General features: G+C 57.1%; 50 protein-coding genes (1 of these 50 only partly in view). 49 read left to right on the plus strand and 1 reads right to left on the minus strand.

The features are described 5' to 3' along the window. Positions 1-159 precede the first annotated feature (159 nt). The 13 genes from ACAF76_RS02655 (at position 160) to ACAF76_RS02715 (ending at position 17,760) form a co-directional block, all read left to right on the plus strand. Positions 160-2,532, plus strand: coding sequence for a DUF7408 domain-containing protein (locus tag ACAF76_RS02655; RefSeq protein ID WP_400162504.1), 2,373 nt, complete (start codon positions 160-162; stop codon positions 2,530-2,532). Continuing rightward, positions 2,529-3,455 (plus strand): ATP-binding cassette domain-containing protein, encoded by a 927-nt coding sequence (locus ACAF76_RS02660; protein ID WP_400162505.1) that lies wholly within the window; start codon positions 2,529-2,531, stop codon positions 3,453-3,455. The genes ACAF76_RS02655 and ACAF76_RS02660 overlap by 4 nt, the downstream gene beginning before the upstream one ends. Further along, positions 3,452-4,333, plus strand: a complete 882-nt coding sequence (locus ACAF76_RS02665) for an ABC transporter permease (protein WP_400162506.1) — start codon at positions 3,452-3,454, stop codon at positions 4,331-4,333. The genes ACAF76_RS02660 and ACAF76_RS02665 overlap by 4 nt, the downstream gene beginning before the upstream one ends. Positions 4,334-4,339: 6 nt before the next feature. Continuing rightward, the gene (locus tag ACAF76_RS02670; protein WP_400162507.1) at positions 4,340-6,058 is read left to right on the plus strand and encodes a hypothetical protein; all 1,719 of its coding nucleotides are present in this window, start codon (positions 4,340-4,342) and stop codon (positions 6,056-6,058) included. 29 nt (positions 6,059-6,087) lie between these two features. Further along, on the plus strand, positions 6,088-7,071 hold the full coding sequence (locus ACAF76_RS02675) for an AAA family ATPase (RefSeq protein WP_400162508.1): 984 nt from the start codon (positions 6,088-6,090) through the stop codon (positions 7,069-7,071). Continuing rightward, positions 7,068-7,952 (plus strand): DUF58 domain-containing protein, encoded by an 885-nt coding sequence (locus tag ACAF76_RS02680; RefSeq protein ID WP_400162509.1) that lies wholly within the window; start codon positions 7,068-7,070, stop codon positions 7,950-7,952. Before ACAF76_RS02675 ends, ACAF76_RS02680 begins: the two co-directional genes overlap by 4 nt. Positions 7,953-7,969: 17 nt before the next feature. After that, positions 7,970-9,829, plus strand: a complete 1,860-nt coding sequence (locus tag ACAF76_RS02685) for a VWA domain-containing protein (protein WP_400162510.1) — start codon at positions 7,970-7,972, stop codon at positions 9,827-9,829. Next, entirely contained in the window at positions 9,819-12,659 is a 2,841-nt protein-coding gene (locus ACAF76_RS02690) for a VWA domain-containing protein (protein ID WP_400162511.1), read from the plus strand. Before ACAF76_RS02685 ends, ACAF76_RS02690 begins: the two co-directional genes overlap by 11 nt. Before the next feature lie 136 nt (positions 12,660-12,795). Further along, positions 12,796-14,124: a hypothetical protein gene (locus ACAF76_RS02695; protein WP_400162656.1), complete on the plus strand. Its 1,329-nt coding sequence runs from the start codon at positions 12,796-12,798 to the stop codon at positions 14,122-14,124. A gap of 223 nt (positions 14,125-14,347) precedes the next feature. Further along, entirely contained in the window at positions 14,348-15,538 is a 1,191-nt protein-coding gene (locus ACAF76_RS02700; RefSeq protein WP_400162512.1) for a M20 family metallopeptidase, read from the plus strand. 90 nt (positions 15,539-15,628) lie between these two features. Then, a complete protein-coding gene (locus ACAF76_RS02705; RefSeq protein WP_400162513.1) occupies positions 15,629-16,267 on the plus strand; it encodes a SurA N-terminal domain-containing protein in 639 nt (212 codons plus the stop codon). A gap of 125 nt (positions 16,268-16,392) precedes the next feature. Then, a complete protein-coding gene (locus ACAF76_RS02710; protein ID WP_400162514.1) occupies positions 16,393-16,743 on the plus strand; it encodes a DUF2512 family protein in 351 nt (116 codons plus the stop codon). A 75-nt stretch (positions 16,744-16,818) separates the two neighbouring features. Further along, on the plus strand, positions 16,819-17,760 hold the full coding sequence (locus ACAF76_RS02715; protein ID WP_400162515.1) for a multidrug resistance efflux transporter family protein: 942 nt from the start codon (positions 16,819-16,821) through the stop codon (positions 17,758-17,760). 4 nt (positions 17,761-17,764) lie between these two features. On the opposite strand, the gene ACAF76_RS02720 is transcribed toward ACAF76_RS02715, so the two are convergent. After that, complete coding sequence (locus tag ACAF76_RS02720) at positions 17,765-18,607, minus strand: SDR family oxidoreductase (protein ID WP_400162516.1); 843 nt, start codon at positions 18,605-18,607, stop codon at positions 17,765-17,767. Between the two features lie 337 nt (positions 18,608-18,944). On the opposite strand from ACAF76_RS02720, the gene coxB reads away from it, so the two are divergent. The 36 genes from coxB to addA form a co-directional block, all read left to right on the plus strand. Continuing rightward, entirely contained in the window at positions 18,945-19,967 is a 1,023-nt protein-coding gene (coxB, locus tag ACAF76_RS02725; protein WP_400162517.1) for a cytochrome c oxidase subunit II, read from the plus strand. A gap of 57 nt (positions 19,968-20,024) precedes the next feature. Next, entirely contained in the window at positions 20,025-21,869 is a 1,845-nt protein-coding gene (gene ctaD, locus ACAF76_RS02730) for a cytochrome c oxidase subunit I (RefSeq protein ID WP_400162518.1), read from the plus strand. Next, on the plus strand, positions 21,869-22,495 hold the full coding sequence (locus ACAF76_RS02735) for a cytochrome (ubi)quinol oxidase subunit III (RefSeq protein WP_400162519.1): 627 nt from the start codon (positions 21,869-21,871) through the stop codon (positions 22,493-22,495). The genes ctaD and ACAF76_RS02735 overlap by 1 nt, the downstream gene beginning before the upstream one ends. Before the next feature lie 3 nt (positions 22,496-22,498). Further along, positions 22,499-22,816: a cytochrome C oxidase subunit IV family protein gene (locus tag ACAF76_RS02740; protein WP_400162520.1), complete on the plus strand. Its 318-nt coding sequence runs from the start codon at positions 22,499-22,501 to the stop codon at positions 22,814-22,816. A 274-nt stretch (positions 22,817-23,090) separates the two neighbouring features. Further along, a complete protein-coding gene (locus tag ACAF76_RS02745; protein ID WP_400162521.1) occupies positions 23,091-23,390 on the plus strand; it encodes an EthD family reductase in 300 nt (99 codons plus the stop codon). A 3-nt stretch (positions 23,391-23,393) separates the two neighbouring features. Then, complete coding sequence (locus ACAF76_RS02750) at positions 23,394-23,846, plus strand: hotdog fold thioesterase (RefSeq protein WP_400162522.1); 453 nt, start codon at positions 23,394-23,396, stop codon at positions 23,844-23,846. A gap of 41 nt (positions 23,847-23,887) precedes the next feature. Next, positions 23,888-24,274, plus strand: a complete 387-nt coding sequence (locus tag ACAF76_RS02755; protein WP_400162657.1) for a PaaI family thioesterase — start codon at positions 23,888-23,890, stop codon at positions 24,272-24,274. Between the two features lie 39 nt (positions 24,275-24,313). Beyond that, positions 24,314-25,099 carry an enoyl-CoA hydratase-related protein gene (locus ACAF76_RS02760; RefSeq protein ID WP_400162523.1) on the plus strand — a complete coding sequence of 262 codons (786 nt, stop codon included), beginning with the start codon at positions 24,314-24,316 and terminating at the stop codon, positions 25,097-25,099. Positions 25,100-25,150: 51 nt separating this feature from the next. Then, positions 25,151-26,479 (plus strand): phenylacetate--CoA ligase family protein, encoded by a 1,329-nt coding sequence (locus tag ACAF76_RS02765; RefSeq protein WP_400162524.1) that lies wholly within the window; start codon positions 25,151-25,153, stop codon positions 26,477-26,479. Between the two features lie 27 nt (positions 26,480-26,506). Continuing rightward, complete coding sequence (locus tag ACAF76_RS02770; protein ID WP_400162525.1) at positions 26,507-27,280, plus strand: enoyl-CoA hydratase-related protein; 774 nt, start codon at positions 26,507-26,509, stop codon at positions 27,278-27,280. Positions 27,281-27,289: 9 nt separating this feature from the next. Then, positions 27,290-28,069: an enoyl-CoA hydratase-related protein gene (locus ACAF76_RS02775; protein WP_400162526.1), complete on the plus strand. Its 780-nt coding sequence runs from the start codon at positions 27,290-27,292 to the stop codon at positions 28,067-28,069. A 20-nt stretch (positions 28,070-28,089) separates the two neighbouring features. Then, positions 28,090-28,947 (plus strand): 3-hydroxyacyl-CoA dehydrogenase family protein, encoded by an 858-nt coding sequence (locus ACAF76_RS02780; protein WP_400162527.1) that lies wholly within the window; start codon positions 28,090-28,092, stop codon positions 28,945-28,947. Then, entirely contained in the window at positions 28,931-29,686 is a 756-nt protein-coding gene (locus ACAF76_RS02785) for a 3-hydroxyacyl-CoA dehydrogenase family protein (protein ID WP_400162528.1), read from the plus strand. Before ACAF76_RS02780 ends, ACAF76_RS02785 begins: the two co-directional genes overlap by 17 nt. Then, positions 29,683-30,882 carry a thiolase family protein gene (locus ACAF76_RS02790; RefSeq protein ID WP_400162529.1) on the plus strand — a complete coding sequence of 400 codons (1,200 nt, stop codon included), beginning with the start codon at positions 29,683-29,685 and terminating at the stop codon, positions 30,880-30,882. Before ACAF76_RS02785 ends, ACAF76_RS02790 begins: the two co-directional genes overlap by 4 nt. A gap of 35 nt (positions 30,883-30,917) precedes the next feature. Continuing rightward, entirely contained in the window at positions 30,918-32,117 is a 1,200-nt protein-coding gene (locus ACAF76_RS02795; RefSeq protein WP_400162530.1) for a thiolase family protein, read from the plus strand. A gap of 18 nt (positions 32,118-32,135) precedes the next feature. Continuing rightward, the gene (locus ACAF76_RS02800; RefSeq protein WP_400162531.1) at positions 32,136-32,531 is read left to right on the plus strand and encodes a thioesterase family protein; all 396 of its coding nucleotides are present in this window, start codon (positions 32,136-32,138) and stop codon (positions 32,529-32,531) included. A 173-nt stretch (positions 32,532-32,704) separates the two neighbouring features. Then, positions 32,705-33,529 carry a phenylacetic acid degradation operon negative regulatory protein PaaX gene (gene paaX, locus ACAF76_RS02805; RefSeq protein WP_400162532.1) on the plus strand — a complete coding sequence of 275 codons (825 nt, stop codon included), beginning with the start codon at positions 32,705-32,707 and terminating at the stop codon, positions 33,527-33,529. A gap of 133 nt (positions 33,530-33,662) precedes the next feature. Beyond that, positions 33,663-34,541, plus strand: a complete 879-nt coding sequence (locus tag ACAF76_RS02810) for a branched-chain amino acid ABC transporter permease (RefSeq protein ID WP_400162533.1) — start codon at positions 33,663-33,665, stop codon at positions 34,539-34,541. Continuing rightward, positions 34,541-35,569, plus strand: coding sequence for a branched-chain amino acid ABC transporter permease (locus ACAF76_RS02815; RefSeq protein ID WP_400162534.1), 1,029 nt, complete (start codon positions 34,541-34,543; stop codon positions 35,567-35,569). Before ACAF76_RS02810 ends, ACAF76_RS02815 begins: the two co-directional genes overlap by 1 nt. Then, the gene (locus ACAF76_RS02820) at positions 35,566-36,333 is read left to right on the plus strand and encodes an ABC transporter ATP-binding protein (protein ID WP_400162535.1); all 768 of its coding nucleotides are present in this window, start codon (positions 35,566-35,568) and stop codon (positions 36,331-36,333) included. The genes ACAF76_RS02815 and ACAF76_RS02820 overlap by 4 nt, the downstream gene beginning before the upstream one ends. A gap of 16 nt (positions 36,334-36,349) precedes the next feature. Further along, positions 36,350-37,093, plus strand: coding sequence for an ABC transporter ATP-binding protein (locus ACAF76_RS02825; RefSeq protein WP_400162536.1), 744 nt, complete (start codon positions 36,350-36,352; stop codon positions 37,091-37,093). A 34-nt stretch (positions 37,094-37,127) separates the two neighbouring features. Beyond that, positions 37,128-38,339 carry an ABC transporter substrate-binding protein gene (locus tag ACAF76_RS02830; protein ID WP_400162537.1) on the plus strand — a complete coding sequence of 404 codons (1,212 nt, stop codon included), beginning with the start codon at positions 37,128-37,130 and terminating at the stop codon, positions 38,337-38,339. A gap of 97 nt (positions 38,340-38,436) precedes the next feature. Further along, positions 38,437-39,264 (plus strand): methyl-accepting chemotaxis protein, encoded by an 828-nt coding sequence (locus tag ACAF76_RS02835; RefSeq protein WP_400162538.1) that lies wholly within the window; start codon positions 38,437-38,439, stop codon positions 39,262-39,264. Between the two features lie 104 nt (positions 39,265-39,368). Next, on the plus strand, positions 39,369-40,337 hold the full coding sequence (gene paaA / locus ACAF76_RS02840; RefSeq protein WP_400162539.1) for a 1,2-phenylacetyl-CoA epoxidase subunit PaaA: 969 nt from the start codon (positions 39,369-39,371) through the stop codon (positions 40,335-40,337). A 10-nt stretch (positions 40,338-40,347) separates the two neighbouring features. Further along, entirely contained in the window at positions 40,348-40,707 is a 360-nt protein-coding gene (gene paaB / locus ACAF76_RS02845; RefSeq protein ID WP_400162540.1) for a 1,2-phenylacetyl-CoA epoxidase subunit PaaB, read from the plus strand. A 2-nt stretch (positions 40,708-40,709) separates the two neighbouring features. Then, positions 40,710-41,543 carry a 1,2-phenylacetyl-CoA epoxidase subunit PaaC gene (gene paaC / locus ACAF76_RS02850; RefSeq protein WP_400162541.1) on the plus strand — a complete coding sequence of 278 codons (834 nt, stop codon included), beginning with the start codon at positions 40,710-40,712 and terminating at the stop codon, positions 41,541-41,543. Between the two features lie 14 nt (positions 41,544-41,557). Then, complete coding sequence (gene paaD / locus ACAF76_RS02855; RefSeq protein WP_400162542.1) at positions 41,558-42,061, plus strand: 1,2-phenylacetyl-CoA epoxidase subunit PaaD; 504 nt, start codon at positions 41,558-41,560, stop codon at positions 42,059-42,061. 20 nt (positions 42,062-42,081) lie between these two features. Next, complete coding sequence (locus ACAF76_RS02860) at positions 42,082-43,524, plus strand: NAD-dependent succinate-semialdehyde dehydrogenase (RefSeq protein ID WP_400162543.1); 1,443 nt, start codon at positions 42,082-42,084, stop codon at positions 43,522-43,524. Positions 43,525-43,682: 158 nt separating this feature from the next. Continuing rightward, positions 43,683-44,543 (plus strand): cytochrome c oxidase assembly protein, encoded by an 861-nt coding sequence (locus ACAF76_RS02865; protein ID WP_400162544.1) that lies wholly within the window; start codon positions 43,683-43,685, stop codon positions 44,541-44,543. A 28-nt stretch (positions 44,544-44,571) separates the two neighbouring features. Beyond that, positions 44,572-45,030: a DUF420 domain-containing protein gene (locus tag ACAF76_RS02870; protein ID WP_400162545.1), complete on the plus strand. Its 459-nt coding sequence runs from the start codon at positions 44,572-44,574 to the stop codon at positions 45,028-45,030. A 124-nt stretch (positions 45,031-45,154) separates the two neighbouring features. Then, a complete protein-coding gene (gene cyoE, locus ACAF76_RS02875; RefSeq protein WP_400162546.1) occupies positions 45,155-46,075 on the plus strand; it encodes a heme o synthase in 921 nt (306 codons plus the stop codon). A 132-nt stretch (positions 46,076-46,207) separates the two neighbouring features. Next, positions 46,208-47,125, plus strand: coding sequence for a heme A synthase (locus tag ACAF76_RS02880; protein ID WP_400162547.1), 918 nt, complete (start codon positions 46,208-46,210; stop codon positions 47,123-47,125). A 182-nt stretch (positions 47,126-47,307) separates the two neighbouring features. Beyond that, entirely contained in the window at positions 47,308-48,546 is a 1,239-nt protein-coding gene (locus ACAF76_RS02885; protein ID WP_400162548.1) for an exonuclease SbcCD subunit D, read from the plus strand. Then, positions 48,547-52,197 carry an AAA family ATPase gene (locus tag ACAF76_RS02890; protein ID WP_400162549.1) on the plus strand — a complete coding sequence of 1,217 codons (3,651 nt, stop codon included), beginning with the start codon at positions 48,547-48,549 and terminating at the stop codon, positions 52,195-52,197. A gap of 16 nt (positions 52,198-52,213) precedes the next feature. Then, positions 52,214-55,690 carry a helicase-exonuclease AddAB subunit AddB gene (gene addB, locus ACAF76_RS02895; protein WP_400162550.1) on the plus strand — a complete coding sequence of 1,159 codons (3,477 nt, stop codon included), beginning with the start codon at positions 52,214-52,216 and terminating at the stop codon, positions 55,688-55,690. A gap of 1 nt (position 55,691) precedes the next feature. After that, a protein-coding gene (addA, locus tag ACAF76_RS02900; RefSeq protein WP_400162552.1) for a helicase-exonuclease AddAB subunit AddA crosses the window boundary here: on the plus strand, positions 55,692-57,671 show its 5' portion. 1,866 nt of this gene lie beyond the right edge of the window; 1,980 of the gene's 3,846 nt are visible here — the first part of the coding sequence; it begins with the start codon at positions 55,692-55,694; its stop codon lies beyond the right edge, outside the window.

Genomic DNA, 57,671 nt, shown 5'->3' on the forward strand with positions numbered 1-57,671 from the left:
AGGCATGAGGCTTGCGACGAGGCGGCACCTTGTTTCGGTTTACCGGACTTTTCCAATCTGACAATAAATACTTGTAGCGTTTTTCTGACTTTGATCGTCTATATATTTATGTACAAGAAGAGACGAAAGGCAAGCAGGTCGTCTATGGAGGAATGTGGAATGAGAGAAAAACAATTCGCACGAAGGTTGATCGGCTTCAATGCATGCCTGGTGCTCCTGTTCGGGTTAGTGGCGTGGCTCCCTCAGATGGCCAGTGCAGAGACGGCGATGCGGCTTGATGTGAAAGTGGGGATCAACGGGGATTACAAACAGTCAAAACTGGTGCCAATCCGCGTCTCTGTCACCAACACAGGCCCGGATGCGGAAGGAGAGCTGATCGTCGCAACCGACAATGCCGGTTGGGACAAGTACGGAGCCGCTTATTACCAGCCTGTCTCGGTGGCACAGGGAGCGACCAAGCAGGTGACGATTGCGGTGCCGGGTGAAAGCATCCGTTCGAATACAACCGTTTCCTTTGTTCAGGATGGAAACACCGTCGCGCGCGTACCTGTAAAAGGCAGAAGCTATGATGAAAACGTATTGTTGGTCGGCGTATTGGCTGCCGATGCAAATACGGCCAATTTTCTCGGCGTCATAAACCAGAATGCGCTGGGCCGAGAAGTGAGGGTTCTGCCGATGAAGGAAGACCAGGTGCCGACTGCGGGAAACCAGTTGCACATGATCGACATGCTCGTTTTAAACAACTTTGCCCTCGATACACTCACCACCCAGCAAATCGAAGCGATTCGCGAATGGACGAAAACGGGCGGTATGCTGGTCGTCGCAGGGGGCGCGCAGTATGCGAAAACAGTCGGCCCGCTCAAAGACCTCTCGCCGGTCGAAGTGACTTCCGTTACCAGTGTACAGCAATTATCTGATTTGAAAGCGGAAGACAAACAGGTGGAGCTTCAGGAGCCATTCACCGTCAGCCAGGCAGAGGTACGCGCGGGACGTGTACTGTATTCCGAGGGCGATATTCCTCTCCTGGTCAGCGGTACGTACGGGCAGGGAAAAGTGCTGTACGTAGCGTATGATTTGGCTGCGAAACCATTGGCCAGTTGGTCGGGCAATGCTGTATTCTGGCAGGAGGCACTGGCCCGCGCGTTTGGCTCCAGCCTGAATTCGGGCGACGGCGTCCACTTGCAGGACGATGTATGGCCGCTGTCCAACGCGTCGGAACGAATGCCTGCGATGAAATTGCCGGAGGTAGGCTGGTTTGCGCTGCTGTTTGGGATATACGCTCTGGTCGCCGGACCGCTCCTGTTTTATATCCTGCGCGTCCTGCGCAAAACAAGCTATCTATGGGCGGTTGTACCGCTTCTGGCTGTTATAACGGGAGTGGGCATGTTCTCGTTTGGAACCATGCAGCGTGGAACGAGTGTCCTCGTTCATCAGACGGGCCTGGTCGAGCTGCTTCCGGAGAGCCAGGCGAGGGTCAAGGCGGTCACGGCCATGTTCGTTCCGACCAGCGGGGACTATCGTCTCACTGTACACGGCTCGGGAATGACCCAGCCGAATCAGGAGGATCGGTACAATTCCGGTCTGCCTACAAGCTTGGTCAGACTCGATGAGGAGCAGGCGGAGATACAGTTCCGCAATGTGGAATTCTGGTCGATGCGCAAGGCTGCGACCAGCCAAATCGTCTCGGATGCAGGGGAATTTGCGTCCGATCTGACGTATGCTAACGGCACCTTGCTGGGCACGGTGACGAATAATACGAAATACGCCTTGCGCGATGTACGCGTCGTATCGGGCATGCAGGTTCAGGAGATTGCGGAAATGGCTCCCGGCAGCACAGTCGAGGTACAGCTCAGTTTCCAGCCAAACAGTCAATCTTCAAGCAACATGCCGTATCGCGTTGTCAGCAGGCTTGTTCCGCAGAACAGCCAAAACGTGAACTATGACGTCGAAAGGGAGCCGATCATTGTGCAGATGCTGGAGCGTACGCTGTATGGCTCTGGCTGGGTGGGGAAAGTGATGATTACCGGGTGGACCGACCAGCCTGTCGTCGATGTATCCGTCGGTGACAAGTCTGTACAACCGGATGGAATCGCACTGGTCGTCTCTCCACTGGAGGTGAAGCCGTCAGCGTCTGACATGACGTTGTATCCGGCAAGTTACTTTGAAGCAGTACAGTCAGGCAGCACCGCTGACCTGCATCGGACTGACAACGGCTACTACATGGCTGCGGGAGAGATCACCTTCGACATCGATGTGACCGTTGACGACCAGCGGCTCGAGGTCGGCAATCTCTACCTGTATACCTGGTCAGAGGACAGCACGAGCTTTGGCAAGCAGGTGTACAATTGGCAAAAGCAGGACTTTGAAGCGTACGATGACGTCTTTGTAAACGGTGTACTCCCTGGCGAGCGGGCAGCCAGCTATCTGTCTCCTGAAGGTGTGCTGCGCATCAAATTTGCCCATACGCAGCCGGGTGAACGCCATATTGGCATACCGTCCGTCATGGTGGAAGGAAAGGTGATGACCCCGTGATTTCGATACAAAATCTGCGAAAGCGATACGGCAAGATGGAAGCGCTCAAGGGGCTGTCCCTGGAGATCGAAAAAGGAACCGTCTTTGGCTTCGTCGGGCCAAACGGTGCGGGTAAATCAACCACGATGTCCATTCTCGCCACCTTGCTGGAACCGACCAGCGGGAAGGCGTATGTAGGTGGCTATGAAGTCACCAAAAATCCCCGCGAGGTTCGCAAGCTGATCGGGTATATGCCGGACTTTTTCGGCGTCTACGACAATTTGACAGCAGCGGAATACCTCGATTTTTACGCAGCCAACTACGACATCCCGCAGGCTCAGCGAAAACAGATCATTCCGCAACTGCTCGAGCTGGTCAACCTGAGTCACAAGCGCGATGCGTACGTTGATTCGCTCTCTCGCGGCATGAAACAGCGCCTTGGCCTGGCGCGTTGTCTGGTTCACAATCCCGAGGTGCTGATCCTGGACGAACCGGCATCGGGACTCGACCCGCGGGCGCGGATCGAACTGCGGGAGATTTTGAAAGAGCTGCGCGACATGGGCAAAACGATTATCATCAGTTCGCATATTTTGCCGGAGTTGGCCGAGATGTGCGATGTGATCGGGATTGTCGAGGAAGGCAATCTGGTCGCGTTCGGGCGGGTGGATGAGATTTACGCCAAGATGCAGGAAAGACGCGTGCTCCGCATCCGCCTGCTGGACCGCCTGGAGGAAACGATCCACTTCTTGCGCGAGCAGCCTGCTGTCTCGCATGTGACGAGAGAGGGCAACAGTGTTGTCGTCAGCTTTTCCGGGGACGACGAGCAGCAGGTGGAGCTGCTTCGCAATCTTGCTGTCGCCGGCTACTCCGTGGCCGCGTTCAACGAAGCGCAGGGAGACCTGGAAGAAATCTTTCTGGAAATTACGAAAGGGGTGGGCTCATGAATCTGTTGAAACGCTTGAACAACCCCGTTCTGTTTAACGAATGGAAAATGCGGATGCGAAACCGCCGCTCGGCGTGGATGCTCTTCTTTTACCTGCTCGTACTGGGCGGGATCACGCTGACCTACATCTTTCTGGAGACGGAAGGCGGAGCCTACTTCAACCCCAACCGGACGCGGGAGCTGTTCATGCTGCTCTCCATCCTGCAGTTGGGCATGATCTTCTTCGTCGTGCCGGGGCTGACGGCCGGAGTCATTTCCGGTGAGCGCGAGCGGCAAACGCTGAACATCCTGTTGACCACCAACGTCAGTGCGACACGCCTGATTTTGGGCAAGTGGCTGGCATCGCTCAGCTTTATGACGTTTCTCGTCATCGCGACCATTCCGCTGTATGCAATCGTCTTTCTGTACGGGGGGATTTCTCCTGGACAGCTATTCCAGGTATTTGTGTTCTACGTCGTTACGATGCTTGGCATCGGCAGCGTCGGCGTGCTCTTGTCCACGTTGATCAAACGCTCCGGGATTGCCACCGTACTCAGCTACGGCATCTTTTTCTGCTACTCGATCGGGACGCTGATCCTGGCGGAAATCATCCGCGAGTTGATCCAGTACTACCAGCGGGCTAACAACCTGCCGCGAACCCCGGTGGAGTGGGTAGATCACATGTACAGCATCAATCCGTTGTTTGCGCTGCTGAGCATTTTCGGCGAAGGACCGGCGAACAACATGCAGTTGTATCCGAATTCATGGCTCGCCCAGATCGATCCGTTCTGGTTGTTTTCCGCCTTTTTTGGAATCGTGACGCTGTTTTCGCTGCTCTTGTCGATCTACTTGATCCAGCCTGTGCGGCCGCGCCTGTTCAAAGCGGCTGCGAAGGAGTAGAGGACCATGTTTGCGCAAAGAGAAACAGACGAACTCAAGTCACTGCTTGCTCCGATCCGCAAACGCCTGGGCACGTTCCTCCTGGTGCGCCAACTGGTCGCATACGGCTTGTATGGAGCCGGGGGAAGTCTGTTGATTCTCGTTTTGGCGCGTATGCTGCCGATCCCGTACTACCACTGGATCGCCCTCGCATGTCCCGTGCTGGCCGTGGGCATCGGGGCGTTGCTTTGGATCGGCAGGCAGCCGACCTGGCTGGATTCAGCGCAGGTAGCCGACGAACAGGGGCTGATGCAGCGGACCGTGACGGCGTGGCAGCACCGGGACAGCAGCTCGGCTGTCGCCCTTCGCCAGCGCGAAGATGCGCTGCGCCACTTGCGCAGACAATTGCCGCATATCGTCTCCAGCGTGCGCATCTGGTCCGAGGTGAAAAAGCAGACACTGATCACGGCTGGCCTGGTGCTTGCTGGCGTGCTGTTGCTGCTCGTGCCCAACCCCCAGGACGACAGGCTGGCGCAGTTGGCCGAGCAGCGGGAAGCGCTCGCAGCAGCAGAGCAAAAGGTCGAAGAGGCCATACAAGAGGTAGCGGCTGATCCGAACTTGAGCGAGGAACAGAAAAAGCAGTTGGAACAGATGATGGAGCAGGCAAAGGCGGCTCTGGCGAAATCAGATGATCCGGCAGAGCGGCTGCAGGCATTGCACGCCGTGGAAAAGCAACTGGAAAAGGCACGCGAGGCAGAGGAGCGAAAACAGGCGGCTCTGAACCGTTTGCAGCAGGAGCTATCGCAGTCGCAGGGCACGCAAGGTTTGGCTCAGGCGCTGGAGCAAGGCGACCGTGAAGCGCTGACAGCCGCTCTGCAAGAGGCTGCCCGGGCCATCGAGTCGCTCAGCCAGCAGGAGCGCGAGGAGCTGGCCGCCGCTTTACAACTGGCGGAAGAGCAGCTACGCCAGGCGGCAGAAGCAGCACATTCGCAGGAGGCGATGAAAATCGCAGATGAACTGGCAGCTGCCGCCGGACAAATCGCCCAGGGACAGATCCCGCAAGCGCTGACCGCATTGGAGCAAGGTCTGTTGCAAGCTATGACCATGTCGGCACAGTCCCAGCAGGCGCTGCAAACCGCAGCGCAGGCGCAGGCAGCCTTGCAGCAGTCGCAGATGGCGCTCGCCGCGGCTGCAGGCACTCCCGGGAACAACGCCGCGACAGGTACGCCAGGTACTGGCGGAACGCCCGGAACTGCTGCGCCAGGACAGTCTCCCGGACAGCAGCCCGCCGGGAATCAGGCAGCCGCCCCCGGCAATCAGCAAGGGACAGGAAATAGTGGGCAAGGAAATGGTGCCGGCAATGGGAATGGACCCGGACAGGGCAACGGCTCAGGCAATGGAAACGGAAACGGGAATGGCAACGGTGCTGGAGGAGGCACCGGTTCCGGAGGTGGCGTCGGCCCCGGGGCAGGTCTGGGATCAGGCAGACACCAGCTCGTGACCGTGCCAACCCAGCGCATAGACGATGACGGCGGTCCGGTCGACACAGTGGGCGGTCCGTTGGGATCAGGACCTTCCCAGTCGCGGCAGAGCGCCAACAGCCAGGTCTCCTCGGGAACCACGCTGCCCTACGAGGAAGTGTACGGGGAATACGAGCAGTTTGCCCGCGAGAGTCTGACCAAAGGCAATATTCCAAGCGACTACCAAGAAGTCGTCAAACAGTACTTCGAAAGCATCGAACCATAACCAGTACACAGAGAACGGGGGAGTGAGGGATGACACAACAAGCATCGACAGACAGCCAGCAGCAGGTGGAGCGCGTCAGGCAGGAAATCGCCAAGGTTCTGGTAGGGCAAAAGGAAGTGGTGGAACAACTGCTGTGGGCGGTGTTTGCCGGAGGACACGCCTTGCTTGAGGGGGTGCCGGGTCTGGGGAAAACACTGCTCGTGCGCACCTTGTCTCAGGCTTTTGAGCTCTCCTTTCAGCGCATCCAGTTTACGCCGGATCTGATGCCCACCGACATCACGGGAACGAATATTTTGCGCGTCGACGAAACCGGTCAGCAGTCGTTCCAGTTTCAGCCCGGTCCGATTTTTGCCCATGTCGTGCTGGCTGACGAGATCAACCGGGCTACGCCCAAGACGCAAAGCGCACTGCTGGAAGCGATGCAGGAGCGGACCGTATCTGCCGGTGGTGCGACCCGGCCGCTGCCGGAGCCGTTTTTCGTTCTCGCCACGCAAAACCCGCTGGAGCAGGAAGGGACGTATCCGTTGCCGGAAGCGCAGATGGACCGGTTTTTGCTGAAAATCGAGGTGCCGTTTCCCAGCGAGGAAGAGCTGAAGGCGATCGTCATGCGGACAGCAGGGGGGCATACGAGCGAGGTCGAGAAAGTCGCCTCGGGCAGCGAGATTGCAAAAATCCAGCAGGCAGCCCGGGAGATTCTCGTCGCTGATGCTGTCCTCGACTACGCAGTAAAACTGCTGTTGGCGACACATCCCGGCGAGCAGGCGGTGCCTTCGGTCAGACAGTATGTGCGAAGCGGGGCCGGACCTCGCGGAGTTCAGGCGATCGTGGCGCTGGCCAAGGTGCGCGCCTTGCTGGCCGGACGCTACAATCTGGCGTATGAGGACGTGGATGCAGTCGCGCTGCCGGCTCTTCGCCACCGGATTTTCCTCAATTTTGAAGCGGAGGCGAACGGGATTCGCCCGGATCAGATCGTGCGCGACATCCTGGAAAGCGTGAGGGATCAGAAGCGATGAGCAGCGATCATTTGCTGGACCCGTCCTGGCTTGCCAGACTGGAGCGCATGCAGGTCGCCAGCAGGCGGGCGGCGAGCGGCAGCCAGGCGGGAAAAAGACGGGCCAGGCAGTTGGGCAGCTCGATGGAGTTCGCTGATTACCGCGCCTACGTGCCGGGTGACGACTTGCGCCAACTGGACTGGAATGCGTACGCGCGCTCCGGCAAACTTTTTTTGAAAAAGTATTTGGATGAAACCGAACTGCACGTATCGCTGTACCTCGATTGCAGCCGTTCCATGAGCTATGGACAGCCGAGCAAAATGTCGCTCGCGGCAAAGATCGCGGCTGCTCTTGGGTACCTCTCTTTATGCCATCTCGACCACGTCTCGGTGTACGCGTTTGACCGCCAGATCGTCGGTTCGCTGCGAGGTTTGCAAGGAAAAGGGCAGTCGCTGCGCCTGCTTCCCTTTTTGGCGGGGTTGCAGCCGGGCGGTGCGGGAGATTTCGAACAGGCGGTCCGTTCCCCGGGAGCGGTGCAGGGAAGACCCGGCATCTCCATCGTGCTGTCGGATTTTTTGTTCGACGGTGGATACGAGCGGGCTGTCTCCTACTTGCAAGCGGCAAGACAGGATGTCACGCTGGTGCAGATTTTATCACGGGAAGAACTGGCGCCTGATTACCAGGGGGAGCTGCGGCTGATCGACTCGGAGACGGCACAGGCAAAAGAAGTGTCAGTAACAGGGGCTTTGCTCGCGGATTACCAGAACAGCGTGCAGGAGTATCAGCGGCAGTTGGCGAGCTTTGCCTATGGTCGTGGAATTTCCTATGTAGCCGTGCAGCCGGAGCAGCCTTTAGAAACGATCCTGTTTTCCGTCTTGAGACAAGCAGGCGTGATTCGCTAGAGAAGGGAGAGAGGCATATGCAGTGGATGGCGTTGTCCAACTTGTGGTTCGCACTGATTATCCCGGCTATCGTCATTCTCTATCTTCTCAAGCGAAAAGTAGAGGATCGGCTCGTGCCCAGCACTCTGCTGTGGCAGCGAGCATTGCATCACAGAGAGGCGGTGCGCCCGTGGGAAAAGCTGCGCCGCAATTTGTTGCTGCTGTTGCAACTGCTGGCGGCACTGTTTTTGGTCCTGGCGCTGTTGCGGCTTGCTGTCCCCGTTGACGGGGTAAGCGACGAGCATACCATCCTCGTCATCGAACAATCGGCCAGCATGATGGCCCATGAAGGGGAGACGACGCGTTTTCAGCAAGCAATCCAGACTGCGACGCAGCTCGTGGAACAACTGGGCAGTACGCAGCGGGTGACGCTGATTGAAGCAGGACGCGAACCGCATGTGCGGGTATCGAAAAGCGGCGATCGCCAGGAGCTGCTGCAGGTGCTGCAAACGATGTCGCCGCAAGCGGGCGTGTCCGACACGGCAGCCGCGATGTCACTGGCAGCGGCCATTTCCGCAGAAGAGCCAGGGAGCGGGGTGGTCTGGCTGGGCGATGGGCGGCCGGAAGGTTTGGATATGGCGACGCTGCCTGCGATCAACGGTCCGTTCCGCTTCCAGCAGATGGGCTCGTTTCGCGAAAACACGTCGCTTGCCGTCTTCGTCACGCAACCGACAGACGATGGAATGCAAGGACTGATCCGGCTCGACAACAAGGGGACACAGGCGAGCAGAGGCAGCGCCGTCATTTACGACAGCGAAAACAACGTGCTGGATGCGTCTGCCTTTTTGGTCGATGCGGGCGAATCGCAGACGATCACGTTTTCCTCGCTTCCCGCTTCCCCTGTCTACCGGGCAGTGATCGACCCCGAGCAGGACGGCTTGCAGGAAGACAATGAGCGCTGGAGTGTTCCGTTTACGGCGGGATTGGGGAAAGCCGTACTCGTCTCGCCGGAGGGCAATCGCTTCCTGCACCAGGCTTTGCAGACGGCCGGCAGACTGGAAGTGGAGATTCGGCCAAACGTGCCCGGACCCGACGAGGAAGCGCGTGATTTGTGGGTGTTTGACGGGGTCGTGCCAGATCGCCTGCCGGAAGGAAACGTCCTGCTGATCGCGCCTGACCGGGCGACGGACTGGCTTCCGTACGAGGGCATGCGCGAGCTGAACGATCCGCCGCAGGCCGTCTCGCCGGGGCATCCGCTCCTGTCCTACGTCGACTGGGCGGATGTGCACGTGGCACAGACATCTGTATTGGGCGAGATGACCGGGATGGAAGCGCTGGTCAGGGCGGGCGAGCAAGATTTGGTCCGCGCAGGTACGATTGGCGGCAGGCGTGTCGTCATCGTGGCGTTTGACCTGCACGATTCCGATCTGCCGCTGCGCCCGGCATTTCCGATTTTGATGCAAAACGCATGGAGCTGGCTTGCGCCTGTACAGACGGCGCCGATCGCCTCAGCAACACCGGGAGAGCTTGTGGACATCGCCCTTACTCCGGGTGCAAAAAGCAGGGGGCTGATCGGTCCGGGCGGCGAGCAGCAGGTACTGGAAGCGGAAGGGACCCGCTATCTGTTTCAGGTTCCCGCCAGCCTGGGCCTGTACCGTCTGGAAGAAGAGCTGGATACGGGCGTACAGACGCGCTATTTCGCCGTGCACGTGCATGAGCAGGAGACGACGATTACGCCGCTTTCTTTGTCCGTCGGTACCAGGCAGGGGACGGACGAAGCCGAATCGGGCGAGCAGGGCAGGCTTCCGTCCGGCAGCAGGGACTTGACCGTCTGGCTGGCCGCGCTGGCGCTGCTGATCGTGTTTGCGGAATGGAGGGTGTATCAACGTGGGTATTGATGTACAACAGCCACTCTTCTTCTTGCTTGCCATTCCCGCACTGCTCGTCGTCGTCCATTGGTGGCGGACACAACGGCAGATGCCAACGAGCAGAAAAGCGCTGATCGCTTCCCTGCGGTCTGCTGTTTTTCTGCTGTTGATCCTCGTGTTGGCCGGGGTGCAGTTGTTGTTCCCGGTGCAGGAAAAAACCGTCGTCTTCGTCGTCGACCAGTCGGCCTCGATGAAGGACGATCCGCGTCTCGAAGCGTTTATGCGCGAGGCGGTCAGCCAAAAGCGGCCGAATGACCGCTACGCTGTGGTCGTCGTCGGCTCCACGGCTGCGGTCGATCAGCCGTTTACGATCCGCAATGAAGTGCAGCAGATCGGGGTAGAGGTAAACCGGCATGCCAGCAATCTGGCTGACGGAATTCGCCTGGCTGCCGCAATGGTTCCGAGCAACGCCAGGGGCAAGGTGGTACTGCTGAGCGACGGCATTGAAACCCATGGAGACGCAGGCAAGGAGACCAGGCTCGTCACGGAGCGGGGGATTCCCGTCGAAGCCGTCTCCTTCCAGCAGCCGCAGGGAGACGAGGTGTTGCTCTCGAGTGTCCAGGTACCGCAGCAACTGTACGCGGGCGAGGAGTTTTCCATCCGCGTCGATGTGGAAAGCAGTACCGCGACGCCTGCGACGCTGCGCCTGTACGAAGGCAATCGGGAGGCGGGCAGACTGCAGGTGCAGTTGGACAAGGGCAGAAACCAGTTTCTTTTCTCCGAGACCGCGATGGAGGAAGGCTTTCACCGCTATCGCGTGGAGGTCGAGGCAGTGCGTGATACGGTGCAGGCGAACAACACGGGCTCTGCTTTTACCCAGGTCGCTGGCGTTCCGGCAGTGATGGTCGTCGAAGGAACGCCTGGAGCCGCCGACAACCTGGTGTCCGCTCTGGCGGCCGGGAACATGCGGGTGGAGCCGACCGATCTGGCCCTTTTGCCCAAAGAGCTCGACGGCTACAAGCAGTATGCGGCTATCGTCCTCGCCAACGTCTCGGCTACGCAGATGGCGGAGGCGGATATGGAGCGGATTCGCACGGCTGTCAGGGATTTGGGCATCGGCCTGATTATGACGGGCGGTTCGGAAAGTTTCGGGATGGGCGGCTGGTTTCAGACGCCGATTGAAGAGGCGCTGCCTGTCCATATGGATTTGCGCGGCAAGGAAGAGCTTCCTTCGCTCGGACTGCAACTGGTGATCGACAAGTCCGGCAGCATGAGCGGTGGCGGGATGGGAGTCGACAAAATGGAGCTGGCCAAGGAAGCGGCGATCCGCGCCACAATGATGCTGCAGCCGCAGGATCAGATCGGCGTGATCGCATTCGACGGAACGCCGTGGGAAGTGGTGGCTCCGCAGAATGTCACGGATTTGCCGTCGATACACCAGAGCATCGGCCGGATTGTAGCTGACGGAGGCACCGATATTTACCCGGCCCTGGAGATGGGATACGGCAGGGTCGCCAAGATGAACGCCCAGCGCAAGCATGTGATCTTGCTGACGGACGGCCATTCCGGTCTGGAAGACAATTACGAGGCGCTGCTGCAAAGAATGGTCAACGAATCGGTCACCGTCTCTACCGTTGCCGTAGGAGATGACGCCGACACGCAGTTGATGGAGGCGATCGCGGAATGGGGCAATGGAAGGTACTACCACGCCGAGGATGTCGGATCGCTGCCCACCATTTTCAGCAAGGAGACAGCACTGGCGAGCAGGACCTTCATCGTGGAAAAGCCGCAAATTCCCGAGCGCACTGGTGCGGGGTTGTGGCCGGCACTGCGCGAGAGCATTCCGCCGCTGCGCGCCTACGTGGCGACGACGCCCAAACAGACGGCCGAAGTATCGCTGGTCAGTGCGGATGACGACCCGATTTTGGCGAGATGGCAGTACGGCTTGGGCCGGGCAGTAGCCTGGACGAGCGACCTGGAAGGAAAATGGGCGCCTGACTGGGTGAGCTGGGGCGGGATGAGCCGCCTGTGGAATGAGATTATCGCCTGGTCGCTGCCGCAGATCGAGTCGGGTACGTGGAAGACGCAGACGAGCGTGGACAATGGCAAAGGAAAAGTGACCGTGACCGTGCCGACGGGAGTGAACATGCCTCAGGAGCTGGACGCGACGGTCGTAAACCAGCAGATGGAACGGGAGTTGATCCGCTTGAAGCCGATTGCGCCCGGCGTCTGGGAAGGAGAATTCCCCGCCGCAGAACCGGGCAGCTACCTGATCCAGATCACGGAAAAAGCGAATGGCCAGGTCATTGCCGGTCAAACGACAGGGCTGACGGTCGCCTACTCGCCGGAGTACGCGATGCCAAAAGACGGCGAGCAAGTGCTGAAAAGCTGGCTGGAAGCGGGCGAAGGCGCATTGCTGACAGCGCCTGCCGAAGTATTTTCCCGCGAGTTGCCGCCGAAATGGGAGACGCAGCCGATCGGAGAATGGTTGTTGATGCTGGCTGCCTTGCTCTGGCCGCTTGACGTAGCTGCCCGCCGTCTGCAGCTTCCGGAGCGCTGGTGGACCCGCTTTATGCCGGGCAAACAAAGAGCGCGACAAAGCGAAGCCAGATCCGATCAGCAGTCTGTGCTTGCGAAATTGCAGCAAAAACGAGGAAGCCAGCAGCCGTCTTTTGTCGAGCGCGAGCGGCTCGATCCGCTCCGGCAGGCGGAAACGGCGACGACGCGGACACAGACTGCCGCATCCGGGAAGAAAAGCAGCCAGGCAGAGCAGGTCGAAAAACAGCCGGAACCGCAAGAACAAGCGGATGAGACGCTCAACCGTCTCCTGGCGGCAAAGAAGCGCAAAAACCGACCGTAGCAGTTGAAAGCGAGGGGGAGAGATCCCCCTCGTTTGCTGTTTGCAGGGCAATGTTTCTGCGATGGTTGCCGGCGTATTTTTTTGATAGGATGGTAGGAAAAGGCGTGGCACGGACAGAGAGGGGCAAACTTCTATGCTGTATAAGGTTGGGGTAGTAGGACCGCAGCCTTCGGTCGAACGAATCATCGGGGTAGCGCAGGAATACCGCCATAGCCTGGTATGTCTCCCTTATCCGTACGAGGATACGGAAGAGGCAGAGAGCATCATCCGTGAGCACGACGATGAAGTGGATGTATGGCTGTTTTCCGGGCAGATCCCGTATATGATCGCCAGGCGAACATGCGCTTCCGACGAGCGGCTCATCTATATCCCGCACACCGGTTCCAGCCTGTACAAATGCTTCCTGCACATGGCGTACTACCAAAACAAGCTGTTGAACCGCATTTCCATCGACATGGTGTACTCCGAAGATGTGGAGGAAGCGCTGGCCGAACTGGGAATCCCCACCCAGGACATCTATCTGAAGTCGTATCACGATTACATGAATACGGACGAGCTGATCCAGTTCCATCTCCAGCTTTGGCAGGAGGGCAAGACCGAGGCGGCGTTTACCAGCTATCAGGCTACGTATCACGCCCTGCGGGAACAGGGGATTCCCGTCTACTGGATTTCACCGACGAAGATGGTCATCCGGCAAACGCTCGGGCTGATTTTGGAAAAGGTAAAGACCTCGTATTTCAAAGTGATGCAGACCGGAATCGTCATCGTGGAAATCGAGAATTTCGACAAGGTCATCGAAAAGGCGAAAACCCCCTACCACCTGCAATACCTGGAGCTGAAATTGAAAGAGACGCTGCTCAGGCTTTGCCAGAAGCTGGACGGGTCGCTGCAGGAAAAAGGCAACGGGCGCTATCTGATTTTCAGCTCGCGCGGGGCGATCGAGCGGGAAGTCCCGATGCTGCGCAAAACAGTGCAGCATATGTCGCTGGAAGCGGATGTGCCGGTGGCGGTCGGCATCGGTTTCGGAGAGACGGTCTTCTCGGCGGAAATCAACGGACGGCGAGCAGTACAGCACGCCAAGGAAAAGCGGGAGCGGGGCATCGTCATCGTGCAGGAGGACGGCTTGATGGTGGAGTCGGCAGGCGAAGAAGAGGAGCTGGCATACTCCTATCGCTCCGATGACCCAGAATTGCTCGAGCAGTTGAAGCAGGCAAATGTCAGCGCCAAAACGTATCACAAAATCGAAGCGCTGATTCACCGCATGGGCTGGAAAACCTTCTCCAGTTCGGATCTTTCCACCCATCTGGCAATGACAGATCGCAATGCCCGACGCATTATTGCCAGCCTGTGCGAGTGGGGGCTGATGGAGTGCGTCGGCGAAGAACTGCATGCTGTACGGGGAAGGCCGAGCAAAATCTACACGTTGACAAAGAGTGCAAAGAGACGCGGGACAGCACAGAAGTAGTGGGCGAGTGCAGCCGCTCAGCAGGCGAGAGGGGGATTCATCAGCCCGATCGCCTGTTTTTTTGTTCGGGACTATCCATTAAAGGAAATATTCCTTATTTATTCCGAATATAAAAAAGGATACAATGGAGTCAGGAGAAACCGCAGCAACCGGACGCATCATCGGGAGGAATACAACGGTTTCGCAGATGCGCGGATTGTTTGCATACGAGGAGGACATAGACATGACGACAGCGACAGTTAGCCTCAAGGCGGATCAGGCATATATCACCGGGCTGCGCAGGGAGTTTCACCAGTATCCCGAATTGAGCGGACACGAAGAACGTACAGCAAGACGTGTCTGTGAAGAACTGCAAAAACTGGGCATTGCCGAGATCAGAAGAAATATCGCCGGGCATGGCGTGGTGGCGGTCATCGGCAGCGGAGCTGGACCGACAGTCGCGCTGCGTGCGGATATGGACGCGCTGCCGATTGCGGAAAGGACAGGTGTTCCTTTTTCCTCTAAACACGACGGTGTCATGCACGCCTGTGGACATGATTCCCACACGGCAATGCTGCTGGGAGCAGCGAAAATGCTGAAAGAGGCAGAAGCGCAGCTCCCGGGCAAGGTCGTTCTGATTTTTCAGCCGGCTGAGGAAAATGCGCCAATCGGCGGAGCCAAACCGATGATGGAAGCAGGAGCGCTGGACGATCCCCAGCCTGACGCAGTCTTCGGTCTGCACGTCTGGCCCGATCTGCCTGTCGGACAAGTTGGGGTAAAAGCGGGTTATCTCATGGGCGCATCAGATCGCTTCAGCATCCGTATTCAGGGCAAGGGCGGACATGCCAGCATGCCGCACGAGACGATCGACGCCGCTTTGGTCGCGGTGCAAATTGCTCAAGTGCTGCAGACGATTGTCAGCCGCAATGTGAATCCGATGGAAGCCGGAGTCGTGACCATCGGCAAAATCGAAGCGGGCAGCCGCTACAACGTCATTGCCGACGAAGCGTTGATGGAGGGAACGGTTCGCTCCTTTCATCCGGATGTGCGCGCCTTGATCGAAAAGCGTTTTGCCCAGGTCGTCGAGCATGTGGCGCAAAGCATGGGCGCACAGGCAACGATTATGTATCAGCGCGGCTACCCGGTCGTAAACAACGACGAGGGCGCTACAGAAATCGTCCGTTCTGCCGTTACCCGCGTGGCAGGAGAGCAGGCGCTGGCGCCGATTGATCCGGCCCTGACCGCCGAAGATTTCGCCTTTTATCTGGAGCGCTTTCCAGGGGCGTTTTTCTGGCTGGGCTGCGGGTTCGACGACAAGAGCAAAAACTACCCTCTCCACCATCCGCTGTTTCTCGTAGATGAGCGGGTACTGCCGATCGGCGCCGAATTGCTGGCCGAGACCGCGGTGCAATTTCTCGCCCAAAAGCGACGCTAATGTGGAAAAACTGTGGAACCGCTTTTCATTTTCTTGCCGCAACTCCGTGCTATACTAGGATCAGAACAAAAATGAGAGAGGACGTCTGCAGTGAAGAAATTCGATATTTCGCTTCTTTCCGCTTCGATTCTGGTATTGGCGCTTGTTGTACTCGGGGTGTATCAGTCTGCGGTGGAAGAAAAGAAGGACCCCGTTCTGGCAAAGGCGGGAGATACGACGATTACGCAGCAACAGCTTTATCGGGAAATGAAGGATTTGTACGGAAAACAGGTAGCGAGTGAACTGGTAGCCGAAGCGCTGATCCTTCAGGAGGCCAAACAGCAAAATATTTCGGTGCCGTCTGAGGAAATCGCGGCAGAAGTTAGTCGCATGAAGGAGCAGCTTGGCTCGGATCAGGCGTTTCACGATTACTTGGCGACGATCGGTATGGATGAGCAGGAGCTAAGCGACAGACTGAAAACGCTGATGACGCGCGACAAACTGCTGGACAAGTCCTATCCGGTCACGGAGGAGCAGATCCAGGCCTACTACGACCAAAACAAGGACCTGATGGGTTCGCCCGCACCGGAGCTTGCCCAAGTGCGCGAGCAGATTGTGATGATTTTGACGGACACGAACCGCCAGGCGAATGTTGAGCAGTTGTGGACAGACTTGAAAGAAAAGCACCAGGTAGAGTGGTTTGATCCGTCGCTGGCAGACGAGCAGGCAGAGACTGCCGTCCAGCATTGATCCGACCTCGAAACGAGAAAGCGATGACGCGGCTGAATGTACGGCCTGCGCCATCGCTTTTTTCGATTCATTGCGCGCACACTCTCGGGGCATACTGAGAGCACGAGAAAAAGGAGGCGTGGAGGATGAACGGTTTTTGGATCAAGTTAATCGCAACTCTCCTGGTCGTGTTGCTCGCTTACGCATGGTTTCCGGAGGTGCATTTCGCTACTTTCTATCAGGCGATCGGGGTCGGAATCATCCTGGCGCTTGTCGGGCACTGGGTAGACCGGGCGATGCTTGCTCCCGGCAGGCTGTGGATGACGACAGCCGTCGATCTGGTAGTCGGATTTCTCGTGGTGTTCGCCAGCCTGTTTGTGCTGCGCAATGCCCAGGTGACGCCGCTCGGGGCCGGATTTGTCGCCATTTTGTTCGGCGTATCCGAGTATGTACAGCATCGCTGGCACGTTCGCAACCGAAGCGGAGAAGCAGCCTGACCGGCTTTGACAGATCGCCCTGCTCGCGCTATAGTACCTGTAATAATGTGGTAAACGAATAATGGGGGATACGGGATGCAGGCAATCATTTTAGGTATTGTAGCTGCGTTTTTTTTCGCATTTTCTTTTGTATTCAACCGCTCGATGGAACTGGAAGGAGGCAGTTGGCTCTACACAGCTTCGCTGCGCTACCTGTTCATGCTGCCGTTTTTGCTGGCGATTGTGATGCTGCGCGGCCGTCTGCGTTCCCTGTGGCAGGAAATGCGGGCCAATCCGGGGCAATGGTTTGTCTGGAGCATCGTCGGATTCGGTCTGTTCTACGCGCCGCTCAGCTTCGCCGCCGCTTACGGACCTGGCTGGCTGATCGCCGGTACGTGGCAGATCACGATTATCGCTGGCTCCTTGCTCGTCCCTTTTTTCGGTCAGAAAATTCCGTACAAGGGTCTGTCGATGTCTCTTTTGATTCTCGCGGGAGTGGCGCTGATGCAGCTTCAGGAGGCTGGTCAGCTAGGCGCAAAGGAAGCGCTGCTCGGTATTCTTCCGGTGCTGGTGGCAGCCTTTGCCTATCCGCTCGGCAACCGCAAGATGATGGAGCTGACCAAAGGGCGCATCCACGCGTACGAACGCGTCCTCGGCATGACCGTGGCCAGCCTGCCGTTCTGGCTCGTCCTCGGCGGAATCGGCTACGTGATGGAGGGTCCGCCAAGCATGAGCCAGACGCTGCAATCCCTGGTCGTCGCGCTGACTGCCGGGATCGTCGCGACCGTGCTGTTTTTTACGGCGACCGATCTGGCCAAAGGCAACGCCCAGAAGCTGGCGGCCGTGGAAGCGACACAAGCAGGCTCAGTCGTGTTTGCCGTGGCTTTGGAGGCCGTCCTGCTGCAAGCGCCGCTACCGGGCATCTGGTCGAGCCTGGGAGTGCTCCTGGTCATCGTCGGAATGGTGTTGCACAGCTACGTCTCGCGGCAAGCGGCAGCAAGACCTGCTGTGAACAGGCAGGAGAAACACATTTCCTAGTCGATCACGATTTCATCTGCCTGGTGACGAGCGCCTCGATCCACTTCCAGGGAAGCAGGTTCTTCGCTGCGATCGTCCACTTGACGCCGCGGCCGACCGGATAGCGGAGGCGCGGCCTGGCGACGGTGGCTGCATGCACGATCGCTTCGATCACTTCGTCAGGAGCGGGAGCTTTTTCCCGAATGCTCTCCACCCGTGCCCGCAGCCAGTTGTTTTGGGCGGCGTACGGCGAAGCAGAGCGCTCCTGGAACTGCGTCAGCCCCTTGTCCCAGATAGCCGTACGGTACGAGCCTGGCTCGATCAGGACGACATGCACCCCGTACGGTAGCATCTCCAGCCGCAGTGACTCGCTAAAGCCCTCTACTGCATGCTTTGAGGCCGCGTAGGGAGCAAGCCCGGGAAATCCGATCCGTCCGCTGATGCTGCTCATGTTGAGGATGTGGCCGGAGCGCTGGCTGCGCATCGTCGGCAGGACGGCGCGCGTCACTTCGATCAGCCCGAACACGTTTGCTTCAAACAGGCTGCGCCAGTCCTCTGCCGCTACCTCCTCGACGAAGCCGCCACTGGCATAGCCGGCATTGTTCACGAGCAGGTCGATGCGCTTGTGCCGTGCGACGACAGAGGAGACGGTTCGGGCAATGTCTGCCGGGTTCGTCACATCCATCTGCATGATCTCTATATATTGATCAACCATGTGCGCATTTGCGAGTTTGTCAAGTTCCTCTCTTTTTTGCAGATTGCGCATGGATGCTATGACGTAGTAGCCGCTCTTGACAAGTGCGAGAGAAGCGTGCAAGCCAAAGCCGCTGCTGGCTCCCGTAACAAGAGCAATCGGTCTGTCAATCATGGTGAATCTCCTTTCGGCGTAACAGAATCGTGAACTCGGGTGAATGTTCACAAATTTGTTCATAAATTTGTTAACAAAATCATAACAAATAGACTTTGTTAAAAGGTAAATTTATGTATACTTAAATGGGTGCCACGCTGGGTAGAAGGGGTAACATATCCTTTTACTCATTTTGTTTGTTTCTGGAATGGTTGCTAATCTTTTTCCCGATTGGGTATCATAGGGTGTGATAGTAGAGATGCACTGTTACGGGCAAACAAAAGAGTCTGTTTCTCATTCTAGCTCAAAAGACGTGGCTGGAACGTTACCAACACGAAGGAAAGAGGGGTTCATAGGTATGAAGGGTTGGCAACAGTATTGGCGTCAGTTTTTCCTGTTTGGTCTGCTGTCGCTGGCATTAACCGGGTGTGGCATCGAAGAACTGTCTACACTCAAGCCTTCAGGTCCCGTTGCAGCAATGCAGTTTGACTTGATGAAGCTGTCCTTTTCTATCATGATCGGCGTATTTATTGTCGTTATGCTGATCTTTACGTACGTACTTATTCGATATCGTAAACGTCCAGGACAGCAAGGTATTCCAAAACAAGTAGAGGGTAGCCATACGCTGGAAATTCTCTGGACGGTCATTCCGTTCTTGCTGCTGATTGTCATGGCGGTTCCGACGGTGACGACCAACTTTGAACTGAGCAAGGCATATTCTAGTGAGGAAGCGCTTCAAGTACGGGTGACATCGCACCAATACTGGTGGGAGTTCGAGTATCCTGACCTTGGCGTTGCTACTGCGCAGGACCTCGTATTGCCAGTTGGGAAGAAGATTCAGTTCACCACTACCAGTGCTGACGTAAAACACGCATTCTGGATCCCGGCTTTGGGCGGAAAAATCGACACCAACCCGGGCTTGGAGACACCGCTGTGGCTGCAGGCTGACCGGACTGGTATTTTCTACGGCAAGTGCGCGGAGCTCTGTGGAGCCTCCCATGCCTTGATGGACTTCAAGGTAGAGGTGATGGAGCAGGCAGACTTCGACAACTGGATCGCAAAAATGAAAGGCGCTGTGGAAACGGAAACAGTGGGAGCTACTTCCGAGATCGCGAAGCAAGGGGAAGAGCTGTTCAACCAAAGCTGTCTCGGTTGCCACGCAGTGGGAGGCAAAGGCGGAAAACTGGGACCAAACCTGACCAACTTTGCAGACCGCGAGCGTGTAGCAGGGATTCTCGCCCATACGCCGGAGAACGTGGCTGAGTGGCTGAAAGATCCGCAAAAGATCAAACCAGGCAACAACATGCCTAACCTGAACCTGGACGATACACAAGTACAGGCGCTGGTTGAGTACATGGAGACTCTCAGTGTTGAAGACTAATTCGAACAAGCACTATTACTAGCCGTAGGCTGTGAGGCTTAAGAAGGAGGTAAAACCGTGTCTGCACATGCTTCTCACGCACCACAACGAAGCGGGCTGTGGGATTGGCTTACGACCGTTGACCACAAGAAGATCGCGATCCTGTACTTGATTGCGGGTGGCGTATTCTTCCTGGCTGGCGGTATCGAAGCCCTGCTGATTCGTTTGCAATTGATTTACCCGGAGCTTCATGTAGTCGGTGCCAAAACATTTAACGAATTGATTACGATGCACGGTACCACGATGATCTTCCTGGCAGTCATGCCGATTATCTTTGCGCTGATGAACGCGATTGTACCACTGCAAATCGGTGCTCGCGACGTAGCGTTCCCGTTTGTAAACGCACTTGGCTTCTGGCTGTTCTTCTTCGGTGGACTGCTGCTCAACACGAGCTGGTTCCTGGGTGGCGCGCCGGATGCCGGATGGACGTCCTACGCGACACTGTCGCTTAACCAGTACAGCGGAATCGGTGTTGACTTCTACGTGCTCGGCTTGCAAATTGCCGGTCTGGGTACGCTGATCGGTGGTATCAACTTTCTGGTAACGATCATCAACATGCGCGCGCCAGGCATGACCTTCATGCGCATGCCGATGTTTACCTGGTCTGCATTTATTACCTCCGGTTTGATTCTGTTTGCATTCCCGGCGATTACAGTCGGTTTGGTGCTGTTGATGTTCGACCGTCTGTTTGGCGGGAACTTCTTCAACCCGGATGCAGGCGGTAACATTGTCATCTGGGAGCACATCTTCTGGATCTTTGGTCACCCGGAAGTATACATTTTGATCCTTCCAGCTTTCGGTATCATTTCTGACATCGTGAGTACATTTGCCAAAAAGCGTCTGTTCGGATACAGCTCAATGGTATTCGCTACCGCGCTGATCGGCTTCCTGGGCTTCATGGTGTGGGCGCACCACATGTTCACAACAGGTCTCGGGGCTGTAGCCAATACGCTGTTCGGTCTGGCGACAATGCTGATTGCTGTCCCGACCGGGATCAAAATCTTCAACTGGCTGTTTACGCTGTGGGGCGGTCAAATCCGTTTCACGACGGCAAACCTGTTTGCTGTAGGTTTCATTCCGACCTTTACGATCGGTGGTATGACCGGGGTCATGCTGGCCATTCCGGCTGCTGACTACCAATACCACGACACCTACTTCGTCGTAGCGCACTTCCACTACGTCATCGTCGGTGGTCTGGTGTTCGGTCTGTTCGCAGGTCTGTACTACTGGTGGCCGAAAATGTTCGGTAAAATGATGAACGAGACGCTCGGAAAATGGAACTTCTGGACTTTCTTCGTCGGGTTCCACCTGACGTTCTTCCCGCAGCACTTCCTCGGTCTGATGGGGATGCCGCGCCGCGTCTTCACCTATTTGCCAGGCCAAGGTCTGGAGCTGGGGAACTTTATCAGTACAATCGGGGTTTTCGGTATGACGATCGGTACCATTCTGTTCCTCGTGAACTGTGTGGTTACCGCTAACAGCAAGCAAAAAGCTCCTGCTGACCCGTGGGATGCGCGTACCCTGGAGTGGGCAATTCCTTCTCCTCCGCCGGAGTACAACTTCGCACAAACACCGCTGGTTCGCGGTCTGGACGCTTTCTGGGTAGAAAAAATGGCTGGCAACAAGAGCTACATCCCGGCTGAGCCGCTTGGTTCGATCCACATGCCAGGTCCATCGTTCCTGCCGTTCCTGATGTCTGTCGGTCTGTTTATCGCAGGCTACGGCTTCATGTTCCACCACTATGTGACGGTGGTCATCGGTTTGGGAATTACCTTGGGCTGCATGCTGGCACGCTCCCTGAAGGACGATCCGGGGTACCACATTGAACCAGAAGAAATTGAGGAGAAAGGGGTTAAGGCTTAATGGCTACACAACATGCACATGCAGTGCTGCCAGACGAACCGGAAAAAGCCACCCTTGAAGGCAAGAATAAGATTCTCGGCTTCTGGCTCTTCCTCGGCGGCGAAACCGTCCTCTTTGGTACTTTGTTTGCAACCTTTATCGCGCTCCGCGATCAGGCCAATGGCGGCCCGACCGGACAAGAACTGTTTGACATGCCGCTGGTGGCAGCCGCGACCATTTTGCTGCTGACCAGTTCGATGACGAGCGTTATGGCCGTACTCGCGCTGCACAAGAAAAACCTGAAACAACTGCAAGTATGGATGACGATCACCGTAATTCTCGGTCTTGCCTTCCTGGCGCTGGAGATTTACGAGTTTATGCACTACGTCCATATGGGCCATACGATCGCGGCCAGCGCCTTCGGTTCGGCGTTCTACACGCTGGTCGGCTTCCACGGTGGTCACGTGGCGTTCGGGATTTTGTGGATCATTACCGTGCAACTGCAGGCTGTGAAAAAAGGTTTGACCGTTGTAACCGCTCCGAAGTTTTATCTGGCTTGCTTGTACTGGCACTTTATTGACGTAGTATGGGTATTCATCTTTACCGTGGTATACCTCATGGGTATGATCGGTGGAAAGGTGGGGTAATCGATGGGAGCAAGTACTCATAACGAAGAGGTACGCAAGCCCAAGGTGAGCCACGGAGGCCCGAAACGCCACCTGGTAGCCTTCATTGGATCACTTGTGTTGACCGCACTGGCCTTTATCGCTGTGGCTTTCCAGGTTGTTCCGGCAGCATTTACCGTACCGTTTATCGTCGGATTGGCTTTTGTACAGGCGTTTTTCCAACTTTATGTATGGATGCATATGGACCAAAAAGGGCATGAATTCGCGCGGATCAGCATCTTCGCGGGTCTGTTCGTAGTCGTCGTATCCGTGATCGTGTTTGTATTTTGGGTTTGGATCTAAGAATATACTCCAACAACGCAATGGGAGAGGGCAGCTTCAAGGCTGCTCTCTTTTTTATGGTCTTTTCCTGAGCAATGTGCAGATCGACCGCAGGCAACAAGCGGCATGATCGGCACTGTATTTTCTGAAAGTTCACAATTCATCTCGTTTTGCAAAAATGCTTGCGCTGTTTCCACAGTGTTTATATAATTAAATCAATAACGTGCGTTTAAATAGCGTTATATAAAATTTTCGTCATACCATGAAAACAAATACAGAGAGGCAGGGAAATACCATGGTGAAACTTATCGCAGTGTATCGGAAACCGGAGGATGTAGAGGCATTTGACAAGCATTACTTCGAGGTCCATGCTCCGCTGGCAGCGAAAATGCCAGGATTGGTCAAAATGGAAGTGAGCAAGGTTTTCGGGGCGCCAGGCGGCGAAAGTGACTTGCATTTGATCGCCGAGATGTACTTTGAATCAAAAGAAGCGATGATGGAAGCGCTGTCATCCCCAGAGGGTCGTGCCTCCGGAAAAGACCTGCGCAGCTTCGCCGGTCAAATCGTCTCGATGCATTTTGCAGAAGTGGTGTAAGTGATGAGCAGCAGACAGATCGTGGATGAACGAGAGCTTCATCACAGACATTATGCAGAAATTTGCGAAAAGATCGTGCAGGACAAATACGCACAGTTTCTCGGCATCAAGCTGGTGGAGCTGGGCGAGGGAATGGCAGTGGCCGAATTGGTCGTCGACGAACACATGCTGAACGCACATGGTACGGCACATGGAGCGATTATTTTCTCGCTCGCTGATTTTACGTTTGCCGCAGCGTGCAACTCCTACGGCAAGACGTCCGTTGCCCTTTCCATGAATATCGGTTTTTTGGCGGCAGCGATGAAGGGCAATCGCCTGGTCGCGACCGCGGTCGAAGAAAAGAAAAACAACCGGACGGCGTGGTACCGCATCCGCGTAGAGACCGAACACGGATTGGTGGCGACGCTCGATGCGCTCGCCTATCGGAAAAACGAGTATTTTGTGGCAATCGAGTAAATACGCACATGCGCAGATCAGGAGTGGAAGGGGCGATGGAAGTGACTGCAGAGATCAAGAACCGTTTTAACCAGCACCTGGGCATTGAGATCCTCCATCGCGATGATGACGGATGCAAGGTTGCACTGCAAATTCGTCCCGAAATGTTTAACAGCATAGAAGGCGTTGTACATGGCGGCGTGACAGCTACGCTGGCCGATGTGGCAATGGGACACGGAGCTGCGCCGCACGTGGATGGGATACAGCAATGCGTCACGGTAGAAAGCAAAATCCAGTACCTGAGCCCGGCTCGCGGCGAACGGCTGGAGGCAGAATCGCGGGTGCTCAAGCGCGGAAGCAGCCTGATCATGGTAGAGGCCCGTGTCACCTGTGATGGCAAGCTCGTCGCCTTTGCCACAGGCACCTACGCCAGAATACAGCCCAGGTAAACGAGCACAGTACAAGCCGGTTCCGAGAGGAGGACATACATGAGCCAGGATACGGTACGTTGGGAGCAGGATGGGCATATCGGCATCATCACGCTCAACCGCCCCGACGAATTGAACGCCTTGAACTACGAGACGTTGAAACGGTTGGGCGAACTGATCGATCAGGTGAGGCTGGACCCCAAAGAGATTCGCGTCGTACTGGTCAAGGCTGAGGGACGTGCGTTTTGCGCAGGGGCAGACCTGAAAGAACGGCGCACCTTGAATGAGCAGCAGGTAAGGCGCAATGTCAGCAAAATCCGCGACGTATTCACAGCATTGGAGCGTCTGACACAGCCGACGATCGCCCTTGTCAACGGCTTTGCCTTCGGTGGAGGGTTTGAGCTGGCACTCGCCTGTGATTTTCGCTTCGCGCTGACGGACGCCAAAATGGGGCTCACGGAAGTAAGTCTGGGAATCATTCCAGGGGCAGGCGGTACGCAGCGGCTTTCCCGCCTGATCGGGCCGTCCCGGGCGAAGGAACTGATTTTGACCGCACGCCGCATTACCGCAGCCGATGCCTATGCGTTGGGGATTGTCAACGGCTTGGCACAAACGGTCAGCGAACTGGAAGAGCAAGCCTTGTCGCTGGCCAATGAGATTTTGGCGAATGCGCCGCTCGCGGTTTACCAGGCCAAGGCGGCAATCGACCGGGGAGCGAGCGTCGATCTGCAAACCGGACTTGATGTGGAGACGATGGCCTACGAGGCAATTATTCCAACGAAGGATCGACTCGAGGCACTGGAAGCATTCCGGGAAAAGCGCAAGCCCGTTTTTCGCGGAGAGTAAGAAGCAGCAGTACGAGCGAAAACGAGAATGTTACGGAATGAGGGGAATGACATGATCTTCAATATGGAAATGGAAACGCTGTCAAGGGGAAAGATGACAGAAATCCAACTGGAGCGTCTGAAGGAAACAGTGCGGCGCGTGTACGAGCGGGTGCCATTCCATAAACAAGCAATGGACGCGGCTGGCGTGACGCCTGATGATATCCAAACGATCGAGGATATTCAAAAGCTCCCCTTTATGAAAAAGACGGATTTGCGGGAAAACTACCCGTTCAACCTGTTTGCGGTAGACATGAGTGAGGTGGTGCGCATCCACGGTTCGTCCGGAACCAAAGGGAAGCCAACCGTTGTCGGCTATACGAAACAGGACCTGGACAACTGGGCGGAAATCGTCGCGCGCGGCATTTGCTGTGCGGGCGGCAAGCCAGGAGACATTTTCCACAATGCCTATGGCTACGGGCTGTTTACCGGCGGACTTGGCCTGCATAACGGAATCGAGCGCCTCGGGGCAGTAGCGGTGCCGGTATCGGGTGGAAACACATCCCGTCAAATCACCTTGATCGAGGACTTCAAGCCGCGCGGAATATCTGCGACACCGTCCTACGTGCTCAATATCGTCGAGGAAATGAAAAAACGCGGTCTTGACCCCCGGAAGACGAGCATCAAATACGGCATTTTTGGTGCGGAGCCATGGTCGGAGGAACTGCGCGCCCAACTGGAAGCGGAACTGGACATCAAGGCAGTCGATATTTACGGCTTGAGCGAAGTGATGGGACCTGGCGTCTCGATCGAGTGCCATGAAGTGCAGGACGGACTGCACATCGCCGAAGATCATTTCCTGGCCGAGATCATTGATCCCAATACCGGGGAAGTGCTGCCGTACGGGGCGGAAGGTGAGCTTGTCTTTACCTCGCTGACCAAAGAGGCGTTCCCTGTAATCCGCTATCGCACGGGTGACATCGCTTCGCTCAATCCGGAACCGTGCAAATGCGGACGGACGACGATGCGCATGTCGCGCATCAAGGGGCGTGTCGATGACATGCTGATCATTCGCGGGGTCAACGTATTCCCGACGGAAATCGAATCGGTGCTCTTCCGCTTTGCCCAACTGGCACCGCATTATCAGGTAGTCATCGAACGCGATGGGGCACTGGACCGCTTCGAGGTGCACTGTGAGCTGACGCCGGAATTCGCCGGGGAGGCCGGTTCGCTGGAGAGCCCTGCCGTCTCTGCTTTGACCAAACAAATCAGCCATGCGATCAAGGATACGCTGGGCGTAACGGTTGTCCTGCGCATGCTGCCGCCCAATTCGCTGTTGCGCAGCGAAGGCAAGGCGATTCGTATTCTCGACAATCGCAACCGATCGCAGGCGGCGATCTGATCGCTTTACCGAAAGGGGAGAGAGCACGTGGCGTATGCCTATATCAACACATCCCGGGAGGATGGCGTAGGGATCGTTAGCCTCAATCGGCCGAAGCTGCACAATGCGCTCAACTTCGCGCTGATGGAAGAGCTGGTCGGCGAATTGGAGCGGCTCGATCGGGATGAGCAGATTCGCGTGATTTTGTTGACAGGCAATGACAAAGCCTTTGCAGCCGGAGCCGATATTAACGAAATGGCGGAAGCCTCTGCGATCGAGATTATGAAGTATGACCAGTTTGCTGTGTGGGACAGGATCGCACGGGTATCCAAACCGATTGTGGGAGCGGCCAGCGGCTTTGTCCTTGGCGGCGGCTGCGAACTGATGATGAACTGCGATATCGTCATCGCTTCGGAAACAGCGTTGATCGGACAGCCGGAAATCAAGCTGGGGATCATGCCGGGTGCGGGCGGAACACAGCGGCTGACGCGCGCCGTGGGTGTTCGCAAAGCGCTCGAAATGCTGCTCACCGGAGAGCCGATCACGGCCAAGCAGGCGCTGCAATACGGTCTGGTCAACCGGGTCGTGCCGGTGGAGTCCTACTACCAGGAAGCGTTGAAGCTGGCCAAACAAATCGCCGAGCAGCCGCCACTCGCCGTCCGCATGATCAAGAAGGCGGTCTACAAGGCAGATGACGTGCCGCTGCAAGACGCGCTCGATTACGAGCGAAACGGCTTTTACCTGCTGCTGGCGAGCGAGGATCGCAAAGAAGGCATGCAGGCGTTTCTGGAAAAACGCAAAGCCCGGTTTACCGGAAAGTAGGAGGAAGCCATGTTCGAAACAATTGTGTATGAGGTTTCGGAAGCTGTCGCTGTAGTGACGATGAACCGCCCGGACAAGTTTAACGCCTTTACCGGACAGATGAACCGCGAGATCACAGAAGCACTCAAGCAGGCGCAAAAAGACCCGGAGGTTCGCTGCATTTTGCTGACTGGAGCAGGCAGAGCGTTCAACGCGGGACAGGATCTCGGCGAAGTGACCGGCGACAGTCAGGTCGATTTCGGCGGAATGTTGCGCAATCGGTACAATCCGATGATTCTGCAATTTCAAAAAACGGAAAAGCCGATCATCGCTGCGATCAACGGCGTTGCGGCAGGAGCCGGGATGAGCATGGCGCTGGCCTGTGACATCCGGCTGGCATCCGACAAGGCATCCTTTGTAAACGCTTTTGTCAATATCGGTCTGGTGCCGGACTCGGGAGGCTGCTACTACTTGCCGCGCATCGTCGGGATCGGCAAAGCGCTGGAGCTTGCTTTCACCGGGGAAAAGGTGTCAGCCGAGGAAGCGCTGCGCATCGGCCTCGTCAATCAGGTATACCCGGCTGAACGCTTTCAGGAAGAAGCGCTGGCCTATGCGCGCAAGCTGGCGATGCAGCCGACGCGCGCGATCGGCCTGATCAAGCGGACGATGCTCAAGGGGCTGGAGATGGGACTGGAGGAGACGCTGCAGTACGAAGCGTTTGCCCAGGAGGCAGCAGGCAGCACCGCCGATTACAAGGAAGGCGTACAGGCATTTTTGGATAAGCGGGCAGCGCGATTTACGGGCCGGTAGCGAGAAGGGAGGCAGCACAAGTGGAGACAAAAACGGTCGGCATCATCGGCGCGGGAACGATGGGGGCAGGCATTGCCCTCGTCTGCACGTATGGCGGACATCAGGTAAAACTGCTGGATACAAGTCAGGCTGTACTGGAGAAGGCATTGCAGTACATGCAATCTGTCCTGTCCAAGGACGTGGCAAAAGGCAAGATCAGCGAGGAGCAAAAGGCTGCCATATTGGAGCGGGTACAGTTTCTTTCGGACATGCGGCTTCTGGCCGACTGCGACATCGTCATCGAGGCAGTTCCGGAGCGGATGGAGCTGAAAACAAGCATCTTTTCCGAGTTGACCCGGGTATGCCGCGAGGACGCGCTCCTTTTGACCAACACCTCTTCGTTTTCGATCACCGCGATCGCCAGCGGCATGCCGCATCCTGAGCGCATTCTCGGATTTCACTTCTTCAATCCGGCGCCAGTGATGCCGCTCGTCGAGGTGATTCGCGGCAAGAAGAGCGGGGAGGAGCAAGTGCAGGCGGCCTACCGCTTCGCCCGCGACTTGGGCAAGGTTCCGGTGCTGGTCACGGATACGCCGGGTTTTATCGTCAACCGGATCGCGCGCCCTTACTACAACGAGGCGCTGCGCATTGTAGGTGACAACACGGCTGAGATCGGACAGATCGACCGGATTATGAAGCTCGCCGGCGGATTTAAAATGGGGCCGTTCGAGCTGCAGGACATGATTGGAATCGATGTGAACTTTGCGACGACGCAATCGTTGTATACGGACTTCTTCCAGGAAGGACGATTCAAGCCCAGTCGGATTCAACAGCGGATGGTGCAGGCCGGCAGTCTGGGAAGAAAGACGGGGGAAGGCTTTTATGACTACAGCAAATAAGACTGTGCTGGTGGTGGGAGCAAGTCCGCTCACGGCAGAACTGGAGCAACTGATTGCAGACAAAGGCTATCGGCTGCTTTCGCTTCAGGAGGCACAGCGCGATCCTGCACAGGTAGCGCTAGCCCTGGAAGTCAACAGCGTCGACCTGGAGGAAAAGCAGGCGAAGCTGCGCGAATTGGACCGGCTGCTTGCGGCTGACGTGCCGATCGTGACTACATCGCTTGCGATCAGCGCGACAGAGGCGGCTTCGTGGACAGAGCATCCGGAGCGCATTTGCGGGTTTGGCACGCTGGTTCCGCTGGCAGAGCGGGCGTTGATCGAGATCGCACCTGCGCTCCAGACAGCAGAAGAGGTTGTGCGTCGGACTGAGGCGTTTTTTCAGTCGCTGGGCAAGGAGACGGAGGTAGTCGGGGATGAGCCGGGACTCGTGTTTCCGCGCATTCTCACCCTGATTATCAACGAGGCGGCATTTGCGCTCATGGAAAAGGCGGCGACCGCGCAAGACATCGACACCGCGATGAAAAAAGGGACGAACTATCCGTACGGTCCGCTTGAGTGGGCAGATCGGATCGGACTGGACGAAATTTACGCGATCTCCCGCGGCTTGCACCGGGATTTTGCAGAGGAGCGTTACCGGACGGCACCGCTGCTGCGCAAGCTGGTGCTGGCCAAACGATTTGGCGTGAGAAGCGGACAGGGCTTTTACGACTACGGAACGACAGAGGGGAATGGACGATGAAGGGCAAAGGGGCAGATGTGTATGTAACTGCAGCCGTGCGCACGCCGATTGGCAAGCTGGGCGGCAGCCTGAAGCATACGCCGATCGACGATCTGACAGCGATTGTGCTCGACGGTGCCTTGAAGCAGGCTGGTCAGCCCGCGGATTGTGTCGATGGCGTCATTATGGGCAACGTGATTTCCGCCGGTCCGTTTATCAATATCGCCCGCGTCGGCTTGCTCAAGGCGGGATTTCCGGAGAGCGTACCAGGACTTACGGTCAACCGGGTTTGCGCGTCGGGGCTGGAGGCGATCAATCTCGCCGCACAGTCGATTCAGGCCGGGCACAGCAGTGTAATGCTGGCAGGCGGTGTGGAGAACCTGACCCGTTCGCCGTACATTTTGGAAAAATGTGAACAGCCGTATCAGCGCGGCAACCAGACCTTGATCGAGTCGTTCGGCGGGCCGAGGTCTGCACCTGTCGCCCTGTACGGAGAGCTGACGATGGGTGATACGGCAGAGAATGTAGCGGAACGATTCGGGATCAGCCGCGAAGACCAGGATCGCTTTGCCCTGGAAAGCCAGCGCCGTGCCATTGCCGCGATCGATGCCGGACGGTTCCGGGAAGAGATCGTTCCGGTCACGCTGCGCAATAAAAAGGGAGAGGAAACCGTCTTCGATACGGACGAATACCCGAGGCGCGATACGAGCCTGGAATCGCTGGCCAGCCTGCGTCCTGCCTTCCGCAAAGGCGGCAGCGTCACGGCGGGCAATTCTTCCGGGATCAATGACGGGGCAGCCGCTGTACTGCTGATGAACGGCGAGAGGCTTGCAAAGAGCGGCCTTGCTCCACTGGGACGGATCGTCCACTTCACTGCTGTGGGCGTCGATCCGCGCATCATGGGGATTGGTCCGGTGGCGGCAATTCGCAAGCTGCTGGCGGAAACAGGGATGGACATCGGACAGATCGACTTGTTCGAACTGAACGAGGCATTTGCCTCCCAGTCGCTTGCCTGCATCCGCGAATTGGGACTCGACCCGGAAAAGACGAACGTAAACGGCGGAGCCATCGCACTCGGCCATCCGCTTGGCTGCAGCGGCACGAGACTGTTGGGCACGATTTTGTACGAGCTGCGCAGAAGAAAGCAGCGCTACGGCGTCGTCTCCTTGTGCATTGGCGGCGGGCAAGGTCTGGCTACACTGGTGGAGGCTCTGTAAAAACAAAAGAAGAAGCGGGATAGGAGGAGTTGGAGATGGGCACACCTGTCATAGTCGATGCTGTGCGAACACCGATTGGACGCATCGGAGGAGCGTTGAAAGAGGTGCGTCCGGACGATCTGGGCGCATGGGTGATCGAGAAGCTGCTGGAGCGCAACCCGATCGATCCGAAGCAAATCGATGATGTGATATTTGGCTGCGCCAACCAGGCGGGGGAGGATAACCGCAACGTAGCGCGCATGTCTTCGCTGCTGGCCGGACTGCCGGTCGAGGTGCCGGGAGTGACCGTCAACCGTTTGTGCGGCTCCGGTCTGGAAGCGATCAACCAAAGCGCCTACGCGATCAAGGCGGGGGCAGGTCAGGTGTATATCGCTGGCGGGACGGAGAGCATGACCCGTGCGCCGCTGGTGATGATGAAGCCGGGAACTGCTTTTCAGCGGGGCAACCAGCAGTTGGTCGACACGACACTGGGCTGGCGCCTGGTCAACGAGAAAATGAAGCAGATGTACCCGCCGATCAGCCTTGGGGAGACAGCGGAAAAGGTAGCGGAACAATATCAGATCAGCCGAGAGGCACAGGACGAGTTTGCCATGCGCAGCCAGCACAACTACGCCCGTGCGCTGGCCGAGGGCAAGTGGGAAGCGGAGATCGTACCCGTAGAGATAAAAGGGAGAAAGGGCGATATTACCGTATTTGCGACAGACGAACACGCCCGTCCGGATACGACGATGGAACAGTTGCAGAAGCTGAAACCTGCCTTCAAGCAAGACGGGACGGTGACAGCGGGCAATTCCAGCGGCCTCAACGACGGAGCTTGCGCGCTTTTGGTCATGGAGCAGGAAGCGGCGCAGAGGATGGGACTGAAGCCGCGGGCGCGGATCGTCGCATCGGCTGTGGCTGGAGTGGACCCGTCCGTAATGGGGATCGGTCCAGTCCCGGCGACGCGCAAGGTGCTGCAGCAGGCGGGGCTGAAGCTGGAGCAGATCGAGCTGTTTGAGTTCAACGAAGCATTTGCAGCGCAGGCTGTGGCCTGTGTGCGCGAACTGGGGGTCAACCCCGAGCTGGTAAACGTAAACGGTGGCGCCATTGCTCTCGGGCATCCGCTCGGGTGCAGCGGTGCGCGCATTATGACGACGCTGCTCTACGAGATGGAACGGCGCGATGCCCGCTACGGACTGGCGGCGATGTGCATCGGCGTGGGGCAGGGAATCGCGACTGTTATCGAACGCGTCTGATCGAGAGGAGGACTGCCCGTGAAGGAAGGACTGCAACCAGGTGTTTGTGCAGAATTCGAGGTAAGCGTCACGCCCGAGATGTACCCGGTCTTTGAAGGCAACATGATCCATCCGGTGATGTCTACGGTGAGCATGATTTACTACATGGAATTGGCCGGACGCAAGGTCATTCTGCCTTATTTGGAAGACCATGAGGAAGGCTGCGGGTTTGCCGTGGACATCAAGCATGTAGGTCCGGCCGTGAGCGGGCAGACAGTCCGCTTTCGGGCGGTCTGCCGGGAAGTGACAGACAAGCGTGTCGTCTGCGAAGTGACCGCCGACACAGCGCAAAATCGAGTTGGGCTCGGCACCTTTACCCAGGCGATTTTTCACAAGGAAGAAGCCCGGCGCAAGTTTGCTGCGCAGGCGGAATAACAAAATTCGACAAGATTGTAGAAAAAATTGACTATTCAGAAACTGTTTAATATAATGACGTTATAAAATCGTTATATAAAAAAGCGTCACATGTTATGGCTCGGTTCACACGCCAGCAATGAATATGGTACAATTTCACAGCAAATAGTGAATGGAGCCAAGAGGTGAAAATAGTGAAGCCACAGTCGATGTTGTTTACGATTTACGGGGAGTATGTTCGTCATTATGGCAGTGAAATCTGGATCGGCAGTTTGACCAAGCTGTTGGGAGAATTCGGGTTGTCCGAACCAGCGGTCCGTGCCGCAATATCGCGGATGCTGCGCCAGGGGTGGCTGGTGTCGCGCAAGGTAGGCAACCGCAGCTATTACTCGATGTCGGAGCGCGGCAAGAAACGGCTGGAGGAGGCAGCAGCCCGTATCTACAAGGTCGATACGGACAGTTGGGATGGCAAATGGTGCATCGTCAGCTACAACATCCCGGAGGAACGCAGGGCACTGCGCGACCAGTTGCGCCAGGAATTGGGCTGGATGGGCTTCGGCATGTTGACGACCAGTACGTGGATCAGCCCGAATGATTTGGGACAGCGCGTCAAGGAATTGACGGAATCCTACGGGATTGCGGACCACGTCGAGATTTTCTACGCCGAGCATCTGGGCTGGAGCGACCCCAGACAGTTGGTGAAAAAGTGCTGGAATATCGAGGAGATCAACGAAAAGTACAAGTCCTTCATCGATACGTACCGTGACAAATACGAGGAGCTGGCGAGCAAGCTTCGCCAGAACAAGGACGTTCCTGACAGCTACTGCTTTGTGGAAAAGACCGTACTGGTTCACGAATACCGCAAGTTTTTGTTTATCGACCCTGACCTGCCGCTGGATTTGCTGCCGGAACTATGGCTGGGCAAAGAGGCGGATCAGCTATTCCAAAACTATTATCAACTGCTGAATCCGGGGGCAGTCCGATTCTTTGAGTCGGCGTATGAGGTAGCACCGTCGTAACAGGTGTCAGCCAGGCATGCGAAGCCCTAGTTTTTGCTAGGGCTATTTTCTTAAATAATTTTTCCATTATTTTTAATGAAAGCGCTTCAAATGGGATTGTGAAGACAAGACAAAAGGGGGTACATCGGTACACATGACAGAATTGCTGCAATATGTCGCAAACGGGTTGGTCAGTGGCGGTATTTACGCAATCGTTGCTGTCGGATTTATCACAATCTACAGCGTAAGCAAGGTCATTAATCTGGCACAGGGGGAATTCCTGATGCTGGGCGGGATGATGACAGTCGCCTTGATCGGCATGAATCTCCCGTACGGAGTCGCCGTCCTGGTGGCGATCCTCGCCGTTACACTGATCGGAATACTTTTGCAGAAGTACATTATCGCCTACGTGAAAAAGGCTACTGCAATAAGTTTGATTATTTTGACAATCGGACTTTCCACGTTGTTTCGCGGTCTTGCCAGTCTGATCTGGGGGAAAGAAGCGTTTGCGCTTGCGCCGATCACCAGCAATGAGCCTGTGACGATGATGGGGGTCACGATTGCCCAGCAAGGGCTGTGGATTTTAGGTTCTGTATTGGTCATCCTGCTGCTTCTCTGGTACCTGATGGACAAGACGATTTTGGGTAAAAAGATCAATGCCTGCTCGATCAATCCGATGGCAGCCCGCCTGATGGGAATCAGTCCGGCGAAGATGAGCATGCTTGCATTTGCGATCAGCGGAGCGACCGGAGCGATTGCCGGAATTGTCATCGCGCCGCTTAGCGTCACTTCCTACGACGTCGGCGTGCTGCTCGGGATCAAGGGCTTTTCCGCAGCCATCCTGGGAGGGCTGGGCAATCCGCTGGGGGCAGCCGTGGCCGCATTCCTGCTCGGCGTCGTCGAATCTCTGGGTGCCGGCTACATCAGCTCCGGCTTGAAAGACGCGATAGCCTTCCTGGTGTTGATCGTGGTGCTGCTGGTCAGACCGTCCGGCATTTTTGGAGAACGCAGCGTGGGGAAAGGAGGATTGTGATGAGGCAGCTACTGGGAAAATGGGGAAAAGGCTTTGGCATTTATTTGATCCTGATGATTCTGTTTCCGTTTGTGATACCCGATGAGTATTACCGCTCTGTAGGGATTGTCATCGGCCTTCACGCGATTGTGACGATCGGGCTCTGTCTGGTCATGGGGCTGGCTGGTCAAATTTCTTTGGGACAAGCTGCGTTTTGGGGAATTGGCGCATACACCTCGGCGATTTTGGCGAAACAAGGATTTTCTCCGTTCATCGGCCTGGTCGCTGCTGCCATCATTCCGGGGGTGTTCGCCTTCCTCCTGGCGCGAGCGATTGCCGGACTGCAAGGGTATTACCTGGCGATGGCGACCCTGGCCTTCGGCTATATCGTGCAGATCGGGATTACCGAGTGGGAGCCGGTAACCGGTGGCGCGAGCGGCATGATCAGCATCCCGAAGATTCCGTTCTTTGGCGATACTGGACTGTCGATGTACTTCCTCGTCTGGGGAATCGTCACCTGTGTCCTGCTGTTTTCGCTCAATCTGCTGAACTCGCGCATCGGACGCGCATTTCGGGCGATTCACAAAAGTGAAATCGCGGCTACCTCGATGGGCATTGACGTTCGCCGCTTCAAGCTGAACGCGTTTGTCGTCAGCGGGATGTTTGCCGGGATTTCCGGAGGGCTGTACGCCCACTACATGGGGATTCTCGATCCGCAGCCGTTTGGTCTGCACGAGTCGATCAAGTTCTTGACGATGGTCGTCGTCGGAGGCATGACCAGTATCTGGGGCGCGCTGGTCGGCACCATCCTGATCAATTTCATCAGCGAGGGGCTGGTCATGCTGGGCGGCGTGATTCCCGGGCTGCAAGGGGACATCGATACGATTATTTTCGGAGCGATCCTCGTTTTGATCATCATGTTCATGCCGGAAGGACTCGTTCCGCGCCTGCGCGCCTCCTATGAAAAGGCACGGGCGAAAAAAGCGAAGGCAAAGGCAGCAGCGCATGCCAAGCCGGAACAGCAGATAGAAGGGAAGGCGACAACATGACGGCTCTCTTGGAAGTACACAACCTTTCACGCGATTTTGGAGGCGTTCGTGCCGTCAACCAGGTGCATTTTGAAGTGAAGTCGGGGGAGATTCTGGCGCTGATCGGACCGAATGGAGCCGGAAAAAGCACCGTGCTCAACATGGTGTCGGGAGTAATCCCGCCCTCAGAAGGGGAAATCCGTTTTGCGGGTCAGGCGATGGCATCGGTGGCCGGGCATCAGTACGCGGAGATGGGCATTACCCGGACCTTTCAGAACCTGCAGACCTTCGACGACATGACGGTACTGGAAAATGTGATGGTAGGGATGCACGCCAAGACCAAATCCAGCCTGTTTCTTTGCGGCATGCAACTCACCCGTGCGCGCGAGGAGGAGCGGCTGATGAGAGAGCAGGCGCATCGCTGGCTGGCGAATGTCGGGCTGGAGTCGCTTGCGACCTGGACGGCAGGCAGTTTGCCGTACGGAAAGCTGCGCCTGATGGAAATCGCCCGGGCGATGGTCGCCGAGCCGCGCTTGCTTTTGCTGGACGAACCGGCGGCTGGGCTCAACCACACAGAGACCGCGGAGATGAGCAGCATGCTGCAATCGATTCGCACAAACGGGACGGCGATTCTTTTGGTCGAACATGACATGGATATGATTATGAACATCGCAGACCGGATCGTCGTGCTGGACCAGGGGGCAAAAATTGCCGAGGGAACCCCGCGAGAGATCCAGGAGAATCCCGCCGTAATCGCAGCGTACCTGGGAACAGGCGAAGAATGAGAGAGGGGGCAGCGCGATGCAAAACGCAATTTTGGAAGTAGAGGGCATCAAGGCCCGTTACGGTCCGGTGGAAGTCCTGCACGGCATCAACCTGCAGGTCAACGAGGGGGAAATCGTCTCTTTGCTCGGCTCCAACGGGGCGGGCAAGACGACGCTGCTGAACTGTATTTGCGGCTTGCACAGCAGCAAGGAAGGCAGTGTCCGTTTCCGCGGCGAGGATATTTTCCACCTGCCCGCCGAGGTGGTGGTGGGCCGAGGAATGGCGCATGTGCCGGAGCGCAGGCAGATTTTCGCCACGCTGACGGTAGAGGACAATCTGTGGCTGGGGGCATCGCACCGGATGCCGAAGACGAGCAAAAAGGAGATCGCTCGCGAAATGGAGACGGTGTATCAGCGCTTTCCGATTCTGGAGGAACGGAAATGGCAACTCGGCGGTACGCTCTCGGGCGGACAGCAGCAAATGCTGGCGATTGGCCGGGCGCTGCTCTCCAAGCCGAAGCTGCTGCTGCTGGATGAGCCTTCGCTGGGGCTGGCTCCCCTGATCGCCAAGGAAATACTGACGATCGTCCAGGAAATCCGCGCAGAGTGGGGGACGACGGTCTTGCTGGTCGAGCAAAATGCGCGGGCGGCACTGGCGATTTCCGACCGGGCTTACGTGCTCAATACAGGCACGGTCATGCTGGAAGGAACGTCGGAACAGATCAGCAATGATCCACGGGTACAGTCTGCTTACCTGGGATATGCCCACGAAGCAGTTTGATCCATAACCGTACACAAATTTAGGGGGTATCACCATGCAAAAACGTCCATTCAGGAAATGGTTCTATCCGTTGGCACTTGCCTCGCTCGTTCTCTTGAGCGCATGTGGCAGCGGGGGGCAGACGTCGTCTAGCGGCGGCGGCTCGCAAACCCAAGGCGAAGCCGCAGGGGAAGAGAGCAAGGAGCCGATCCGCATCGGCGCGATCTTCTCGCTGACGGGAGCAAACAGCCCGCTGGGTGTGCCGGAAAAGCAGGCAGTGGAACTGCTGGCCAAGGAATTGAATGAGGCTGGCGGCATCGACGGCCGTCCGATTGAAGTGTTCATTGAAGACGACAAATCCGACAATACCGAAGCAGTCAAGGCGATTCGCAAGCTGGTATCGCAGCACAAGATCGTCGCAGTGCTCGGCTCCTCAGGCAGCGGTCCATCGCTGGCGATGGCGGAGTTCGCCGATGGGGAGGGGCTGCCGATGATCTCCATGGCTGCTGCCGACCAGGTGACCAATCCGGTTCGTCCGGGCATTTTCAAGACACCGCACACGGACGTCCACGGAACAAAGCGTATCTACAAGTACCTGCAAGAGCAAGGCATCAGCAAAATCGCTATTTTGAACGACAGCAATCCGTACGGCAGCGGCTGGACACAGCAATTGCACAAGTACGCGCCGGAGTACGGCATTACCATTGTGGCGGAAGAAAAATACGGCACGCAAGACCCGTCGATGAGCTCGCAATTGACAAAAATCAAAGGGACTGACGCGGAGGCGCTGATTTTTGCCGGAACCAATCCGGGTCCAGCGACGATCGTAAAGGAAGCGAAGCAACTCGGTCTGACGATTCCACTGATCAGCAGCCACGGTTCTGCCAACAGCAAGTTTTTGGAGCTGGTCGGCGATGCGGGTGAAGGCGTGCTGATGGTAGCGGGCAAGCTGCTCGTACCGGATCAGGTGGCTCCTGACGATCCTCAGGCGGCGATTATCAAAAAGTTCGTGGATGGCTATAAAGCGGCCTACAATTCCGAGCCGGACGGCTTTGCGGGTTACGGCTACGACGGTTTGAACCTGTTGGTGGAAGGATTGAAGCAGGCTGGCGGCGACGCATCCAAGCTGGGAGAAGTGCTGGAGGGCGTGACGTACGTCGGCGTTACCGGGGAGTTTTCGTTCTCGCCAGAAGATCACAACGGCTTGACCGAAGACAGCATGATCATGGTGCAGGTGAAGGACGGAAAGTTCGAAGTGCTGCCATAACAGCAAACGATCTGGAGGAAAGCGAAATGGCTGTTCTTTCCGCACGTAGCTCAACATGCGGAGAGAATAGCCGTTTTCGTGAGAGGAGGGAAAGAGAGTGTCGCAAATATTGAACAGCCTTCTGGCAGTTGCCCCGATTTTGCAAAAGGGATTTTTGTTTGATTGTATGGTGGGGGTCACGGACAGGGAAAAGTTTTTGGCTTACTATCCGGCCTCGAATCTGAATCTGGGGATCAAGGTGGGTGACATGCTGCGCCCAGGCAGCATCAATGCCACAGCGATTGCGGAAAACAGAAGGATCGTGAGGAAGATCGGCAAGGAAGTGTACGGCGTGCCCTACATCGCGGTCGGCTATCCGATCGTGGAGAACGGCCAGGTCGTAGGCTGTCTGGCTACGGGCGTCAATACGGATCAAGAAGATCAACTGCGCGCCCTGGCGGACAGTCTGACCGAGGCAGTGAGCGAAATCGCCGGGCACACGGACACCTTGTCCAAGGAAGCCCATGAACTGGCACAGGCCAGCCATACATTGAGCGGGGCTGCGGTCGAGATGGAGAAAAAAATTGCCGAGACCTCGCAAATCAACGAATTGATTCGCGACATCTCGACCAAGTCCAATGTGCTGGGGCTCAACGCGATGCTCGAAGCGGCGCGTGCAGGCACAGCAGGACGCGGCTTTTCCGTCGTCGCGGAGGAGATACGCAAGCTCTCGTTGACGACCTCTGCATCGGCATCGGACATTTTCCGCATCCTCAATGAAATGAACGAGCTGGTGAAGCTCGTATCGAGCGAGATGGAACGGACGATGAACCGCAGCCTGCAGCAGTCCACCCGGATTCAGGAGCTGGATGCCGTCATGCAGGAACTGCGCCGTATGGCCAAAGAGCTGCAGAAAGCGGCAGTCGTCGGTGAAGAGATGGAGTAATTGGCTCGTCCTCCGTATTGAAAAACGTATGACGTTATGTTATTATTACGTCATAAAAACGTAGCATAAATAATTCGTTATTATATGGACAGGAGGTTGTTTCTATGCAAGCCCAGGTACAGTTTTCGGAATTGACCGAAAGCGAAAAAATGGAAGCGTTTTTAGCGCGCATCGACCGTGGGGAAAAAATCGAAGCGGATGATTGGATGCCGGATGATTACCGCAACCAGCTCATCAAGCTGATTTCCATGCACGGGATCAGCGAGATTATGGGGGCTTTGCCAGAGAAGGAGTGGGTGCCCAAAGCGCCAACACTGCGCCGCAAGCTGGCGATCATGGCCAAGGTGCAGGACGAGATGGGACACGGCCAGCTTCTGCTGCGCGTCGCCGAAGACCTGATGGCTCCTCTGGGCAAGAAGCGGGAAGACCTGATGGAAGACTTGTTCGCAAAAAGGCTGAAATTTCACAATGTTTTTCATATGGAGGCACCGACCTGGGCAGACGCAGGGGTAATCGGCTGGCTGGTGGACGGAGCGGCGATCATCACCCAGACGATGTCCCTCGATACCTCTTATGCGCCATACGCGCGCGCGTTGCACCGCATTTGCGCGGAAGAAAAATTCCACGCCCAACACGGAGAGAGCATCGTCCTCGAGCTGGCGGAAGGAACGGCGGAGCAGCGGCAGATGCTGCAGGAGTCGATCACACGCTGGTGGCCGGCACTGTTGATGTTCTTCGGACCGCCCGAAAATGGTGTGATCACGAGCAACCAGTCTGCCAATATGCGCTACAAGATTCGGACCCAGACAAACGAAGAGCTGCGCCAGGAATTCCTCAAAAAATACGTTCCGCGCATCTTCCACCTCGGGTTTACTTTGCCGGATGAAACCATTCGCTACGATGAGCAAAACGACGTATGGATCTACCAGCAGCCGGATTGGGAAGAGTTCAAGCAAATCGTCAAGGGCAATGGCCCGCGCAGTGCCCATCGCCTCCAACTGCGCCAGATTTCCTATCAGGAGACGAAGTGGGTGCGGGATGCGATTTTGTCGTACGGGCGCCAGGCAGGGTAGGTGAAGGAGGATGAATATGCAAACCAACCAAACCGACAGCTTCTTTATCTACGAAGTGTTTAGCCAGAAAAATGTGAACGCTTCCTTTACGCATCAGTTCAGTCTGCTCGCGCCAAATGCGGAAGTCGCGCTGACGATGGCGCGGGAAAATTTTCTGCGACGCGAGCCTTGCTTTAATCTGTGGGTCGTCAAGCGCGACGACATCCACGGGCTGCCGCCGGAGGAGCGCCCGTTTTTGGAGAGGCTGGACAACAAAAGCTACCGGGAGACCAAAGGGTACGGTGACTTGCAGGCGAGATGGCGTCGCCACAAGGAGCAATACGAACAGAGGCTGAAGCAGGCGAGCAGCAGCCAGGCAGGAGGGGTATAAGCATGGCGGATCAAGCACGCGTGGAGACGGCCGAACAGGCAAAACAAAATCCGGAATACGCACAAGCATTGCACGAACTTTTGTTTCAACTTGCAGACGACGATTTTATCCTCGCCTATCGGGGCTCGGAGTGGCTCGGTCTTGCTCCCCATATCGAGGAGGACGTGGCGTTTTCCTCGATGGCGCAAGACACGATGGGACACGCGGTGATGTTCTACGAAATGCTCGAACAACTGGGCGTGGGCAAGGCCGACGATCTTGCCCAGTTGCGCCCGGCTTCCGCCTTCCGCAACGCGATACTGACCGAGCGCAAAAACGGCAGCGGCGATTACAACGACGACCCGCATTTTGACTGGGCGTACGCGATCGCACGCAGCTATGTCTACGGTGTATTCAAACAGACTAGGCTGGAAGCGCTGTTGCACTCGTCGTACGTCCCGCTGGCGCAGATCAGCCGGAAAATGCTGACTGAGCATCGTTACCACATGATGCACTGGCAGGTCTGGATCAAGCAGTTGGCCAACAGCACGCAGGAGGCTCGTCAGCGGCTGGAGGCGGCGATCGACCGCGTCTGGGGAGACGCAGGGGAACTGAGCGATCTCGGACCGCATGCAGAGGCGATTGTCCGTTTCGGATTGGTCGCGGATGAAAAGAAGCTGCGCCAGGAGTGGCTGGCTCGGACGAAGGACTATTTCACCCAGGTAGGGCTGGTCTGGCCGGGCGAACCGGGCACACCTGTACAGCGGGGAAGGGCCGGCGAGCATACGTCCGATCTGGAGCAGGCGCTGGCGACTTTGTCGGAGGTGTACCGCATCGATCCGGCAGCAAGCTGGTAAAAGGAGTGATCTGCATGGCGCATGATCCGTACACGCTGTACGAGCGGCAGGAAGCGGCATGCTGGGAGCTGCTTCAGGAGGTAAAGGACCCGGAGATACCGGTGATCAGCATGATCGAGATGGGGATGATCCACAAGCTCAGCGTCCAGGCGGATGTCGCCCGGGTGGAGGTGCTGCCCACCTTTGTCGGCTGTCCCGCACTGGAAATTATGAAGAAGAACATCGCGGAAAAACTGGTCCAGGTAGAAGGGATACGCGAGGTGGATGTTCGCTTTGTGTACGATCCTGCCTGGACGTCGGACCGGATTGCGCCTCATGCGCGGGAAAAGCTGCGCAGCTTTGGCATCGCCCCGCCGCCGCTCGACTACCGGCCGGGCGACGCGTGGGAAGTGGCGTGTCCTTACTGTGACTCGCCGTACACTCAACTGGAAAATCTGTTTGGTCCCGCAGCCTGCCGCAGCATTTTGTACTGCCGGCACTGCAAAAATCCGTTTGAAGCGCTAAAACCAATCTACTGATCGACGGGGAGGAGTAAGTCATGGCAGAGTGCAAGAACATGTATATCAATGGAGAATGGGTCGCCGCTGAAAGCAAAGAAACGCTGGAGATCGTCAATCCGGCAAATGGAGAGAGCGTCGGAACCGTTGCGTTTGGTGACGAGCGCGAGGCTGGCAAGGCAATCGACGCTGCGCACGAAGCATTTGCGAGCTGGTCGCGCCTGACAGCGCGTGAACGCTCCAAGTATTTGTACACCCTGTCTGAACTGGTAAAGAAAAACCGCGACGAACTGGCGGAGATCATTACCCTGGAGATGGGCAAACCGCTCATCGAAGCAAAAGGGGAGGTGCTGGGGGCATCCGACAACTTCCTCTGGTACGCTGAAGAAGCAAAGCGCGTCTACGGAGAGACAGTTCCTTCTTCTGTCCCGAACAAGCGCATCATGGTGCTGCGTCAGCCGGTAGGGGTAGTCGGTGCGATTACGCCTTGGAACTTCCCGGTCAACATGGTCGCGCGCAAAATCGCTCCTGCCCTGGCGGCTGGCTGCACGGTCGTGCTGAAGCCGGCAGAAAGCACGCCTTTGTCGGCCATCCGGCTGTTTGAACTGATTGAACAGGCAGGTTTTCCAAAAGGGGTCGTCAACCTGGTGATCGGCAAGCCGGAGCCGATCGGTCGAGAGTTTATGGACAATCCGAAGCTGAGCAAGATCGCATTCACCGGCTCTACCCGCGTCGGCAAGCTGCTGATGGAAGGTGCGGCCAAGCAGGTCAAGCGCGTCAGCATGGAGCTGGGCGGACACGCTCCGTTCATCGTTTTTGACGATGCAGATCTCGATGAGGCTGTAAAGGGACTGTTCGAGAGCAAATTCCGCAACTCGGGGCAAATGTGCATCTGCACCAACCGGCTCTATGTCCATGAAGATGTGGCTGACGCCTTTACGGAAAAGCTGGTGGAGCGACTGAAGCGGACGAATGTCGGCGACGGACGGACGAAGGGGACAGAGATCGGGCCGCTGGTCAATCAGCGGGCGCTCGACAAAGTCCTGGAGCACATCGAGGATGCGAAAGAAAAGGGTGCACAGGTCGTGTACGGCGGCAAGCAGTTGACCGAGGGCGAGTATGCAAAAGGCTACTTCTGCGAACCGACTGTAATCGTCGGTGTAAATGCCGAGATGAAGATCGCCCAGGAAGAGACATTTGGTCCGGTCGTTCCGCTGATCCGCTTCCGCGATGAGGACGCGGTCATCCAGCAGGCAAACGACAGCCGCTACGGTCTCGCCGCCTACGTGTACACGAGGGACAATCAACGCTGCTTCCGCATGGCTGAGCAGTTGGAATACGGAATCGTCGGGATCAACGACGGTTCGACGACGCAGACGCAAGCGCCGTTCGGCGGGTTCAAGGAAAGTGGAATCGGTCGAGAGGGCGGACGTTACGGAATGGATGAGTATCTGGAAACGAAATTTGTTTCCTTTGGCCTGTAAAATATGCAAAGGGAAGCCGGACAAAGTCTGGCTTCCCTTTTTTCCATATCCAGATTTGTCAACACTTTGTTCATTTTTCAATCGATTTGCGAGCGCTATCAACGGTATAATGGATGTTGGAAAGAGGGCACCCTTTTTACTATAGAAGGGAGGATACTATGGGGAATCACCAACACCATCAGCATGACATGGCAGGCATGGGGTCCTTTTTTGATTTGTGGAGTCCTGGGGTACTGCTGATTACACTGCTGCTGGCGATCGTATATTTTGCAATAACCGGACCCTGGCACAAGCGGTTTGCGGATGCGACTCCGTCAACGACCAAACAACGCTGGCTGTTTGTGTCTGCGCTGATCCTGTTCTATGCAGCCGAGGGGAGTCCGATCCAGTATTACGGCCATCATTACTTATTTAGCGTGCACATGCTGCAGCAATCGATCTTGTACTTTGCCTTGCCGCCGCTCGTCTTGCTGGCGATGCCGGAATGGCTCCTGGAGCGAATCTTCCGTCCCAAGCCGCTGCGCGTCCTCTTGAACGGGATGACGCATCCGCTTGTAGCGGCGCTGTTGTTCAATTCGCTCTTTTCCTTCTATCACATGCCGTTTATTTTTGACGGTGCGATGGCGAATCATACGCTGATGTCGGTCTATCATTTTATTCTGGTAGCGACGGCTTTCGGAATGTGGTGGCCGATTGTAAGTCCGCTTTCCGACAACAAGCATCAGTTGGCCGGCTTAAAAAAGGTGGCCTACATTTTTGCCAACGGGGTTCTGATTACCCCAGCCTGTGCGCTGATTATTTTTGCAAACGAGCCGCTCTACCAGCATTACATCAATGCCCCTGTCATGTTCCTGTGGCAGGATCCTTTCGGTGACCAGCGCCTGGGTGGAATCATTATGAAGTTGATGCAGGAAGCCGTATACGGCAGTGTGCTTGCTTATGTCTTCTACAACTGGTATAAACGTGAAAAGCAAGATGATTTGCCGATGGAGCAGCACCCTGTGCTGGAAAAGTCATAGAAACAATACGTAAATGAGGTGCTAGGACATGGCCATCTTGTTGCCTACGATCAGTTCGACGTTTATTGCGATCAGTGGAATTCTCGTGGCGTTTGGCTGGTATGCGATTGCCAAGCGAAAAATTGAAAGACATACAAAATTGATGAATTGGGCTGCTATTTTTGCTACTCTTTTCTTCATTACGTACGTGTCCCGTACCGCATTTGTCGGGAACACCATGTTTGGCGGACCAGACGACATCCGCATCATCTACCAGATCTTCCTGATCTTTCACATCATCCTCGCTACCGTGGGTGGTGTCATGGGTCTGATCACGCTTCGATACGCGTACAAGAAGCGGTTTGACAAGCACCGGAAAATCGGTCCGTGGTCCTCTGTCATCTGGCTCTGTACGGCCGTTACCGGGGTGACAGTCTATCTGCTGCTGTACGTAATTTACCCTGGTGGACATACGACAGGTGTACTCGACGTCATTTTTGGCTGGTAGAGATAACTGCCCATGCCGATTGACTCGGATTGCGGCGGTTGGCTACAATAAAAGCTGGTTTGCCGTTTGCTCGAATCATGGCTGATTGGATGTTTGAAATAGATGCAGACAGGAGGTTCAACTCGTGGACCAACAAGTGACGATGCAGCAGGAAGCGCTCGATGCCGGTACGAATGAGCGGGCTACCTGGCGCGATTACGTGCAGGTTACCAAACCAGGCATTACGATTTCCAATTCGATGACCACGTTTGCTGCTTTATGGTTGGCTTCTTTCGGTTTTCCCGACTGGAAGCTGGCGATTCTTACCCTGGTCGGCACCGCGTTGATCATTATGTCAGGCTGTGTGCTGAACAACTACTATGACCGCGATCTGGATTTGAAGATGAAGCGGACGATGAACCGTGCGATCGCCAACGGCCGCATTTCTACCCGCAATGCGCTGCTGTTGGGGATTGGCTTGCTGCTGGCAGGCTTGGCGGTGCTCGCTGTGTACGCCAATCCACTGGCCGCAGTATGGGGCTTGATTGGACATATTTTTTACGTGCTGATTTACACGCCTATGAAGCGCGTGACGACACTGAATACAGTCATCGGCGGCGTCTCTGGCGCCGTGCCGCCGGTCATTGGCTGGGTGGCGGTGACAGGCACGATGGACTTCGCTGCCTGGCTGCTTTTCCTGATCCTGTTCTTGTGGCAGCCGCCGCATTTCCTCGCGCTGGCGATGATGAAGACGGAGGAATACCGGGCGGGCAACCTGCCGATGCTTCCGGTAGTAAAAGGCTTCGCGGAAACGAAGCGACAGATGTTTCTCTGGGCTGCTGTGCTGTTCCCGGCTTCCCTGTTGCTGTTCCTCCACGCCAACGTGGGCTACTTCTATCTGATCGTCATGGCGATCATGGGACTGGTCTATATCGTGTTGCTGTACAAGGGCTTTTCTGCCAAGGATGACATGGCCTGGGCGAAGAAGCTGTTTGGCTATTCCATTCTGTACTTGACGGCTTTCTGTGCAGTAATCGTGATCAGCACAATGTTGTACAATTATTGACACGTAAAGCTCACGAAATGTTCACGGAACATCCCTTGTTTGGCAAGGGATGTTTCATTATCGTAGAGAGGAACGTACGTGAGGCCCAGGCTATTGGTCCTCAATTCTCTACAGAAACAGGGTGAATCGACTATGGAAAAATGGCTGAAACCATTAGCCGTTCTCTCTACTCTCGTCATGTTTATCGTCATGGTAGCTGGTTCACTGGTAACCAAGACGGATTCGGGTCTTGGCTGCGGGAACGAATGGCCGCTGTGCAACGGCAAATTTGTTCCGGAGTATACATTGGCCTCGATCGTGGAGTACACGCATCGTCTGACAACCGGAATTGCCGGAATTATCGTCGTGTTGTTCTCCGTACTTAGTTGGCGCTATTATCGCGGCAATCGCGAAGTACGCGCTCTGGCTATATTCGGTTTGTTTTTTATCGTGCTGGAATCAATCCTGGGAGCGTCTGCCGTCATCTGGCCGCAGTCTTCGCCGATCATGGCGCTTCATTTCGGCTTCTCATTGCTCGCCTACAGCGGTGTGTTTCTCTTGACGCTGTTTGTCTTGCAGCGGGATCGGATGAACAGCATGGTGCAAAGCCCCGTTCCTCCCTCGTTTCGCAAATGGATATGGTGGATTACCGGGTACGCCTACGCTGTCGTTTACCTCGGAGCGTACGTACGGCACACGGGCTCCAGCATGGCTTGCAGCGACTGGCCGCTGTGCCAGGGACAGGTCATACCGGAATTGTCCGGCCAGGTAGGAATTCACTTCGCACACAGGCTGGCGGCGCTTCTCTTGGCGATCCTGCTGCTCGGGGTGCTGATCTATTCGATCCGCACGTTCAAGCATACGCGACGCGACCTGTACGGCGCGAGCATCATCAGCTTCATCCTGGTGCTGGTGCAGGTAGTGAGCGGCGGTCTGGTGATTTTGTACAAGCTGAATCTGTTCGCGACCATGTTCCATTCGATGGTAATTACGGTACTGTTCGGTATCATGTGCTACATGTGCTTGCAATCGTTGAAGGAGCCTGATAACAACGGGCGTCCGCGTGAGTAGAAGATAACAGAAAACAGGATGTACGGGCCGCTTTCGACGTGAAGGAAGCGGTCCGTTTGCATGTTCGGGGACAGAAGCGGCACTTGTTGCAAAGGTGTATGCAAAAATTTCAGCCACACCCGATTCTGTCTTTTGTTACAATAAAACCAAACACATGATCGTGACAGGGAAGGATGAGTGGGATGCGCATCTTACATACGGCGGACTGGCATTTTGGCCGTCAGCTTGAAGGACGGGACCGGCGTGCGGAACAGACGGCATTTGTGGACGAGCTGTGCCGAATTGCAGACGAGCGGGAGGTAGACCTGGTCGTCATTGCCGGAGATGTCTATGATTCGGTCAACCCGCCAGCCTGGGCGGAAGAGCTGTTTTACGAGGCACTGGAACGGCTTTGCCGGGAAGGGCAGCGGGGAGTGGTGGTTATCGCCGGCAACCACGATCAGCCGGAGCGGGTGCGGGCGGCAGCGCCATTGGCAGCCAAGCACGGGATCGTCCTCTTGGGGCTGCCCAAGGAAGCGCCCTTGCAGCCGGAAACGACCGGAGAGGACAAGGTCCGCATCGTCCAGGGAGGACCGTCCTGGTTCGAGCTGGCTGTACCGGGCTGTGCGCATCATGCAGTGATCGTGGCGCTGCCCTATCCGTCGGAATCGCGGCTCAAGGAGCTTTTGAGCGACAGCTTTACCCAGGAGGAGATGCAGCTCGCCTTTTCCGAACGGATTTCCCGCCTCTTGTCCGAGCTGTCCACTCACTTTCGCGACGATACAGTCAATCTCATCACCAGCCATCTGTTCGTTATGGGCGGGATGGAGACGGACTCGGAGCGGCCGATCCAGATCGGCGGGGCGATGACTGTCTCTACGCAGGCGTTTCCCGAAAAGGCGGACTATGTGGCGCTGGGGCATCTGCACCGGCTGCAAAAGCTCTGCGACAAACCGTTGATCCGCTACAGCGGCTCTCCGCTCTGCTTCAGTTTTTCCGAAGCGGGACAGAGCAAGGCGGTAGTTCTCGTCGACATTGTGCCGGGAGAGGAAGTACGGGAGGAAATTGTCTATTTGACGAGCGGTCGGCCGCTGGCGCGCTGGAAGGCAACAGAGGGCATCGCACAGGTGGAAAATTGGCTGGCTGAGGGGCGCGATGCGGGAGCGTGGATCGATCTGGAGCTGCACGTTTCCGATGTGATTGACCCGGCCGAATTTCAGCGCTTGCGCAAGCTGAGTGACGATTTTCTCAAAATCCAGCGCGTCGTCGTCCGCGAACAGAGCACAGAGGAAACAGAGGAGCGGGTAGAGCTGAGTGAACTGGCACCGGATCAACTGTTTCGCCGTTTTTACGAGCGAAAGCGGGGCGCACAGCCGGACGAGCAGCTCGTCGCGATGTTTCAGCGACTGCTCGTCGACTCGGGAAAGGAGGAACAGGCGTAAATGAGACCGATTCGCTTGAAGCTGGCCGGGATGCACAGTTACCGGGAGATGCAGGAAATCGATTTTGAGATGCTTTGCCAGGCGGGACTGTTCGGCATTTTCGGGCCTACGGGAAGCGGGAAGTCGACGATTCTCGACGCGATTACGCTTGCCCTCTACGGACAGGTCGTCCGCCTCGGCGGAGGAAACCATCCGCGGGAAGTGCTGAACCAGCATGAGCAGCGCGTTTTCGTCTCGTTTACCTTTGAACTGGGAAAAGGGGAAGACAGGCGGCAGTATACCGTGGAGCGGGAATTTGGCCTGGACAAAAAGGGAAACAAGCGGCAGCCGGAAGTTCGACTGATTCAACTGGGGCATCTGACGGGGGAAGCGGATGTCGTACTGGAATCAAAGGCGACGGCGGCGACGGCGGCGATCGAGTCGCTGATCGGCCTGACGCTGCAGGATTTTACCCGTGCGGTAGTGCTGCCGCAGGGACAGTTTTCCCGCTTTTTGACGCTGAAAGGAAGCGAACGCAACGAAATGCTGCAGCGGATGTTCCGTTTGCACATATACGGCGAGAAGCTGAGCGAGCGTGTTCGCCATGCGCTGGAGCAGGCGAGGGACGAGATGCACCGTTTGCAGCTGGAAGTGGCGGCACTTGGCGAGGCAGGCAGCGAGGCTTTGGATTCCGCCCGGAAAATCTGGGAGAAAGCCGCGCAAAAAGAGCAGCAGTACGCAGCGCAGCGCCAGGAATGGGCGGAAAAAATCAGGCAGATGGAGCAGCTGCACAAGTGGCAGGAGGAACTGGAACAGGTCAGGACAAGCCTGCAGTCGCATCTCTCCAGACAAGGTGAAATCGACGCCTGGAAGCACAAGATTCTCGCCTGGAAGTCGAGCATGCAGCTGTGGCCGATGATTCAGCGCTGGGAGCGTCTTCACGAGGAGTGGCTGGCTACCGAACAGGCTATGGCGAAAAGCCGGGAGCTGCAGGAGCGCTCGCAGCTCGCCTGGGAGGATGCCGAGGCGGCGTATCAACAGGCGCAGGGCAAGCTGGCAGCAGAAGAACCGGAGCTGATCCAGCAAAAAGGCAGACTGGTGCAGGCAGCGGAGTGGGAAGCAGAGCTCGGCGCCATCCGGGAAGAGTGGAACCGTCTCGAGCAGGACTGGGACCAGACGCAAAAGGCACTCGCGGAGACGTCGGAAAAGCTGGCTCAGGACGAGGAAGCGCTTCGCCAATGGGAACAGGAACAAAAGCAGTTGGATGAGCAAATTCGCCAGGCAGCGGTCACGCCGGAATGGCGCGATCAGGTGGCGGCGGCGCGCGAAGCGAAACAGCAGTGGAACCGTGAGCTCGCCCTTCAGCAAGAGCTGGAGGCTGCCCGGGCACAGAGCGAGGCGCAGATGCAGCAGGAGGCTGGGCAGGTGAAGCAGTTTGCCGCAGCATGGCAGGCGAGCGCACAGAAGCTGGAGCAGGCCAAGGCTGGCTGGGACGCCCTGGAGGCGCGACCGGTAATGACGGACCGCGAGTGGGAAGAGGCGAGCAGTCGCCTGAGCGAGATGAAGCAGCTCGGGCGGCAGTGGCGCGAGCAGGAGAAGCAGCTTGCGCTCTGGCAGGAAAAGTGGGAGAAGCTGGAGCAGGAACGGCAGCAGGCCCAGGCGGGTTTGGCGGCTCTGCAGACAGCCGTAGAAAGTCAGGATGACGTCGTGTTGAAGCTCAAGGCTGAGCGGGAAGAACGGTTTCAGGCCGTCGAGCAGTGGCAGCAGCGGAATATGGCCCGCTTTTTGCGGGAACGGCTGGAAGAGGGGCAGGAATGTCCCGTCTGCGGCTCTACCCATCACGTACATAACCCGGACAGCCATCTCACAGAACAGGAGAGCAGTGATGAGGGGGAGGAGCTGCGTCAGTGCCTGAAAACGGCAGAGGAAGCATTGCGCGAGGCAGAGCGGCTGGCCCACGACAAAAAAGAGGCGCTCGTCATCGCCCGGACGGGACAGGCTGCATTGGAGCACAAGGCTGCTGAGCTGCGCGACGAGCAGACCATAATCGCCAACCAGATCGAGCTGATCCGGCAAGAGTGTGCAAAACAGGGTGAGCCGTGGCGGGTGGAATCGATTGACCAGCTTTTGTCCGTCTATCAGCGCGAGGAAAAGGAGCTTGCGACCAGACAGGAGCTTCGCGAACAGGTCAAGGCAGAGCGGGAACGCCTGCAGCGGCTGTTGGAACTGCTGCGCGAGGAAGAGGCGGAACAGCGCCGTCTGCACGAGCGAAGCGAGCTGCTCTGGGAACAGTGGCGCTCGAAGCACGAGGACGTCAAGGCGAGACTGGAAGCTGCTGCCGCACAGGTGCAGAAATGCGCGGAAGTGCTGGAGCAAAAGCGCGGACCATTGGCCGTGGAGGAGATCGAGCAGCGCTACGAGGAAATCGGCAGACGGGACCGGCAGGTAGCTGAGTTGCAGCGGATTCGTGCAGAGAAGGAAGCGCTGCGGGCAAAGCTGCTCAATGCCTGCGATACAGGCAAGGCCAGACAAAGCGAGCTGCAGGTTCGCACGCAAGCACTGCGCGAGCGGCTGGAGGAGAAAAAGCAGTCGTGGGAACAAAAACACAGCCAGTGGACGGAGCGCACCGGCGGTATTCCGGCGGCGGAACGGATTCGCCAGACGGAAGCGAAATTGGCCGAGCTGCGGCAATCCGTGACGGAGGCAGAAGCAAAGCGAAAAGCATGTGCGGACAGCCGCGAGCGGTTGCAGACTGAACGGGTGAAGCATGCCGAGGCGTACGCCCAGCTGACCAGGCAGCGCGCCGAGGCGCTGGAGGCTTTGCAGCAGGCGATGCAGCAGACAGGCATCGAAAGTGTGGAACAGGCACGTGAGCTGTACGCCGGGCGCGACCAGTTGGAGCCTGCCGAGGAGCAGGTCGCACAGTTTGAACAGAGCGTCGCGCAGCTTCGCTATGACGAACAGCGGCTGCTTCAGGCCATCGACGGCAGATCGGTCAGCCGTGATGAGTTTTTCGCTGCCAAACAAGTATGGGAAGAGTGCGAGCAGACCTTCCAGGAGGCGCAAAAGCAGGTGGCAGTTGCCAAGGAGCAGGTTGAGCGGGTCGAAAAAAACCACGACAAATGGTTGCAGCTGCAAGGCCGTATACGCGAACAGCAGGACGAGCTGAGCCGTCTGGAAGACTTGCGGAAGCTGTTTGAAGCAAAGGCGTTCGTCCAGTTTATCGCTGAGGAAAAGCTCGTCTCGATCGCCCGGGACGCATCCTACCACCTCAAGCGGATGACAGGCAATCGCTACGGGCTGGAAATCGGGGATGAGGGCGAGTTCGTGCTGCGCGACGAGGCAGCGGGCGGCATGCGCCGGCCAGTCAGTACGCTGTCAGGGGGCGAGACTTTCCTGACCTCGCTTTCGCTCGCGCTGGCCCTGTCGATGGAAATCCAGATGCGCGGCGGCAGGCTGGAGTTCTTTTTCCTCGATGAAGGGTTCGGCACACTCGACCCGGAATTGCTGGAAGTCGTGATGGACGCACTGGAGCGGCTGAGGATGGACGATTTCACCATCGGCGTGATCAGCCACGTCCCGGAAGTCCGCTACCGCATGCCGCGTCGCCTGATCGTTGCGCCTGCCGACCCGATGGGGGCGGGAAGCAAGATACACCTGGAATTGGAATAGCGGGGAGTGGATGAGTATGGCAGTCCAATTTGTGCTGGGAAGAGCAGGTACGGGAAAAACGCGTGCGATTACCCAGCAGTTGGTCAACAACGTAAAAGAAGCGCGTCAGTCCGGAAATCCGCTCGATACGTCGATGATTTTGCTCGTGCCTGAGCAGGCCAGCTTTCAGGCTGAGTACATGCTGGCGAGCAGCTCCGGCCTGGGCGGTGTGATCGGTTCGCAGGTGCTCAGCTTCGGACGGCTCGCGCATCGCTTGCTGCAGGAGCTGGGCGATTTGACGTTCGTTCCGGTAGACGACCTGGGCAAAAACATGGTGCTGCGGATGCTGCTGGAGCGCAACAAGGATGAACTGCGCGTGTTTGGACGCTCTGCCCTGCAGCCGGGCTTTGCCTCCCAGCTCGGCCGCCTGATCAGCGAGTGCAAATCGTACGGGGTGTCGTTTGCCGATTCGGAAAACCTCGATTGGGGAAGCGCGAAGCTGAATGAAAAAATCGCCGATCTGCGCCTGATTATGCGCCTGTACGACGAGTATCTGGCAGAAGGCTACTTCGATGCCGAAGACCTGTTGAACCGCGTCGCCGGAAAATTGAAGGAGTCGAAGTACATCGCGCGTTCGGAGATTTACATCGACGGCTTTACCGGCTTTACGGCCCAGGAGCTGCGCCTCATCGAGGAGCTGACGAAATACGCCAAAAAGGTGACGATTGCCCTCACCCTCGACCCGGCGGAACGGGACGCTACCCTGGACGAGCTGAGTCTGTTTTACCCGTCCTGGCGTACATACCAGGCGCTGATGACGATTGCCAGGGAAAACAAGATTGCGATCGAGCCGCCGCTTTTGCTGACGGAGCAGCGCCGCTTTGCCGACAGCCCGTGGCTGGCCCATCTGGAACAAGCCTACTTTCAGTGGGGGGATACCGGGCGTCCGCAGTCAGCCCGGCGTGACGACGAGGTCGTTTTGCTCTCCGCGGTCAACCGCCGCGCCGAGGTGGAGGCAGTCGCGCTGAAAATGCTTGCGCTGGCCAGAGAAGAAGGCTACCGCTGGCGCGACATGGCCGTCCTGCTGCGGGAGATCGGCACTTATGCCGACGAGATCGATGCCGTTTTCAGCGAATACGGGATTCCGCACTTTATCGACCAGAAGCGGACGCTGTTGCACCACCCGCTGGTCGAACTCGTCCGCTCGGCGCTCGAAGTGGTCGTCAGCAAATGGCGCTACGAAGCTGTTTTTCGCTGTCTGAAAACGGATCTGCTGGCTGATCCATCGGATGCAGCAGAGCAGTCGGCTCGCCGGGAAGTCGACTTCCTGGAAAATTACGTGCTCGCTCATGGCGTGTTCGGCTGGCAGTGGGCAGAGGAAGCAGCCTGGCGCTTCGGCGGGCAGGCAAAGACCAGTGAGGATGAAACAGCCGACGGACTGCGCCGGAAGTACGCGGCGCCACTGCTGGCTTTTGAGCAGGAGCTGCAGCAGGCTGCGGCGGAAAACGTCCGCGCAATGACGACAGCCTTGTACAACTTTTTGCTCGCTGTCGACGTGCCGGGCAAGCTGGAGAAGTGGCAGCGGCAAGCCGAGGAAAGCGGGGAGCTGGAGACGGCACAGGTGCACGGGCAGGTATGGAACGGACTGTTGGCGCTGATGGACCAGATCGTCGAAGTGATGGGTGAGGAGAGCATGTCGCTTGCGACTTATGCGCGGGTGCTGGAAAGCGGCCTGGAAACGCTCGAGCTGGGCCTGGTGCCGCCTGCGCTGGAACAGGTGCTGGTCGGCTCGATGGAGCGTTCCCGACAGCCGGACGTGAAGGCTTTGTTCGTCCTCGGGGTAAACGAAGGCGTCATTCCGCTGCGTCCGCAGGAAGACGGAATCCTCGACGAGATGGAGCGGGAGAGGCTGGCCGAGCTTGGGCTGGAGCTGGCGCCCTCGGCCCGGCAGAAGCTGTTTGCCGAATCGTATTTGCTCTATCAGGCGATGACCCGCCCTTCGGAGCGATTGCAGTTGAGCTGTGCGCTCGCTGACCACGAAGGCAAAGGTCTTCTTCCTTCCAGCGTCTTTTCCCGGATACGCGAGGTACTGCCTGACGTGCAGCAGCAGATGTTTTTCGACGAACCGACCGGCAGTGCAGAAGCGGATGCCTTTTTGCTGGGAAATCCGCGGCGTCTCTTCCGCCATTTGCTGAGTCTTTTGCGATCGATGAAAAAGAGCGGAGAGCTTCCTGCCTTTTGGTGGGAGGTGTACGACTGGTTCCTTCGCTCGTCGACCGATGCCGAGCGGGAAAAATGGCTGTTGTCCGGGCTTCGTTACGAAAACCGTTCGCGGAAATTGCAGCCGGAGACGAGCCGGGGATTGTACGGAAGCAGCCTGAGCATGAGCGTGTCGCGGCTGGAGCGTTTCCAATCGTGCCCGTTCTCCCACTTTTCTTCCCATGGCCTGCGCCTCAAGGAACGGACCTTGTACAAGCTGGAGCGCTTTGATGTGGGCGAACTGTTTCACGCCTCGCTCAAGCGGGCAGTGGAGAAGATGAACGAGGAGCATCTGGAATGGGGCAAGCTGACGGAGACGAGCAGCATGAAGCTGGCGCATGACGTCGTGGAAGAGCTCGTCCCCGAGACGAGGAGCAGCATTCTCAACCGGACAGCTCGCTACCGTTTCCTCTCCAAAAAGCTGAAACGGGCTGTCGGCAGAGCGATTTACGTCCTCGGCGAGCACGCCCGACGCAGCCGTTTCGCCCCGATCGGGCTGGAGGTTTCGTTCGGGCCAAAGGGCGATTTGCCGGGATTGGCTCTGACGCTCGACAACGGGGTCGGCTTGCAGTTGATCGGGCGGATCGACCGGGTCGACCAGTCGCTCGATGGCGATCTCCCCTACCTGCGCGTGATCGACTACAAATCGAGCGCGAAACAGCTCCAGCTCGCCGACGTCTGGAATGGTCTGAACCTGCAGCTTCTCGTCTACCTCGACGTAGTCGTGGCCAACGCGGAGCAGTGGCTGGGGAAAAAAGCGCAGTTCGGGGGCGTGTTCTACTACCAGGTAGCAGACCCGTTTGTCACGGCAAAGCGGCTGTTGTCTGCAGAAGAAGCGGCCAAGGAGCGGGCCAAGCGGCTGCGAATGAAAGGCTTGATGCTGGCAGATACGGAGCTGGCGCGAATGATGGACGCCTACGCAGAGCAGGGGCCGTCGGAATTGCTGCCGTTTGAAATCAAAAAGGACGGGACGTTTTCCTCCCGCTCGGCGATTGCCACGGAAGAACAGTTCCGGGCGTTGACGCAGTATGTACGGCAAACGGTGCAGGAGATCGGGACGAGAATGACAGAAGGCGAAATCCAGATCGAGCCGTACACCAAAGGCACGATGACAGCTTGCGACTACTGTGCCTACAAGCCGGTCTGCCAGTTTGACGAAAAAGCCGGCGGCAACCAGCATCGGATGATCGCCAAGTTGAGCAGCAAAGAAGTATGGGAGAAGCTGGGGAACCAGCAGAGTGGAGAGGAGGGCTGACATGACAGAGCAATCATCACAAGCAAAGCCGGACAAATGGACCGAGGAGCAGTGGCAGGCGATCACCCGCAGAGGCAACAACGTGCTGGTCGCGGCTGCTGCCGGCTCCGGGAAGACATCGGTGCTGGTGGAGCGGATCATCCGCCGTGTCCTCGATACGGACAACCCGGTCGGTGTCGACCAACTGCTGGTCGTCACCTTTACCAACGCAGCGGCGGCCGAGATGCGCCATCGCATTGGCGACGCCCTGCGCCTGGCTTTGCAAGACAATCCTGATTCCGTCCATTTGCGCCGTCAGCTCGCCTTGCTGCAGCGTGCTACGATTACGACCCTCCACTCTTTTTGTCTAGGCATCTTGCGGCAGTATTACTACCTGATCGATCTCGATCCCGATTTTCGCATCGCGGACCAGATGGAAGCGGAGCTGCTGCGGCAGGATACGCTGGAAGAGCAGATGGAAGACTGGTACGAGCAGGACCCTGCTTTTCAGGCGTTGGCCGACTATATGCTGGACGGACAGGATGACGAGATCCTGGTTCGGCTGTTGGTGCGCCTGTACGAGTTTTCCCGCAGCCATCCCCATCCCGCAGAGTGGCTGGCAGAAGCTGCGGGAATGTTCGAGCTGGGGGGCAGACAAAGTCTCGACGGGCTAGCCTGGACAAAGAGCATCCTGCGTTCGCTGGAGCTTGAACTGGGCGGACTGGAAGGGAAGATGCGCCGGGCGGTTACACTGGCTGGTTCCGCTGAAGGACCTGCCGGTTACCTGCCATTGCTGGAAGCGGAGGCTGAAGCGGTCCTGCGAGCCCGGCTTGCTTGCCGGGAAGGCTGGCAGTCCGCAGAAAGCGCACTTGCGGCAGTCACATTTGCGAAGCTGCCGCCGGTAAAGGGAGCAGATCCCGATGTGAAGGCGCAGGTGCAGGACTTGCGCAACAGTGTGAAAAAGGCGATCGCTGATATGCGCGAGCAATACGTATCCATGCCAGCAGAGCAGTACCTGGCTGACCTGCGGCAGTTGGCTGTGCATATGCAGACGCTGGCACGTCTGGTCACGCAGTTTGCCGAAGCGTTTGCGCTTGCCAAACAGTCCCGTTCACTGGTCGACTTTGGCGACCTGGAGCACCTCGCCTTGCAGGTTCTCACCGAACGCGATGAGGATGGGCAGATCAGGCCGTCCGCTGTCGCGGCCCAGCTTCGCGAGCAGTTCGCAGAGGTGCTCGTCGACGAGTATCAGGACATCAACCTGGTGCAGGAGACGATTCTGCGCATGGTATCGCGCGACCGGGAGACGAACGGTACCGCCAACCGCTTTATGGTGGGCGATGTAAAGCAGAGCATTTACCGTTTCCGGCTGGCAGAGCCCAAGCTGTTTTTGGAGAAGTACCTGGCTTACCAAAGAGACGGACAGCAGGCAGGGGAGCTTGGGGAACAGGCCGAGGTGCCCGACGATGCAGGCTGGCGAATCGATCTGGCTGCCAACTTTCGCAGCAGGCGCCAGGTGGTGGATGCCGTCAACTTTCTCTTTCGGCAGATCATGTCGCCAGGGGTGGGGGAGATTGACTACGACCGCTCTGCCGAACTGGTCAATCGGGCGTCATATCCTGAGGTGGCAGAGGAGCGGCTGCAGGCAGAGCTCCATCTGATCGACCGCGCGGATGCTGGTGTGGAGGGAGTCGCTTCCACCAATGCAGAAGGCGGCGACGAAGAGAGTTCCTCTACTTCCGAAAATGCGCAAAGCGAAGCGGAGGAAGCGAGTGCCGCACAGTTAGAGGCACGTCTGATCGCCAGCCGGATTCGCCGCTGGATGGAGCCGGGGGAAGGAGAGGAGCCGCTGCTCGTCTACGACAAACAGGCAGGCGGATTGCGTCCGGTCTCATACCGGGACATCGTGATTTTGCTGCGTGCGACTTCCGGCTGGGGAGAAATCATGCAGGAGGAGCTGCGCAAGGCCGGCATCCCCGTACATGCGGAGCAGACATCCGGC

Origin of the sequence: Brevibacillus sp. TJ4 (genome assembly GCF_044627595.2) — a bacterium.
Classification (GTDB): Bacteria; Bacillota; Bacilli; order Brevibacillales; family Brevibacillaceae; genus Brevibacillus.

Excerpts from the sequence above, each read along its gene's own strand:
- ACAF76_RS02655 (WP_400162504.1), top strand. The coding sequence starts at position 160 with ATGAGAGAAAAACAATTCGCACGAAGGTTGATCGGCTTCAATGCATGC.
- ACAF76_RS02665 (WP_400162506.1), top strand. The coding sequence starts at position 3,452 with ATGAATCTGTTGAAACGCTTGAACAACCCCGTTCTGTTTAACGAATGG.
- ACAF76_RS02670 (WP_400162507.1), top strand. The coding sequence starts at position 4,340 with ATGTTTGCGCAAAGAGAAACAGACGAACTCAAGTCACTGCTTGCTCCG.
- ACAF76_RS02675 (WP_400162508.1), top strand. The coding sequence starts at position 6,088 with ATGACACAACAAGCATCGACAGACAGCCAGCAGCAGGTGGAGCGCGTC.
- ACAF76_RS02680 (WP_400162509.1), top strand. The coding sequence starts at position 7,068 with ATGAGCAGCGATCATTTGCTGGACCCGTCCTGGCTTGCCAGACTGGAG.
- ACAF76_RS02685 (WP_400162510.1), top strand. The coding sequence starts at position 7,970 with ATGCAGTGGATGGCGTTGTCCAACTTGTGGTTCGCACTGATTATCCCG.
- ACAF76_RS02700 (WP_400162512.1), top strand. The coding sequence starts at position 14,348 with ATGACGACAGCGACAGTTAGCCTCAAGGCGGATCAGGCATATATCACC.
- ACAF76_RS02710 (WP_400162514.1), top strand. The coding sequence starts at position 16,393 with ATGAACGGTTTTTGGATCAAGTTAATCGCAACTCTCCTGGTCGTGTTG.
- ACAF76_RS02715 (WP_400162515.1), top strand. The coding sequence starts at position 16,819 with ATGCAGGCAATCATTTTAGGTATTGTAGCTGCGTTTTTTTTCGCATTT.
- ACAF76_RS02720 (WP_400162516.1), bottom strand. The coding sequence starts at position 18,607 with ATGATTGACAGACCGATTGCTCTTGTTACGGGAGCCAGCAGCGGCTTT.
- coxB (WP_400162517.1), top strand. The coding sequence starts at position 18,945 with ATGAAGGGTTGGCAACAGTATTGGCGTCAGTTTTTCCTGTTTGGTCTG.
- ACAF76_RS02735 (WP_400162519.1), top strand. The coding sequence starts at position 21,869 with ATGGCTACACAACATGCACATGCAGTGCTGCCAGACGAACCGGAAAAA.
- ACAF76_RS02740 (WP_400162520.1), top strand. The coding sequence starts at position 22,499 with ATGGGAGCAAGTACTCATAACGAAGAGGTACGCAAGCCCAAGGTGAGC.
- ACAF76_RS02745 (WP_400162521.1), top strand. The coding sequence starts at position 23,091 with ATGGTGAAACTTATCGCAGTGTATCGGAAACCGGAGGATGTAGAGGCA.
- ACAF76_RS02750 (WP_400162522.1), top strand. The coding sequence starts at position 23,394 with ATGAGCAGCAGACAGATCGTGGATGAACGAGAGCTTCATCACAGACAT.
- ACAF76_RS02760 (WP_400162523.1), top strand. The coding sequence starts at position 24,314 with ATGAGCCAGGATACGGTACGTTGGGAGCAGGATGGGCATATCGGCATC.
- ACAF76_RS02765 (WP_400162524.1), top strand. The coding sequence starts at position 25,151 with ATGATCTTCAATATGGAAATGGAAACGCTGTCAAGGGGAAAGATGACA.
- ACAF76_RS02775 (WP_400162526.1), top strand. The coding sequence starts at position 27,290 with ATGTTCGAAACAATTGTGTATGAGGTTTCGGAAGCTGTCGCTGTAGTG.
- ACAF76_RS02785 (WP_400162528.1), top strand. The coding sequence starts at position 28,931 with ATGACTACAGCAAATAAGACTGTGCTGGTGGTGGGAGCAAGTCCGCTC.
- ACAF76_RS02790 (WP_400162529.1), top strand. The coding sequence starts at position 29,683 with ATGAAGGGCAAAGGGGCAGATGTGTATGTAACTGCAGCCGTGCGCACG.
- ACAF76_RS02795 (WP_400162530.1), top strand. The coding sequence starts at position 30,918 with ATGGGCACACCTGTCATAGTCGATGCTGTGCGAACACCGATTGGACGC.
- ACAF76_RS02810 (WP_400162533.1), top strand. The coding sequence starts at position 33,663 with ATGACAGAATTGCTGCAATATGTCGCAAACGGGTTGGTCAGTGGCGGT.
- ACAF76_RS02815 (WP_400162534.1), top strand. The coding sequence starts at position 34,541 with ATGAGGCAGCTACTGGGAAAATGGGGAAAAGGCTTTGGCATTTATTTG.
- ACAF76_RS02820 (WP_400162535.1), top strand. The coding sequence starts at position 35,566 with ATGACGGCTCTCTTGGAAGTACACAACCTTTCACGCGATTTTGGAGGC.
- ACAF76_RS02825 (WP_400162536.1), top strand. The coding sequence starts at position 36,350 with ATGCAAAACGCAATTTTGGAAGTAGAGGGCATCAAGGCCCGTTACGGT.
- ACAF76_RS02830 (WP_400162537.1), top strand. The coding sequence starts at position 37,128 with ATGCAAAAACGTCCATTCAGGAAATGGTTCTATCCGTTGGCACTTGCC.
- paaA (WP_400162539.1), top strand. The coding sequence starts at position 39,369 with ATGCAAGCCCAGGTACAGTTTTCGGAATTGACCGAAAGCGAAAAAATG.
- paaB (WP_400162540.1), top strand. The coding sequence starts at position 40,348 with ATGAATATGCAAACCAACCAAACCGACAGCTTCTTTATCTACGAAGTG.
- paaC (WP_400162541.1), top strand. The coding sequence starts at position 40,710 with ATGGCGGATCAAGCACGCGTGGAGACGGCCGAACAGGCAAAACAAAAT.
- paaD (WP_400162542.1), top strand. The coding sequence starts at position 41,558 with ATGGCGCATGATCCGTACACGCTGTACGAGCGGCAGGAAGCGGCATGC.
- ACAF76_RS02860 (WP_400162543.1), top strand. The coding sequence starts at position 42,082 with ATGGCAGAGTGCAAGAACATGTATATCAATGGAGAATGGGTCGCCGCT.
- ACAF76_RS02865 (WP_400162544.1), top strand. The coding sequence starts at position 43,683 with ATGGGGAATCACCAACACCATCAGCATGACATGGCAGGCATGGGGTCC.
- ACAF76_RS02870 (WP_400162545.1), top strand. The coding sequence starts at position 44,572 with ATGGCCATCTTGTTGCCTACGATCAGTTCGACGTTTATTGCGATCAGT.
- ACAF76_RS02880 (WP_400162547.1), top strand. The coding sequence starts at position 46,208 with ATGGAAAAATGGCTGAAACCATTAGCCGTTCTCTCTACTCTCGTCATG.
- ACAF76_RS02885 (WP_400162548.1), top strand. The coding sequence starts at position 47,308 with ATGCGCATCTTACATACGGCGGACTGGCATTTTGGCCGTCAGCTTGAA.
- ACAF76_RS02890 (WP_400162549.1), top strand. The coding sequence starts at position 48,547 with ATGAGACCGATTCGCTTGAAGCTGGCCGGGATGCACAGTTACCGGGAG.
- addB (WP_400162550.1), top strand. The coding sequence starts at position 52,214 with ATGGCAGTCCAATTTGTGCTGGGAAGAGCAGGTACGGGAAAAACGCGT.